This window comes from Streptomyces sp. NPDC044064, from assembly GCF_056434245.1.
The window spans coordinates 1-54,276 of the sequence record NZ_JBWKFN010000033.1; the positions used below are offsets into that span (position 1 = coordinate 1).

56 protein-coding genes and 3 pseudogenes (1 of these 59 only partly in view) are annotated in these 54,276 nt (G+C 71.2%); 31 read left to right on the forward strand and 28 right to left on the reverse strand.

The genetic code is table 11. The features are described 5' to 3' along the window. Positions 1-119: 119 nt before the first annotated feature. A complete protein-coding gene (gene modA, locus AC07DS_RS37750; protein WP_479152894.1) occupies positions 120-947 on the reverse strand; it encodes a molybdate ABC transporter substrate-binding protein in 828 nt (275 codons plus the stop codon). A gap of 195 nt (positions 948-1,142) precedes the next feature. Here modA and AC07DS_RS37755 point away from each other — a divergent pair, with 195 nt between their 5' ends. Next, positions 1,143-1,640 carry a molybdopterin-binding protein gene (locus AC07DS_RS37755; RefSeq protein WP_479152896.1) on the forward strand — a complete coding sequence of 166 codons (498 nt, stop codon included), beginning with the start codon at positions 1,143-1,145 and terminating at the stop codon, positions 1,638-1,640. On the opposite strand, the gene AC07DS_RS37760 is transcribed toward AC07DS_RS37755, so the two are convergent. Then, positions 1,555-4,296, reverse strand: coding sequence for a molybdopterin-dependent oxidoreductase (locus tag AC07DS_RS37760; RefSeq protein WP_479152898.1), 2,742 nt, complete (start codon positions 4,294-4,296; stop codon positions 1,555-1,557). The two genes, AC07DS_RS37755 and AC07DS_RS37760, sit on opposite strands and share 86 nt — an antisense overlap. Beyond that, a complete protein-coding gene (locus tag AC07DS_RS37765) occupies positions 4,293-5,117 on the reverse strand; it encodes an FAD binding domain-containing protein (protein WP_479152900.1) in 825 nt (274 codons plus the stop codon). The genes AC07DS_RS37760 and AC07DS_RS37765 overlap by 4 nt, the downstream gene beginning before the upstream one ends. Positions 5,118-5,328: 211 nt before the next feature. Here AC07DS_RS37765 and AC07DS_RS37770 point away from each other — a divergent pair, with 211 nt between their 5' ends. Continuing rightward, positions 5,329-7,140: a PucR family transcriptional regulator gene (locus AC07DS_RS37770; protein WP_479152902.1), complete on the forward strand. Its 1,812-nt coding sequence runs from the start codon at positions 5,329-5,331 to the stop codon at positions 7,138-7,140. A 54-nt stretch (positions 7,141-7,194) separates the two neighbouring features. Here AC07DS_RS37770 and AC07DS_RS37775 read toward each other — a convergent pair whose 3' ends face one another. After that, a complete protein-coding gene (locus tag AC07DS_RS37775) occupies positions 7,195-7,590 on the reverse strand; it encodes a TOBE domain-containing protein (protein WP_479152904.1) in 396 nt (131 codons plus the stop codon). Positions 7,591-7,715: 125 nt separating this feature from the next. On the opposite strand from AC07DS_RS37775, the gene AC07DS_RS37780 reads away from it, so the two are divergent. Further along, positions 7,716-8,312, forward strand: a complete 597-nt coding sequence (locus AC07DS_RS37780; RefSeq protein ID WP_479152906.1) for a DUF1707 SHOCT-like domain-containing protein — start codon at positions 7,716-7,718, stop codon at positions 8,310-8,312. 77 nt (positions 8,313-8,389) lie between these two features. Here AC07DS_RS37780 and AC07DS_RS37785 read toward each other — a convergent pair whose 3' ends face one another. The 3 genes from AC07DS_RS37785 to AC07DS_RS37795 form a co-directional block, all read right to left on the reverse strand. Beyond that, positions 8,390-10,339 carry an APC family permease gene (locus tag AC07DS_RS37785; protein WP_479152908.1) on the reverse strand — a complete coding sequence of 650 codons (1,950 nt, stop codon included), beginning with the start codon at positions 10,337-10,339 and terminating at the stop codon, positions 8,390-8,392. 335 nt (positions 10,340-10,674) lie between these two features. Next, positions 10,675-11,229, reverse strand: a complete 555-nt coding sequence (locus AC07DS_RS37790) for a hypothetical protein (RefSeq protein ID WP_479152910.1) — start codon at positions 11,227-11,229, stop codon at positions 10,675-10,677. A 113-nt stretch (positions 11,230-11,342) separates the two neighbouring features. Then, complete coding sequence (locus tag AC07DS_RS37795) at positions 11,343-11,873, reverse strand: universal stress protein (protein ID WP_145886465.1); 531 nt, start codon at positions 11,871-11,873, stop codon at positions 11,343-11,345. Between the two features lie 317 nt (positions 11,874-12,190). Between AC07DS_RS37795 and AC07DS_RS37800 the strand changes: the two genes are divergently transcribed. From AC07DS_RS37800 to AC07DS_RS37810, 3 genes and pseudogenes are all read left to right on the forward strand, one after another. Continuing rightward, positions 12,191-12,541, forward strand: coding sequence for an SAV_915 family protein (locus AC07DS_RS37800; protein WP_479152912.1), 351 nt, complete (start codon positions 12,191-12,193; stop codon positions 12,539-12,541). Then, positions 12,538-13,869, forward strand: coding sequence for a diaminopimelate decarboxylase (gene lysA / locus AC07DS_RS37805; RefSeq protein WP_479152914.1), 1,332 nt, complete (start codon positions 12,538-12,540; stop codon positions 13,867-13,869). The genes AC07DS_RS37800 and lysA overlap by 4 nt, the downstream gene beginning before the upstream one ends. Before the next feature lie 309 nt (positions 13,870-14,178). Further along, positions 14,179-14,271, forward strand: a pseudogene (locus AC07DS_RS37810) (sugar ABC transporter permease); the annotation flags it as partial. A 317-nt stretch (positions 14,272-14,588) separates the two neighbouring features. Here the strand turns inward: AC07DS_RS37810 and AC07DS_RS37815 are convergent. Then, positions 14,589-14,795 carry a DUF5999 family protein gene (locus AC07DS_RS37815; protein ID WP_145886512.1) on the reverse strand — a complete coding sequence of 69 codons (207 nt, stop codon included), beginning with the start codon at positions 14,793-14,795 and terminating at the stop codon, positions 14,589-14,591. Positions 14,796-15,160: 365 nt separating this feature from the next. Then, on the reverse strand, positions 15,161-15,745 hold the full coding sequence (locus AC07DS_RS37820) for a hypothetical protein (protein ID WP_479152916.1): 585 nt from the start codon (positions 15,743-15,745) through the stop codon (positions 15,161-15,163). Between the two features lie 567 nt (positions 15,746-16,312). Between AC07DS_RS37820 and AC07DS_RS37825 the strand changes: the two genes are divergently transcribed. Together AC07DS_RS37825 and AC07DS_RS37830 are read left to right on the forward strand one after the other, a co-directional pair. After that, positions 16,313-17,830, forward strand: a complete 1,518-nt coding sequence (locus AC07DS_RS37825) for a glutamate-cysteine ligase family protein (protein ID WP_479152918.1) — start codon at positions 16,313-16,315, stop codon at positions 17,828-17,830. Between the two features lie 95 nt (positions 17,831-17,925). Then, positions 17,926-18,726, forward strand: a complete 801-nt coding sequence (locus AC07DS_RS37830; protein WP_479153071.1) for a CPBP family intramembrane glutamic endopeptidase — start codon at positions 17,926-17,928, stop codon at positions 18,724-18,726. 68 nt (positions 18,727-18,794) lie between these two features. On the opposite strand, the pseudogene AC07DS_RS37835 reads toward AC07DS_RS37830, so the two are convergent. Further along, positions 18,795-19,601, reverse strand: a pseudogene (locus AC07DS_RS37835) (PhzF family phenazine biosynthesis protein); the annotation flags it as partial. 45 nt (positions 19,602-19,646) lie between these two features. Next, on the reverse strand, positions 19,647-20,093 hold the full coding sequence (locus AC07DS_RS37840) for a hypothetical protein (RefSeq protein WP_479152920.1): 447 nt from the start codon (positions 20,091-20,093) through the stop codon (positions 19,647-19,649). A gap of 93 nt (positions 20,094-20,186) precedes the next feature. On the opposite strand from AC07DS_RS37840, the gene AC07DS_RS37845 reads away from it, so the two are divergent. Beyond that, a complete protein-coding gene (locus AC07DS_RS37845; protein WP_479152922.1) occupies positions 20,187-20,552 on the forward strand; it encodes a MerR family transcriptional regulator in 366 nt (121 codons plus the stop codon). Positions 20,553-20,638: 86 nt separating this feature from the next. On the opposite strand, the gene AC07DS_RS37850 is transcribed toward AC07DS_RS37845, so the two are convergent. Continuing rightward, positions 20,639-20,995, reverse strand: a complete 357-nt coding sequence (locus AC07DS_RS37850; protein ID WP_479152924.1) for a hypothetical protein — start codon at positions 20,993-20,995, stop codon at positions 20,639-20,641. Positions 20,996-21,205: 210 nt separating this feature from the next. Here AC07DS_RS37850 and AC07DS_RS37855 point away from each other — a divergent pair, with 210 nt between their 5' ends. Further along, entirely contained in the window at positions 21,206-21,832 is a 627-nt protein-coding gene (locus tag AC07DS_RS37855; RefSeq protein WP_479152926.1) for a PadR family transcriptional regulator, read from the forward strand. A 72-nt stretch (positions 21,833-21,904) separates the two neighbouring features. On the opposite strand, the gene AC07DS_RS37860 is transcribed toward AC07DS_RS37855, so the two are convergent. Continuing rightward, the gene (locus AC07DS_RS37860; protein WP_479152929.1) at positions 21,905-22,336 is read right to left on the reverse strand and encodes a type II toxin-antitoxin system Rv0910 family toxin; all 432 of its coding nucleotides are present in this window, start codon (positions 22,334-22,336) and stop codon (positions 21,905-21,907) included. Between the two features lie 293 nt (positions 22,337-22,629). Between AC07DS_RS37860 and AC07DS_RS37865 the strand changes: the two genes are divergently transcribed. Together AC07DS_RS37865 and AC07DS_RS37870 are read left to right on the forward strand one after the other, a co-directional pair. Then, positions 22,630-23,190 carry a peptidase gene (locus AC07DS_RS37865; protein WP_479152931.1) on the forward strand — a complete coding sequence of 187 codons (561 nt, stop codon included), beginning with the start codon at positions 22,630-22,632 and terminating at the stop codon, positions 23,188-23,190. A gap of 93 nt (positions 23,191-23,283) precedes the next feature. Next, positions 23,284-24,288, forward strand: a complete 1,005-nt coding sequence (locus AC07DS_RS37870) for an EamA family transporter (protein ID WP_479152933.1) — start codon at positions 23,284-23,286, stop codon at positions 24,286-24,288. Between the two features lie 226 nt (positions 24,289-24,514). Here the strand turns inward: AC07DS_RS37870 and AC07DS_RS37875 are convergent, their stop codons facing one another. Continuing rightward, on the reverse strand, positions 24,515-25,198 hold the full coding sequence (locus AC07DS_RS37875) for a pyridoxamine 5'-phosphate oxidase family protein (protein WP_479152935.1): 684 nt from the start codon (positions 25,196-25,198) through the stop codon (positions 24,515-24,517). Between the two features lie 35 nt (positions 25,199-25,233). On the opposite strand from AC07DS_RS37875, the gene AC07DS_RS37880 reads away from it, so the two are divergent. After that, positions 25,234-26,565, forward strand: a complete 1,332-nt coding sequence (locus AC07DS_RS37880; RefSeq protein ID WP_479152937.1) for an aminotransferase class I/II-fold pyridoxal phosphate-dependent enzyme — start codon at positions 25,234-25,236, stop codon at positions 26,563-26,565. A 105-nt stretch (positions 26,566-26,670) separates the two neighbouring features. Here AC07DS_RS37880 and AC07DS_RS37885 read toward each other — a convergent pair whose 3' ends face one another. Further along, positions 26,671-27,606: a DMT family transporter gene (locus AC07DS_RS37885; protein WP_479152939.1), complete on the reverse strand. Its 936-nt coding sequence runs from the start codon at positions 27,604-27,606 to the stop codon at positions 26,671-26,673. Positions 27,607-27,680: 74 nt separating this feature from the next. Here AC07DS_RS37885 and AC07DS_RS37890 point away from each other — a divergent pair, with 74 nt between their 5' ends. Next, positions 27,681-28,583: a LysR family transcriptional regulator gene (locus AC07DS_RS37890; RefSeq protein WP_145886434.1), complete on the forward strand. Its 903-nt coding sequence runs from the start codon at positions 27,681-27,683 to the stop codon at positions 28,581-28,583. A 59-nt stretch (positions 28,584-28,642) separates the two neighbouring features. Here AC07DS_RS37890 and AC07DS_RS37895 read toward each other — a convergent pair whose 3' ends face one another. Beyond that, complete coding sequence (locus AC07DS_RS37895) at positions 28,643-29,110, reverse strand: pyridoxamine 5'-phosphate oxidase family protein (RefSeq protein ID WP_145886432.1); 468 nt, start codon at positions 29,108-29,110, stop codon at positions 28,643-28,645. 149 nt (positions 29,111-29,259) lie between these two features. On the opposite strand from AC07DS_RS37895, the gene AC07DS_RS37900 reads away from it, so the two are divergent. Beyond that, complete coding sequence (locus AC07DS_RS37900; RefSeq protein ID WP_479152941.1) at positions 29,260-29,904, forward strand: cysteine hydrolase family protein; 645 nt, start codon at positions 29,260-29,262, stop codon at positions 29,902-29,904. 6 nt (positions 29,905-29,910) lie between these two features. Here AC07DS_RS37900 and AC07DS_RS37905 read toward each other — a convergent pair whose 3' ends face one another. Then, positions 29,911-30,432, reverse strand: a complete 522-nt coding sequence (locus tag AC07DS_RS37905; RefSeq protein WP_479152943.1) for a Rieske (2Fe-2S) protein — start codon at positions 30,430-30,432, stop codon at positions 29,911-29,913. A 173-nt stretch (positions 30,433-30,605) separates the two neighbouring features. On the opposite strand from AC07DS_RS37905, the gene AC07DS_RS37910 reads away from it, so the two are divergent. From AC07DS_RS37910 to AC07DS_RS37940, 7 genes are all read left to right on the forward strand, one after another. Continuing rightward, on the forward strand, positions 30,606-31,370 hold the full coding sequence (locus AC07DS_RS37910; protein ID WP_479152945.1) for a HipA family kinase: 765 nt from the start codon (positions 30,606-30,608) through the stop codon (positions 31,368-31,370). Continuing rightward, the gene (locus AC07DS_RS37915) at positions 31,367-31,816 is read left to right on the forward strand and encodes a DUF3037 domain-containing protein (RefSeq protein WP_479152947.1); all 450 of its coding nucleotides are present in this window, start codon (positions 31,367-31,369) and stop codon (positions 31,814-31,816) included. The genes AC07DS_RS37910 and AC07DS_RS37915 overlap by 4 nt, the downstream gene beginning before the upstream one ends. Positions 31,817-31,963: 147 nt before the next feature. Further along, positions 31,964-32,725 carry a 3-oxoacyl-ACP reductase FabG gene (gene fabG / locus AC07DS_RS37920; RefSeq protein ID WP_468817071.1) on the forward strand — a complete coding sequence of 254 codons (762 nt, stop codon included), beginning with the start codon at positions 31,964-31,966 and terminating at the stop codon, positions 32,723-32,725. 28 nt (positions 32,726-32,753) lie between these two features. Then, the gene (locus tag AC07DS_RS37925; RefSeq protein ID WP_479152949.1) at positions 32,754-33,518 is read left to right on the forward strand and encodes an SDR family oxidoreductase; all 765 of its coding nucleotides are present in this window, start codon (positions 32,754-32,756) and stop codon (positions 33,516-33,518) included. Positions 33,519-33,719: 201 nt separating this feature from the next. Then, positions 33,720-35,297 carry an ABC transporter substrate-binding protein gene (locus AC07DS_RS37930; protein ID WP_479152950.1) on the forward strand — a complete coding sequence of 526 codons (1,578 nt, stop codon included), beginning with the start codon at positions 33,720-33,722 and terminating at the stop codon, positions 35,295-35,297. An 82-nt stretch (positions 35,298-35,379) separates the two neighbouring features. Then, positions 35,380-36,063 carry a uracil-DNA glycosylase gene (gene ung, locus AC07DS_RS37935; protein WP_145886416.1) on the forward strand — a complete coding sequence of 228 codons (684 nt, stop codon included), beginning with the start codon at positions 35,380-35,382 and terminating at the stop codon, positions 36,061-36,063. Positions 36,064-36,193: 130 nt separating this feature from the next. Next, complete coding sequence (locus AC07DS_RS37940; protein WP_479152952.1) at positions 36,194-36,715, forward strand: hypothetical protein; 522 nt, start codon at positions 36,194-36,196, stop codon at positions 36,713-36,715. Positions 36,716-36,737: 22 nt separating this feature from the next. Here AC07DS_RS37940 and AC07DS_RS37945 read toward each other — a convergent pair whose 3' ends face one another. The 3 genes from AC07DS_RS37945 to AC07DS_RS37955 all read right to left on the reverse strand — a co-directional run bounded on the left by AC07DS_RS37945 (position 36,738) and on the right by AC07DS_RS37955 (position 38,474). Beyond that, positions 36,738-37,211 (reverse strand): hypothetical protein, encoded by a 474-nt coding sequence (locus tag AC07DS_RS37945; RefSeq protein WP_479152954.1) that lies wholly within the window; start codon positions 37,209-37,211, stop codon positions 36,738-36,740. 115 nt (positions 37,212-37,326) lie between these two features. Continuing rightward, positions 37,327-37,839: a DinB family protein gene (locus AC07DS_RS37950; RefSeq protein WP_479152956.1), complete on the reverse strand. Its 513-nt coding sequence runs from the start codon at positions 37,837-37,839 to the stop codon at positions 37,327-37,329. 44 nt (positions 37,840-37,883) lie between these two features. Continuing rightward, positions 37,884-38,474, reverse strand: a complete 591-nt coding sequence (locus AC07DS_RS37955; RefSeq protein WP_479152958.1) for a TetR/AcrR family transcriptional regulator — start codon at positions 38,472-38,474, stop codon at positions 37,884-37,886. A 73-nt stretch (positions 38,475-38,547) separates the two neighbouring features. Between AC07DS_RS37955 and AC07DS_RS37960 the strand changes: the two genes are divergently transcribed. Together AC07DS_RS37960 and AC07DS_RS37965 are read left to right on the forward strand one after the other, a co-directional pair. After that, on the forward strand, positions 38,548-39,765 hold the full coding sequence (locus AC07DS_RS37960; RefSeq protein WP_479152959.1) for an FAD-dependent monooxygenase: 1,218 nt from the start codon (positions 38,548-38,550) through the stop codon (positions 39,763-39,765). 10 nt (positions 39,766-39,775) lie between these two features. Next, on the forward strand, positions 39,776-40,687 hold the full coding sequence (locus AC07DS_RS37965) for a Gfo/Idh/MocA family protein (protein WP_479152960.1): 912 nt from the start codon (positions 39,776-39,778) through the stop codon (positions 40,685-40,687). Here the strand turns inward: AC07DS_RS37965 and lnt are convergent. Continuing rightward, the gene (gene lnt, locus AC07DS_RS37970; protein WP_479152962.1) at positions 40,605-42,170 is read right to left on the reverse strand and encodes an apolipoprotein N-acyltransferase; all 1,566 of its coding nucleotides are present in this window, start codon (positions 42,168-42,170) and stop codon (positions 40,605-40,607) included. The genes AC07DS_RS37965 and lnt overlap by 83 nt on opposite strands. 83 nt (positions 42,171-42,253) lie before the next feature. Next, positions 42,254-42,736, reverse strand: a complete 483-nt coding sequence (locus AC07DS_RS37975; RefSeq protein WP_145886404.1) for a nuclear transport factor 2 family protein — start codon at positions 42,734-42,736, stop codon at positions 42,254-42,256. Positions 42,737-42,827: 91 nt separating this feature from the next. Here AC07DS_RS37975 and AC07DS_RS37980 point away from each other — a divergent pair. Next, positions 42,828-43,013, forward strand: a pseudogene (locus AC07DS_RS37980) (DUF4291 family protein); the annotation flags it as partial. Positions 43,014-43,212: 199 nt separating this feature from the next. Then, complete coding sequence (locus AC07DS_RS37985; protein ID WP_479152964.1) at positions 43,213-44,730, forward strand: restriction endonuclease; 1,518 nt, start codon at positions 43,213-43,215, stop codon at positions 44,728-44,730. Positions 44,731-44,879: 149 nt separating this feature from the next. On the opposite strand, the gene AC07DS_RS37990 is transcribed toward AC07DS_RS37985, so the two are convergent. After that, a complete protein-coding gene (locus AC07DS_RS37990; protein WP_479152965.1) occupies positions 44,880-45,473 on the reverse strand; it encodes a DUF4291 domain-containing protein in 594 nt (197 codons plus the stop codon). Positions 45,474-46,384: 911 nt separating this feature from the next. Between AC07DS_RS37990 and AC07DS_RS37995 the strand changes: the two genes are divergently transcribed. Next, positions 46,385-46,792: a hypothetical protein gene (locus tag AC07DS_RS37995; RefSeq protein ID WP_479152966.1), complete on the forward strand. Its 408-nt coding sequence runs from the start codon at positions 46,385-46,387 to the stop codon at positions 46,790-46,792. 632 nt (positions 46,793-47,424) lie between these two features. Here AC07DS_RS37995 and AC07DS_RS38000 read toward each other — a convergent pair. Continuing rightward, on the reverse strand, positions 47,425-47,841 hold the full coding sequence (locus tag AC07DS_RS38000) for a DUF4760 domain-containing protein (protein ID WP_479153073.1): 417 nt from the start codon (positions 47,839-47,841) through the stop codon (positions 47,425-47,427). A 133-nt stretch (positions 47,842-47,974) separates the two neighbouring features. On the opposite strand from AC07DS_RS38000, the gene AC07DS_RS38005 reads away from it, so the two are divergent. Then, complete coding sequence (locus AC07DS_RS38005) at positions 47,975-48,490, forward strand: DUF4291 domain-containing protein (protein WP_479152968.1); 516 nt, start codon at positions 47,975-47,977, stop codon at positions 48,488-48,490. A gap of 35 nt (positions 48,491-48,525) precedes the next feature. Here the strand turns inward: AC07DS_RS38005 and AC07DS_RS38010 are convergent, their stop codons facing one another. Beyond that, positions 48,526-48,705, reverse strand: coding sequence for a hypothetical protein (locus tag AC07DS_RS38010; RefSeq protein WP_145886400.1), 180 nt, complete (start codon positions 48,703-48,705; stop codon positions 48,526-48,528). A gap of 345 nt (positions 48,706-49,050) precedes the next feature. Then, a complete protein-coding gene (locus tag AC07DS_RS38015; protein ID WP_479152970.1) occupies positions 49,051-49,926 on the reverse strand; it encodes an undecaprenyl-diphosphate phosphatase in 876 nt (291 codons plus the stop codon). Positions 49,927-50,181: 255 nt separating this feature from the next. Between AC07DS_RS38015 and AC07DS_RS38020 the strand changes: the two genes are divergently transcribed. From AC07DS_RS38020 to AC07DS_RS38030, 3 genes are read left to right on the forward strand one after another with little or no spacing between them, the layout of a single operon-like run. Continuing rightward, positions 50,182-51,330 carry a Gfo/Idh/MocA family protein gene (locus AC07DS_RS38020; RefSeq protein WP_479152972.1) on the forward strand — a complete coding sequence of 383 codons (1,149 nt, stop codon included), beginning with the start codon at positions 50,182-50,184 and terminating at the stop codon, positions 51,328-51,330. After that, complete coding sequence (locus AC07DS_RS38025) at positions 51,327-52,256, forward strand: DUF6807 domain-containing protein (protein ID WP_479152974.1); 930 nt, start codon at positions 51,327-51,329, stop codon at positions 52,254-52,256. Before AC07DS_RS38020 ends, AC07DS_RS38025 begins: the two co-directional genes overlap by 4 nt. Then, positions 52,250-52,960: a cupin domain-containing protein gene (locus AC07DS_RS38030; RefSeq protein ID WP_479152976.1), complete on the forward strand. Its 711-nt coding sequence runs from the start codon at positions 52,250-52,252 to the stop codon at positions 52,958-52,960. Before AC07DS_RS38025 ends, AC07DS_RS38030 begins: the two co-directional genes overlap by 7 nt. 52 nt (positions 52,961-53,012) lie before the next feature. On the opposite strand, the gene AC07DS_RS38035 is transcribed toward AC07DS_RS38030, so the two are convergent. Together AC07DS_RS38035 and AC07DS_RS38040 are read right to left on the reverse strand one after the other, a co-directional pair. Then, the gene (locus tag AC07DS_RS38035) at positions 53,013-53,879 is read right to left on the reverse strand and encodes an AraC family transcriptional regulator (protein ID WP_479152978.1); all 867 of its coding nucleotides are present in this window, start codon (positions 53,877-53,879) and stop codon (positions 53,013-53,015) included. 73 nt (positions 53,880-53,952) lie between these two features. Further along, a protein-coding gene (locus tag AC07DS_RS38040; RefSeq protein WP_479152980.1) for a winged helix-turn-helix transcriptional regulator crosses the window boundary here: on the reverse strand, positions 53,953-54,276 show its 3' portion. 177 nt of this gene lie beyond the right edge of the window; only the last 324 of its 501 coding nucleotides appear in the window; its start codon lies beyond the right edge, outside the window; it ends in the stop codon at positions 53,953-53,955.

The window sequence follows — 54,276 nt, forward strand, 5'->3', positions numbered from 1 at the left end:
ACCCCCCCATACCCCCACCCCCCCCCCCCCCCCCCCCCCCCCCCCCCCCCCCACCCCCCTCCCCCCCCCCCCCCCCCCCTCTCCCCCCCCCCCCCCCCCCCCGGGCCTGTCGGGTGAGGTCACGGCTTGAGGAACCCGGCCCCGCTCAGAACCTTCTGGCCCTCGGCGGACTGGACCAGCTCGATGAACGCCTTGGCAGCGGCGGCGTTGCCGGCGTTCTTCAGCAGGGCGATCGGGTAGTCGTTGATGGCGTTGGCGGACTCGGGGAACTCCACGCCCTCCACCTTGTCACCCGCGGCCTTCACATCGGTCTTGTAGACGACGGCCGCGTCGGCCTCCTTCAGCTCGACCTTCGTCAGGGCGGCCTTCACGTCCTGCTCGTAGGAGGCCGGGGTGAGCTTCAGCTTGCTGGCGTCCAGGGCCTTCTGCGCGGCGGCGCCGCACGGCACGGTCTTGTCGCACAGGACGACCTTCAGGCCGGACTTGGTGAGGTCCTTCAGGGAGGCCACCTTGTCGGGGTTGCCCGGCAGGGTGGCGATCTCCAGCTGGTTGCGGACGAAGGTGGCCGGGGTGCCGACCGCGTCCTGCTTGTCCGTCACGATCGCCATGGTCTTGGGGCTGGCGGCGGCGAAGACATCCGCCGGGGCGCCGCTGGTGATGCTCGCGGCGAGGGTGTCGCTGCCGCCGAAGTTGAAGCTGACGGTAGTGCCGGGGTGGGCCTTCTCGAACTCCTTGCCCAGGGTCGTGAAGCTCTCCTTGAGGGAGGCGGCCGCGAACACGGTGATCTTCCCGGAGAGTTTCGGGGAGGCGGAGGACGACGAGTCCGACGCCTTCGACTTGGGCGACGAGTCGTCGGACGAGGAGGAGCAGGCGCTCAGTGCCATCAGGGCGGCGGCTCCCGCACCGGCCAGCTGCAGCGTCCGGGTCCGGCGCACGGAACGGGTCATCACGGATCTACTCCTCGGGTTCTGTGGAACAACGGTCGCGCCCTGGCACGGCCGGACAATCGGCCGTGCGGCGATGATACTGCCGCATCTGCCAGGTGTAAGTCTCTTGTCACATCGCATGAGCTGCGAAGTTGTGACTTGGGGCTGGCATGTGCGTTTGTACGGTGCTCGGCCGGGGGTACGGTTCTGCGGGAGGTGGTCGCGGTGAAGCTCGCGGAACTCGCCCTGACCGGCGATCTCGTACGACAGGCCCGGCTGATCGTGCCGGACCTGCTCGGCTGGCCGCAGCACGTGGCGGACGTCAGCTTCGAGTGCGCCACCAGCGGCATCCAGCACCACCGGTTCGCCGGTCCGCGCCTGTACGACGTGCTGGCCGACGCCGGACCCGGCTTCGACCCGGTTCGGCGCAAGGACCGGCTGCGCTTCCTCATCGCCGTCACCGGCACCGACGGCCACCACGCGCTGCTGTCCTGGGCCGAGATCGACCCCGACTTCGCCCACGCCCCCGTGCTGCTCGCCGTCACCATCGACGGCACCCCGCTGGACGCGGCCGGCCCCCAGCTGGTGCTGCCGCAGGACCGCTGCGGGGCCCGGCACATCAGCGGGATCACGGCGATCCGGGTGGACGGGGGCTATGGCTTCGACGCTCCAGTGCCAGCCACACCCGGTCGCGCGTCAGCGGCAGCTCCGTGAACCGCTCGCCGGTCGCGTCCCGTACGGCGTTGGCCAGGGCGGGGGCGACCGGGTTGAACGGGCTCTCGCTCATCGACTTGGCGCCGAGCGGCCCGATGGCGTCGGCCGTCTCCATGAAGTGCACCTCGGTGCGCGGGACATCGGCGTACTGGGGGAGCCGGTAGCGGCGGAAGGCGGCCGTGTCCACCGCGCCCCGCCCGTCCAGCCGTACCTGCTCGAAGAGCGTGGCGCCGAGCGCCTGGGCGACCCCGCCCTCGACCTGCCCCCGGCACTGCATCGGGTTCATCACCTTGCCCGCGTCGGCCGCGTGCACACTGCGCAGGACGCGGATCTCCCCGGTGCCGGGGTCGACCGCGACCCGGAACCAGTGCGCATTGAAGGCGACCGAGCGCGGGGTGCCGCCGAAGTGTCCGTCGGCGGCGAGGTCCAGGCCGACCGCGCGGGCGGCGGCGTACACCTCCTTCAGCAGGAGCCGCCCGCCCGGGTGCAGCACCGCCTCCTCTCCCAGCCGGCAGTGGTCGCGGACCGCGCCGAGGTGGGCCGCGGCGAAGTCGAGCAACTGGTCGGCCAGGGCGCGGGAGGCACGCAGGGTGGCCTTGCCGGCGACGACGGTGCCGGTGGAGGCGAAGGCTCCCGTGTCGTGCCGTACGACGTCCGTGTCGGACTGGCGGACGGTGATCCGGTCTACGGTGGTGGCGAGTTCGCCGGCCGCGATCTGCCGGTGCACGGTCGTCGTGCCGTTGCCGAACTCGGCGGTGCCGACGGCCAGGTCGAAGGTCCCGTCGGGCAGCAGGGTGGCCCTGGCGTCGGCGATGTGGCCGCCGGGCGGCCCCGTCGCGATCATCGCGAGAGCCGCCCCCTCGCCGAGCAGCCAGCCGTCCGGGACGGGTTCGGCGAGCGGTTCGGCCCGGGCCCGGCGCACGATCGACAGGCACTGGTCGAGCCCGTAGCTCGCGATGTGCAGGTCCTCCTCGTGCCCGCCGGGCGTGAGCATGGGCTCGTCGGGGCCGATGATGTTGCGTGCCTTGAACTCCAGCGGGTCCAGGCCGAGGCGGCGGGCCAGTTCGTCCAGGGCGGACTCCACCGCGAACAGCACCTGGCCCAGGCCGTAGCCGCGGAAGGCGCCCGCCGGGACGGTGTGCGTGTACACCGAGAACGCGTCGACCTTCTTGTGCGGGGCGCGGTAGACCGCCATGGACTCACCGACGCTGTGGAACATCACGGCCGGGCCGTGGTTGCCGTACGCACCCGTGTTCGCGACCACCCGAAGCTGGAGGGCGGTGAGGGTGCCGTCGCGCCGGGCGCCCGCCTTGAGGTGGATGGTGAAGGGGTGGCGGGTGGTGGCGCCGTAGAACTGCTCGGCACGGGTGTACTCCAGCTTCACCGGGCGGCGCAGCTTCAGCACGGCCAGCGCCACGACGTCCTCGACCAGCATCTCCTGCTTGCCGCCGAAACCTCCGCCCACCCGTCCGGCGACCACCCGGACCTGCTCCAGGGGCAGGTCGTAGAGGGCGCACAGGGCGCGGCGGGTGAGGAACGGGGTCTGGGAGCTGGTGCGTACGGTCAGCCGGCCGTCCTCGTCGATCCAGGCGACGGCTCCGTGCGTCTCCAGGCTTGCGTGCTGGACCCGCTGGGTGCGGAAGGTCTCCTCGTAGACGACGTCCGCCGCTGCGAAACCGGCCCCGACGTCGCCGATCTCGCCGTGTGCCTCGCCGACGACGTTGGCCTGCGGGCGGGCGATCCGGGCGGTCGCCGCGTCCTTGTCGTGGACCACCGGAGCCCCCGGCCGCATGGCCTCCTCGGGGTCGAGGACGGCGGGCAGCACCTCGTACGTCACCTCGATCCGGCGGCAGCCCTCCTCGGCGGCGGCCTCGCCGTCGGCGACCACGGCCGCCACGCGCTGGCCGATGTAGCGGACCCTGTCGTCCAGGACCCGGGTGTCGTCCGGGTCCTCCTCCGGATGCTCGTGGCGGGCGGTGGAGAAGTGCCGTTCCGGGGCGTCCTGGTGGGTGAACACGGCCTGGACACCGGGGACGCGCAGGGCGGCGGAGGTGTCGATCGCGACGATGCGGGCGTGCGCGTGCGGGGAGCGCAGCAGCTTCATGTGCAGCAGGCCGGGCACGTCGAGGTCGAAGGTGTAGCGGGCGGTGCCGGTGACGACCTGGGGTCCGGCCGGGGCGGGCAGGCTGCGGCCGACGGACTCCCCGGGCGCCGGCTCCTCGGTGTTCTTGACCCCGCGTACGGCGTCCTCGATGGCCCGGTACCCGGTGCAGCGGCACAGGTTGCCCTTGAACGCCCGGGGGAGATCGGTGAGTTGCTCCTCGTCCAGGGCGGCCGTGGTCATCAGGAAGCCGGCCGTGCAGAAGCCGCACTGGAAGCCCTGGGCGTCGAGGAACTTCTGCTGGACGGAGTGGAGTTCGCCGTCCGGGGAGGCGAGGCCCTCGACGGTGGTGACGGTGCGGCCGTCGGCGCGGAAGGCCGGATAGAGGCAGCTGTGCACGGGCTCGCCGTCGACGTGGACGGTACAGGCGCCGCAGTCGCCCGCGTCGCAGCCCTTCTTCACACCGAACCAGCCACGTTCGCGCAGGTAGGTGCGCAGACACTGCCCCTGGCGTGGCTCCTCCTCGTGGTGCCTGCCGTTGACCTCGATCCTCATCGCCGCTCCTCCTCGACCAGCTCCCGGCGGATCTCCTCCGCCAGCCGGAACGTCATGTGCCGCCGCCACTCGGGCAGCCCGTGGATGTCGTCGAACCACTCGCCGTCGGCGACCTGCGCGTCGATCGCCGCCCGCAGCTCCCCGGCCGTCGGCGGCAGCGGGAACCACAGCCGCACCGGGCGGACCGTGGCCGCGGTGACGGTCACCGCGACGGAGTGGTCGAGCGGGTCGAGCGTGCCGATGACCAGGACGCCGGAGCGCCCCAGGCCGTACAGGGACGCCTGCCGGAACGCGGTGCGGCAGGCGAGGGCCCGGGCGGGCAGGGTGACCGAGCGCAGGAGTTCGCCCTCGGCGAGGTTCTTGCGGCCCGCCCCGGTGACGAAGTCGGCGACCCGGACCCGGCGACGCGCGCCGTCCTGGGCCATGAGCAGGCACTCCCCGTCCAGAGCCGCAGTGAGGGAGATCACCGGGCCGGCGGGCAGGGCGTTGCACAGGTTGCCGCCGACCGTGGCCATGTTCCAGATCTTGAACGAGGCGAGGAACGCCCGGCAGCACTGCTCGAACAGGGGCGCCGCGGGCGCGAGCAACGTCCGTGCGTGGCGGGAGAGCTGGGCGATGGTGCAGGTGGCGGCGATCTCCAGCGAGCCGTCCGGGTGCTGCCGCACGGGCGTCCAGCCCATGCGGCTCAGGTCCACCAGGCGCCGCAGGTGCGGCTGGGGTTCGGAGAACAGATACGTCCCGCCGCCGAGCCAGGCGTCACCCGGCCGCCAGGGCGCGGGCCGCCGGGCGTCGCGTATGTCGGCCACCGTGTTCAGGTCCATGGCCGGAAGTGAACCAACGCGGCCGGGCCGGAACGACTGGTGCACGACACGGAAACTCCGACGCCCCCAGCGCCGGTACTGGAGGATCAACCAAGAAGCATTCCCCTCCCCTGACCTTGCATTTACGATGTTTCCTCTCGCACTTACCTGGTGGATGCGAGAGGTAGGGGCGTTCCGTCCAGCGTCCGGAGGCCGTACGAGGAGCCAGCACATGCGCGTCGAACACCTCCTGGGGGACGCCTCCCTCGGGCTGCGCCTGCTGTGGGCGGAGGACGTCCTGCTGAGGCGCGAAATAAGCGGTGTGACCGTCACGGACCTGGAGGACCCGGCCCGGTTCGTGCGGCCCGGGGAGGTCGTGCTCAGCGGGCTGGTGTGGTGGTCGCCGGACGGCGGTCCGGTCAAGGCGGACCGTTTCGTCTCGGCGCTGAAGGGCGCGGGGGCCACGGCGCTGCTCGCGGGGGAGGAGACGCACGGGAGCGTGCCGGACGAGCTGGTCGCGGCGTGCGTACGGCACGGGGTCCCGGTGGCGGGGGTGCCGGCGCACATCATGTTCCGGTCGATCACCGACACGGTGTACCTGCGGCAGTGGGGGGAGTTGAGCCGCCGGCACGCGCTGCGTCATCCCGCCCTGCCGGAGAGCGCGCGGGTGCGGCTGAGCCGGCTCCTCGCCCAGGAGGCCGGTCCGGAGGACGTTCTCGGCGCCGCCTTCGCCCACCTCGACCCCGTCACCGCCTACGTGTTCACGCCCTCGGGGCGGACGGTCGCGGCCACGGCGGGGGCGCCGGGCGTCGCGGCGCGGGAGGCGGTCGCGCTCGTGGCGGAGGGCACCGGGGTGACCGTGTCCGTCGAGGCCGACAGCGCCTCTCCCTATGGCCGCTGGCTGCTCTACCTGCCCGACCCCGACAGCGCGCCACCGCGCATGCTGCAGGAGACCGCGGCGGCCCTGAGCCACTGTCAGGAGGCCGCGGTCCGGCGCCGGTCGGCCGAGCGGCGGGCCGCGGACGACCTGGGGGCCCTCCTCGCGGCACCGGCGCCGGAAGCAGGGGCGGTGGAAGCGGCGCTACGGCGGTGCGGCGTGCCTGGGGCGGGGCTGTACCGGGTGGTGGTCGCGGACGCGGGGGCGCGGCGGCCGGCGGTGCCGGAGGGGGCGCTGGCGGAGGTGGCCCGGCATGTCCGGGCGCAGGCCGCGCGGGGCGTGGCGGAGGTCGTGCGGGGCGCGGCGGGGGGTGCGCAGAAGGCGGGGCGAGGCGGGAAGCGGGCCGGGCGTGGCGGAGGCGACGTCGGTGTGGGGGCGGACGCCGCCGGGCGGGAAGCGGTGGGCGCCGGAGGCGATGCCGTGCGGGGGGCGTCGAGGGCCGGGGACGCCTCGCACGGGGCGGTCAGGGCCGAAGGCGGCGAGCGGGGGGCGATCGGGGTCGAGGGTGCCGTGCACGGGGCCGCGGATGCCGTGGCGGGAGCTTCGGCCGCCTCGGCGGGAGCCTCGGCCGTGGGGCGGCTGCCCGACGGGTGTGCCTTCGCGGTCCTGCCCGGTGCCTGCGACGACGGTGTCCTGGGCGAGGTCTGGTCGCTGGTCGCCGGCTGTGCGCCCGAAGTGGCCCTGCACGGCGGCACCGGGGCGCCCGCGGACGGTCCCGAAGGGCTGGGCGGGGCGCTGGCGCAGGCCCGGTACGCCCTCACCTCGGCCCGGACCACCGCGCCCGACGCCTCCCTCCTCGCCGACGCGACTGCCCTCACCAGCCTCGACGCCCTGCTCACCGGTGTGCCGGCCGAGGTGCGCGCCGCCTACAGCCGTACGGTCCTCGGTCCGCTGCTGGAGTCCGACCGCACCGCCACCGCCGTACTGCTGAGCACGCTGGAGACGTTCCTCGCCTGCGACGGGTCCTGGGCGCGTACGGCCAAGGCGCTGCATCTGCACGTCAACACCGTGCACTACCGGATCCAGCGCATCGAGCACTTCACCGGACGGGACCTGTCCCTGCTGAGCGACCGGCTCGACCTGTGGGCGGCGCTGCTCTGCCGGTGAGGGGGCTGCGGGGGCTTCTCCGGAGGCGGTGTCGAAGACGCCCCGGAGGCGTTCTCAGACGCGGTCGATGTGCACGTTCGTGGACTTCACGCGCGCGGTGGCCTCCATGCCGACCTCCAGGCCCAGTTCCTCCACGGCCTCCCGGGTCAGCAGGGAGACCAGGCGGTGCGGGCCCGCCTGGATCTCCACCTGGGCCGCGACGTCGCCGAGCTTGATGGCGGTGACGATGCCCGGGAAGGCGTTGCGGACCGAGGTGTAGGAGGCGTCCTCCTCACCGCTGCCCGCCCGGGCCAGCTCGACCGAGAACGCGGCGAGATCCTTGCCGTCGATGAGCCGGCGCCCGGCCTCGTCGCGATGAGTGGCCACCCGGCCGGCGTCGGCCCAGCGACGGGCGGTGTCGGGGCTCACGCCGAGCAGCCGTGCGGCCTGGCCGATCGTGTAGGACTGCATGCCGGTCACGATAGGGCCATGACGAGGCAACCGTGGACGTGGGGTTGGCCGTTGGGTATAACGCGATATAGCGTTAGTGCGTGACGGTGGGTCCCCTGTGGGGGCGTCTGAATCGGGGTGAGGGTATGTCGGCCGAACTGGTGCCCACGGATGTGCCGTCCGGGTTGCGGGCCTCGCACGCGGACCGGGACCGCGTGGTGGACGCCCTGACGGCTGCCGCGGGGGACGGCAGGCTGACCGCCGAGGAACACGACGAGCGGGTGGGGGCGGCCCTGTCGGCGCGCACGCTCGGGGAGCTGGCGGAGCTGACGGGCGACCTGCCGGACGTGCCCGGGGCGACGCCGGTCAAGGATGTCGTCCGCATCGAGCAGCAGTTCTCGTCGGCCACGCGCGGCGACGGATGGTCGGTGCCGCGCCGGATGGAGATCCACTCGGAGTGGGGCGATGTGACCGTCGACCTCACCCGGGCGGAGATCACTCACGACACCCTCCGCATCGACCTGGACCTGCGCGGCGGCACCCTGCGACTGATCACCCGGCCCGGCGTGGTCGTGGACACGGACTCCCTGGTGATCGACTACGGCAAGGCCAGGGTGCGGCCGGCCGGGCAGCCCGGGACGCCGGTCGTGCTGCGCGTGGAGATACACGGGCGGCTGAGCATGGGCCGGCTGGAGGCGCGGCCGCCGCGGCGGCTGTTCGGCAGGAAGACGGCGACGGCCTGAGGCGCGTGCCGTCTTCCCGGTCCGGTACGACTGTCGGCCCGGTGACCTGAGGAGCCCGACGTGACCGCGGGTGTGCCTCAGCCGGTGTGGACGCGCGGGCGGCGGGCGCGGTCCGGCTCCGCCTCGCGCAGCACCTCGCGGGTGACCGGGGCGACCTCGCCCTGCCCGAAGAGGAAGAAGCGCAGGAAGTTGGCGAACGGGTTGCCCTCGGTCCACTCGAAGTAGATGTGCGGGGTGCAGCCGGTGGCGTCGCGGACGTGGAGGAGGAGCGCGGCGAGGGCGTTGGGGATGGAGGAGGACTCCACGGTCAGGACGCGGTAGCGGTTGTGCAGGACCTCGCCGCGTACGGTCAGGCCCGCCTCGAACTCGGAGGGGTCGGTCACCGTGACCTCGACGAAGACGAAGTCCTCCTGCTCGGGCATCTCGTTGTCGGCCCGGATCTGCTCGACCTTGTCGCGGTACTCGGCCTTGTCGCGCACGTCGGGCTCGTTGGCGATGAACCGTATCTTGCGACTGGCCATGTCACGGATGAATCGTTCCGCCATGTCGTCCAGTTCGACATGCGTGACGCGCAGCTCGAAGGCGCGGGCCAGCCGGGACGCCAGCGAGACCAGGATGATGCCGACGATGAAGCAGGCACCGATCTTCACACCGTCCGGGCGCTCGATGACGTTCGCGACGGTCACGTAGAGCAGGACCGCCGAGACGACCGCGAAGCCGACGGTCCACCCGCGCTGAGCGGCCCGGTGGGAGGCGATGGTCACCGCGATCGCCGCCGAGGACATCAGCACCAGGACGCCAGTGGCGTACGCGCCGCCCTGCGCGTCTACGTTGGCGTCGAAGATCCAGGTCACCAGGAAGGCGACCAGCGTGAAGACGATCACCATCGGGCGCACGGCGCGCGCCCAGTGCGGCGCCATGCCGTACCGAGGCAGGTAGCGCGGCATCAGGTTGAGCAGCCCGGCCATGGCGGAGGCGCCGGCGAACCACAGGATGGCGATGGTCGAGACGTCGTAGACCGTGCCGAAGGCGTTGCCCAGGTACTCGTGCGCGAGGTAGGCCAGTGCGCGGCCGTTGGCCTGACCGCCGGACTTGAACTCGTCCGCCGGGATGAGCACCGTCGTGATGAAGCTCGTGGCGATCAGGAACACGCTCATGATCAGCGCGGCTGCCGTCAGCAGCTTCTTGGTGTCCCGGATACGGCCCGTCGGCTTGTCCTCGCTGTCGTCCGGGTCACCCTGGACGTGCGGCATGACGGCGACGCCGGTCTCGAAGCCGGACAGGCCCAGGGCGAGCTTCGGGAAGACCAGGAGGGATACGCCGATCATGGCGAAGATGTTGCCGTGCTCGGTGGTCAGGGCGCTGGTCCAGTCGGTGACCACATGCTCGGCGGTGAAGACGTGCCACAGGCCGACGACCACGACCACGGCGTTGAGTCCGAGGTAGACAGCCACCAGGGCGACGGCAACGCCGATCGCCTCCAGGAAGCCCTTGAGGAACACGGCGCCGAGCAGGGCGACCAGCAGCAGGGTGATGATCATCTGCTGGCCGTGCAGTGTGCTCGTCAGGTGCGGATTCTCGATCAGGTGAGTGGAGGCGTCTGCGGCCGACAGGGTGATGGTGATCAGGAAGTCCGTGGCGGCGAAGCCCAGCAGCGTCAGGACGAACAGCTTGCCCTTCCAGAAGGACAGCAGCCGCTCCAGCATCGCGATCGAGCCTTCGCCGTGCGGGCTCTCCTCCGCCACCCGGCGGTACACCGGAAGGGCGCCCGCCAGGGTGACGACGACGAGGACGAGCGTGGCGATCGGAGAGAGCAGACCGGCCGCGAGGGCCGCGATGCCCGGCTGGTAGCCGAGGGTGGAGAAGTAGTCGACACCGGTCAGGCACATCACGCGCCACCAGCGCTGGCCCTTGTGCGCGGGCTCCGGCTGGGCTTCGGGGCGGGCGTGCCCCTTGCCCATGTCGGACAGCCCCTCCAGCATCCAGGTGCGCAAGCGACTGGGAGGAGGGTGCTCGGTCGTGGCCATCGGCGTGCTCCAGGTGTGCGGCTCAGCTGATTCCGGCCATCACGCGGACGGCGGCACCAGCGTATGCAGAGAGTGACGCCTGGGCCCACGGATCCAGGGCCGGGCGGCGTCAATCTTGCGTTAAGAAAGACCCGACGGAAGGAGGTGACACATCAAGAAGCGGAGGCCCGCAGGCCCACGGCACGCGTTGGACCGTACAGGGGAGGGGCGGCCGCGAACTCCGGGTCGGACACCCAGCGTCATCTCGTACGACACCTCCATGCTGCCCCGCGGACAGCTGAAGTGCAGCCGCAGCGAGCGTATCCGTGATGGGCTGACACCCCTTGAAGCGCCTGCTACTCCAGGCCCGACGCCCTGAACACCCGCAGTGCCGTCTCCCGGTCGATGCGTTCCGCCAGCTGGTGCAGGGCCGTCGTGCCGGAGCGGAGGGTGCCGGAGGTCTCCGAGGCGCGGGCCGCCTCCGTCAGGCGGAGCCAGAGGTCGGGATTGCGCAGGAGCACCTCGGGGTCGATCTCGACGCGGGCGCCGAGGGTGTCGCGCAGGACCAGGCGCTTCGCGACGCCGTCCAGCGGGCGTACCGCGACCAGCCGGTCGGTGTGGACCCGTCGGGTGCGCAGCAGGCGGCGGGAGGCCAGCCAGCCCTCGCCGGCCGAGACGCGGGCGGGGAGGAGGACGAGGAAGAGGAGCAGGGCCAGGTAGATCCACAGGGCCGAGCGCCACCAGGTGAGGGTGCCTGCCGCCAGGTCGACGAGCAGCAGCATGCCGAGCAGCACGGTCGCACAGCGGGCCGAGCCGAAGAGGTCCGAGGTGTACTGGCGGTCGTACGCGACGGGACCGGTGCCGTACGGGTGCGGTGCCGTCACCTCGGGGCGGGTGTCGCGATGCTCCATGGGTTTGACGGTAGAGAGGGGCGGGCCTGGTGGGACCCGGCCGTGCCGTTCATTGATGGGACCCTGACGCCAGGGCAGCGTGTTTTGACGCGCCTGTTGACGCTCACAGCGCCTCACAGACCCCGGGTGTCCATGCGCAGATGCCAGGCGTTGCGGCGGTGGACGGAGACCAGGTCGGACTCCAGCGGCGACGGCGGTACGGCGAGGACCGGGCAGTCGGCGTGTGCGAGGCAGTGCCGGGAGACGCGGCTCGAGAAGGCGCGCTGCAGGCCGCGCCGGCCGGCGCCCACGACGAGCAGGTCGTCGTCGCGGTCGGCGGTCGACACCAGTGCCCTGCCCGGAGTGCCACGGACGATCACGGCATGCATCGGCACCCCCGGCCCGTCCTCCCCGAAGATCTCCTCGAGCACCGAGGCCAGCCGTTGCCTGGCCAGCCGCTGCCACTCCTCGACCAGCAGACCGGCGGCGGGGGAGCGGCGCGCGGCGGGATCGCCACCGGGCGGCTCCCAGGCCAGCACCGGCCAGAGCTCCGCACCCAGTCGCCGGGCCAGCGCCGCGGCCCGGCGCAGGGCCGTCACGCTGCCCAGGGAACCGCTCACCCCGACCACCACACGGGCGGCCGCCGAGGCGTCGTAACCGGACATGACTCCACCGTTTCTCACGCATGCCCGCGGGCGACCCCCGCGGGTGGGCCCGCGAACAGGGCTTCTCTTCCATCCCACTCCCGTACGGGCGATTCGACCAGCCGGCGGGAGCAATTCCTGGCAGGTTCCTGACGGCCCCGGCCCGTCCCGTGTCCGTGCCCGTCAGCAACCCGTCAGTGTCGGCCCGTTCGCCGTCAGCATCGCGTCATGAGGGATCGGATCACCGGCCCGGCCGGGCATAGCGTCGAGGCAGCCCCGGTCCGCCTCCCCGCGTCCGGGGCGCTCAAGGCCACCACGCCCCTTCCAGGAGGCAACCCATGCCCGAACTCGTCTGCGGCGACGACCCGGAGCCTTCCGAACGCACCCCGGCCGGACCCCTGTTCGTCCCCGTCCGGCCGGGACCCGCCGGGTGCACTGCCCGCCTGTTCCGCACCCCCCTCGGCGGCCGGACGGCCGTCGCCTTCACCTGCGCCCGCCGCCTGGGTGACACACTGGGCCCCGACCAGCCATGGATCCGCCTCGCCGAGCCCGCGCTGCGCGCCCTGACCGCGCCGCTCGGTGTCACCACCCTCACCGTGGACCCCACGCTCTCGGCCCCGGCCCCCGGCCCCGCCGTCCGGTCGATTCCGCTCCCCGCCTTCCGGATCACCGAGGGGAGCACCCGATGACCACCCTGCACGAAGCAGCCGTCCCCACCACCCTCGCCGGTCCGTCCGTCTGGCCCGCCTCGGCCGCCGAGTCCCGCCCCGGCGACCTGGCCGTCGGCGGAGTCCCGCTCGCCGAGATCGCGGACCGGTTCGGCACCCCCGTCTACGTGCTCGACGAGGGCGAGGTGCGCGAGCGCTGCCGTACCTACCGGCAGGCCTTCCCCGAGGCCGAAGTCCTCTACGCGGCCAAGGCGTTCCTGTGCCGTGCCATGGTCCGCTGGACCGACGAGGAGGGCCTGGGCCTGGACGTCTGCTCGGCCGGTGAGCTGGAGCTGGCAGTCACCGCCGGATTCCCGCCCGAGCGGATCGTGCTGCACGGCAACGCCAAGTCGCCGCGCGACCTGGAGCTGGCGCTGCGCCTGGGCGTGGGCCGGATCGTGATCGACAGCCCCGCGGAGATCGCCCGGCTGGCCGCCATTCTCGGATCCGACGGCCGGCAGCAGGTGCTGGTCCGTGTGGTGCCCGGGATCGCCGCCGGCGGGCACGAGAAGATCCGCACCGGCACCGAGGACCAGCAGTTCGGCCTCTCCCTCTCCGACGGCCACGCCCAGCACGCCATCGCCCGCATCCTCGACCAGCCGCAGCTGCGACTCGTCGGACTGCACTGCCACTTGGGCTCGCAGATCACCAGCGTGAAGCCGTACGTCACCGCCGTGCGCCGTATGGTCGGCCTGCTGGCGCGGCTGCGCGACCAGCACGGTCTCGTCCTGCCCGAACTCGACCTCGGCGGCGGGCACGGCATCGCCCACCGCCCCGGCGAACCGGCCCTCGACCCGGCCGTGCTGGCCCGCCGGGTCCGTGCCGAACTCGCTGCGTCCTGCGCGGCGGCCGGCCTGCCGGTGCCCCGTCTGATCATCGAACCCGGCCGGGCGATCGCCGGCCCGGCGGGCATCGCCGTTTACCACGTCCTCGCCGTCAAACGCACCGGCGACCACACCTTCGTGGCCGTCGACGGCGGCATGAGCGACAACCCGCGGCCCGCCCTGTACGGCGCCCGCTACGCACCCCGTCTGATCGGGCGGCCCGCCACGGCGCCCCTGGCCCCGGTGACCGTCGTCGGCCGGCACTGCGAGGCAGGTGACGTCCTCGCCGAGGCCGAACTCCCGGCCGACGTACGTCCCGGCGACCTGCTCGCCGTACCCGCGGCCGGCGCCTACCAGCTGTCCATGGCCTCCGCCTACAACCTGGTCGGCCGCCCGCCCGTGGTCGCCGTGCACTCGGGCCGGGCCCGCCTGCTGGTCCGCCGTGAGTCGCTCGCCGACCTGCACAGCCGCGACGTGGGCGTCTGACATCACCACGTCCGGCATCGGACGCCACCGCGTCCGCCGGCACTGTGCCGCGCACCGGACTCCCGGGCGGGCCGGCCTTCCCTCCCTCGCCGGCCGGCCCGCCCGGGCCTCGAGCCGCTCCGTCCGACTGAGCCCCACCGCCGGGTGCGAGTGGGGTTCGCCGCCCGCTTCGAAACTTTCGATCGACTGTCCCGCTGTTCCGCAGCCGGGACCCGGTGCGCTGCGCCGGTCCCTGGTCGCCGACCGCATCCGGCACCGCGACCTGCCGCACGACATCTTGACGCTCCCGACGTGCCTTCCCGGAGTCGCGGCATCTGCCTCGTCTTCGCCCTCGCCCACCAGCGGTTCGTGCTCCGCCGCGACCTCGAAGGGGCCACCACGACGATGAGGGGAGCCGGGCGAGCCGGAGCAGGCGGCCACCCTCGACGGCTGCAGCTCCTTCGGGTTCTTCCGGCGGGTCCGGCTGCCCATGGCGAGGCCCGCGCTCGGCACCGTCTCCGCGCCTTCTGCTCGGTCGCCGAGCGCCGGCTCGTCGGCGGGCTCACCGCCGGCGCCACCAAGGGATGATCGGCTGCCCGGCCGGCCCCCCCCGAAGGCGCTAGCGCGCGGTCACGGACCGTAGTCGCCCCCGGACGCACGTCGGGGCCGGTGCGCACCGTGAGCGTGCGGCCGGCCCCTTGGGGTCACCGGGCGGTGCGGCGGACCGCCCGGGGTGCTGCTCAGGCTGCGGTCATCACCCGTTCCGCACCGAGCGGGCGGTGCGGGGCGATGACGCGGCCGTCGGGCAGCAGCTCACCGGTGTCCTCGAAGAGCAGTACGCCGTTGCACAGCAGGCTCCATCCCTGCTCCGGGTGGTGCGCCACGAGGCGGGCGGACTCCCGGTCGGCGGACTCGGCTTGTGGACACGGCGGCTGGTGCTGGCACATGGGTGGGATCTCTCGCTCGGTCGTGGTCATGTTCGCCCCCCGTGGTGATAGTCGGTCGGAACCCAGTGTTGCCCTCTGGGCGTCATTCCGCAGGGATTTCGCGGCACCGCTTCTCACAGGTTCATGACGCGTCACCCACGCGGACGGTTCATTCCAACTGCACTGTCCCTTTGGGTGGTTCCGGGTGGCCGGATAGGACTAGTCCGGACGCGAGGGCGCCTTTTCCGGCTCGTCGGAGCGGGTAATTGCTCGTACGAGCGCATTCTATTCCCGTGGGGCACCGCGGTCCCGGAAAAGTATTCGCATCCCGGTAAAAACAGTCGTACCCCGCTCCCCTTCCGGGCAGCGGGGTACGCGGGCGTCGTTCAGGCGGGTGAGCCGAGCAGCGGGACGGGAGTCGCCCGATGGGTCAGCACCGGCAGCAACTCGGAGACCCGGTAGGGCCGGTGGGCCGAGATGCCGGGCGGTGCCGGGGCCAGCGGTATCAGCAGGTCGGCGGCGGCCGGATGGCCCTCCGCGGGCTCGGCGGCGACCTCGCCGTGCAGCCACAGGGTGAGCATGTACAGGCCGGGCACGGACAGTAGACGCGGCTGGTACGGCTGCGGCAGCGCCTCCGCCTGCTGCAGCGCCCGCTCGGTCGAGACGATGTAGGGGCCCTCGAAGAAGTGCGAGAAGGCCCAGCCGTCCGGGGTGAGCATGGTGTCGGCCGCGGCCACCGCGCGGTCGCCGCACCGTATGAGGAAGCGCCATCCGGCCAGCCGGGTCGCGGACAGGCCCTGCGCGGTGATCCTGTCCAACACGTGCACGGGAAGAGGCAGTTCGGGCGTCGCGGGGCCCTGCGCGGCGCGCAGGGAGGGAGTTCGGGCCTCACGGACCGCGGTGGGGGAACCGAGGGCCGTGAGGACGGAGCGCAGGGCGGGCGCGGGTGCAAGGGGCACATGCAGCGGCATGGTGGGTCGCCTCTCGTTCGACAGGCGCGGCGGCGCGAGGGAGGGTGGGGCGGACGGCGCTGTCTGCTCACGGGTGGCCTGAGAGGTGGGGCCCGGATCGGTGAACGAGGGTGCGGCTGAGGCCTGCCGCCCGTCACTTCGGCGGCAGGAACACGACGGGAACCGGGACCGCGGGCACCAACCTTAGGCCTTGTTCGCAAGGTTATACGACACGTGTTCAGACGATGTTTCGTCTACCGGATTCCGGTTGACCCGGCAAGGGGTCATTCAGCCGATGAATCGCGTAAATCATCCCGATTTCCGGCCCGGCATCGCGCCGCTGACCTCGTAATACACCACGATCGCGGTCGGCCGAATGTCGTCGGCGTTTTTCACGAGGCGGTCTGGGAACCCGAAGATGCGTACTGCGGCATGCCCCGTGAATGTGCCGCGGGGAACATTCGACAGAGTAGCGGGTGCCGGGCCCGCACGGGACGTTATCGATCGCTTCGGCTGGGCATCATCCCACCTGACCCGGGACCCCGGCGGCCGGATCTGCGGCCCGCCCATCCGAGGAGGGACACTTCGATGGGGGAGAAGGTCGTGGCAGGGCAGTTCGACCTGTCCGATCGCCAGCGCTACCGCGAAAAGCTCCAAAAGTGTCTGGCGGGACTGGAGCGGCTGCTGGTCGAGAAGCGGTTCGACCGCCCCAAGAACCTCATGGGTGTGGAGATCGAATTGAATCTGGCCGGCCCCGACGGCATGCCGAAAATGCTGAACGGGCAGGTGCTGGAGCGCATCGCGAGTCGCGATTTCCAAACAGAACTCGCCAGGTTCAACCTGGAGGTGAACATAGCCCCACACCGGTTGGGCGGCCGGGTATTCGACCGGCTCGCCGAGGAACTCCGCACCTCCCTGGCGTACGCCGACCGGAAGGCCGGCGAGGTGGACGCCGGGATCGTGATGATCGGCATTCTGCCCACGCTCGAGCCCGACGACGTGGTCTCCGCCAACCTCTCCGAGGCGGATCGGTACACCCTGCTCAACGATCAGATCGTGGCCGCCCGGGGCGAGGACTTCGTCCTCGACATCGAGGGGGTCGAGCATCTGACCCGCACCTCCAGGTCCATCGCCCCGGAGGCCGCCTGCACCTCCGTCCAGCTGCACCTCCAGGTCACCCCGGCCCGCTTCGCCGATGTGTGGAACGCGGCGCAGGTGGCGTCGGCCGCGCAGATCGCCGTCGGTGCCAACTCGCCCTTCCTGTTCGGGCACGAGCTGTGGCGCGAGTCCCGGGTGCCGCTGTTCCTGCAGGCCACCGACACCCGCCCGCCGGAGCTCCAGGCCCAGGGGGTGCGGCCGCGCATCTGGTTCGGTGAGCGCTGGATCTCCTCCGCGTACGACCTCTTCGAGGAGAACCTGCGCTTCTTCCCGCCCCTGCTGCCGATCTGTGACGCGGAGGAGCCGCTGGAGGTCCTGGACGCCGGCGGCGTACCCCGGCTCGCCGAACTCGTCCTGCACAACGGCACGATCTACCGCTGGAACCGGCCCGTCTACGACATCGCGAACGGCGTGCCGCACCTGCGCGTGGAGAACCGGGTGCTGCCGGCCGGGCCGACTGTCACCGACGTGATCGCCAACGCGGCCTTCTACTACGGCCTGGTGCGCGCCCTCGCCGAGGAGTCCAGGCCGTTGTGGACCCGGCTCCCCTTCGAGGTGGCCGAGGCCAACTTCGACGCGGCGTGCCGCTACGGCATCGACGCGCGCTTCGTATGGCCGCGCCGGGGACGCTACGGCGGCACCGGCGAGGTCGACGCGGTCACCCTGGTGCGTGACGAGCTGCTGCCGCTGGCCTCGGCGGGCCTGGACGCATGGGGCCTGGAGGCCGCCGACCGGGACTTCTACCTGGGCGTCATCGAGGAGCGGTGCCGGCGCCGGGTCAACGGGGCCTCCTGGCAGGCGGCCACTTTCCACCGGGCCCTGGAACAGGGACGCGGCCGCGAGGCGGCCCTCGCCGCGACGACCCGGCGCTATGCCGAGCTGATGCAGGCGGGGGAGCCGGTGCACACCTGGCCCGTCGGTCTGCCCGATCCGGTGCCGCTCGGCTGAGGGCGGCCGGTCCACCGGGAAAGCCCTGCCCGGGCACGCACTCCACAGGCCGATCCGGCATGCTGTGACCTCGCATGACCGGACCGAAGGCAGGAGTGCACGTGGAGGCTGACCCGGTGGCCGAGGCGTATCCGCGGGAGCGGTTCCCGCGGCGGATCCTCCGCGACGAGACACTCCTCGTCCTGGGGCTCTCGCTGGGCGCGAGCGGGGTGTCCGCGCTGATCAGCTTCGTCGGGTCGGTCACCAAGCCGGGCGGGCTCAAGGAGCAGGCGGCCACCCTCAACGCCTCGGCCGCGCCCGGCCGCCCCTGGCTCGACCTCGCCTGGCAGCTCTTCGGCATCGCCAGCGCGCTCGTTCCCGTGGCCCTGGTCGCCCACCTGCTGCTGCGGGAGGGCGAGAGCATGCGGACGCTGGGCTTCGACCGCACCCGCCCCTGGCCCGACCTCGGCCGGGGCGCGGGTGTCGCGGCCGTGATCGGAAGCACCGGCATCGCCTTCTACCTGGCCGCCCGCGGTCTCGGCTTCAACCTCACGGTGGTGCCCGAGGCGCTGCCCGACGTGTGGTGGAAGTACCCGGTGCTGATCCTGTCCGCACTGCAGAACGCGATCCTCGAAGAGGTCATCGTCGTCGGCTATCTGCTGCGCAGACTGGGGCAGTTGGGCTGGACCCCGGGCACCGCACTGGTGGCCAGCGCGGTCCTGCGCGGCTCCTACCACCTTTACCAGGGCATCGGCGGCTTCATCGGCAACATGGTGATGGGCGTGGTCTTCGTCTGGCTCTACCGCCGCTGGGGCCGGGTCGGCCCGCTGGTCGTCGCGCACTCCCTGCTCGACATCGGTGCCTTCGTCGGCTACGCCCTGCTCGCGGGCAAGGTGGGCTGGCTGCCCACGGCCTAGGGACCGTCCGGCTTCCCGCCTGCCCCCGCAGGCGGACGACGGGAATGGCCGGACAGGCCCTGGGACCCGAGCAGTTCGCCCTCGATCACCGTGACCGCGCTGCCGGTGAGCAGGGTGCGGTCGCCGCGCAGTTGGGTACGGACCAGGCCGGTGCGGCGGGAGGCCTGCAGACCGGTGAGGTCGTCCCGGCCGAGGCGGGCGGACCAGTGCGGGGCGAGCGAGGTGTGCGCGCTGCCGGTGACCGGGTCCTCGTCGATGCCGAGGTTCGGGAAGAAGCAGCGGGACACGTAGTCGTAGCCGAGGGACGGGTCGTCGGCGAGCGCGGTGGCGATGATGCCGCGCGAGGAGTGGGCCGCGAGGGCCTTGAGGTCCGGTGCGAGTCCGCGGACCGTACGCTCGTCGGCCAGCTCCACCAGCAGGTCGCCGACGTCGGGGCCGGTGTCGTGGGCACCGGCCGGTTCGGCGCCCAGCGCCCTGGCGAGCGCGGCCGGGACCTCGACCGGAGTGAGCGGGGCGGTCGGGAAGTCCAGGGTGATCGAGCCGTCCGCACCGGGTGTGGCGATGAGCACCCCGCTGCGGGTGGCGAACCGCACCGGTCCCTCGTGGGCGCGGGTGGTGTACAGGACATGGGCGGTGGCGAGCGTGGCGTGCCCGCACATCGCGACCTCGGTGACGGGCGTGAACCAGCGCAGCGCCCAGTCCGCGGGGCCGCCCTCGGGCAGCCGGTGCGCGAACGCCGTCTCGGCGTGGTTGACCTCCAGGGCGACCTTCCGGAGCCAGTCGTCGTCCGGGAAGACGTCGTCCAGGATCAGGACTCCGGCCGGGTTGCCGGCGAAGGGGCGGTCGGTGAAGGCGTCGACGATTCGGATGCGCATGGCCCTGACGCTAGGGGCGCGGGAAGCCGCGGGGCCAAGGCCAATTCACGAGCCCTGGACCGACTTCGCGCCGGCGGCACGGCCGGCCTTGGCCCACGGGGCGAGCTGGGCGACGCCGAACGCCACCTCCACGACCAGGAACGGCCACAGCACCGGCGGACCGCCGTGCGCCAGTGCGTACGCCTGCCACAGGGCGAACAGCGTGCGCGCGACTCCGTCCAGCAGCCCGTGCAGCGGCAGCGGTCGTACGATCCGCAGGACGGACCAGACCACCACGACCGAGCCCATCAGGTTGGCGTACAGGATCTGCATCGGGTCGAGCGCCGGGAAGGCACCCAGTCCGGCCGCGTCACCCGCTCCCGCCAGCAGGTCGTGCACCAGCGCGTACGTCCACGGCGTGGCGAAGCCGGCGGTGACGAGCAGGTCGTACCAGCCGCTGGCCCGCACGAGGCGGAGGTAGGCGGGGCGGTGGGGTACGGGGAACGGGATCACGGAGAACTCCTCGGGCGGGTCCGTCTCTGACGCGGCTCACGCTAAACAGCGGAGTACGCTCCAAGGTCAAGTCCGGGGAGCGGCGGGGGAGCCATGCGCATCGGAGAACTGGCCGCACAGGCGGGCCTGTCCAAGGACACCGTTCGGTTCTACGAGCGGATCGGGCTGATCGAGGGCCGCCGCCTGTCCAACGGCTACCGCGACTTCCCGCCCGAGACGGTGACCTGGCTGCACTACGTCCGCACCGCACAGACCCTCGGCTTCACGCTCGCGGAGATCGCCCGGCACGGCGCGGACCTGCGCGACGCCCCGGACAGCGCCGAGGCGTTGTCCGCGCTCCTCGCCGACAAGATCCGCATCATCGACACCCGCATGTCCGAACTCGCGGCCCTGCGAGCCGATCTCACCTCCCGCGTCGGCACGGGCTGCCCACTGCGGCCGGCCGGCGCGGACGCCTGAGCCCACCGGGACGATCCGGGGGCCATCTGACCCGTCTCAACGAAGTTGACGAGTCTCAGCGAAGTTCGACCGCAGGCGGATCCGCCTCAGCGGCGCAGCGTTCGCCGGGCCAAGGCGAGGGTGACCTCGATGTCGTCGCTCCACGAGCAGACCTCCAACCATGAGAGGTAGCCGGCCTGAGCGAAGGCCAGGACTTCGCCGGGGCAGTCGCCGTTCTCGGTGTGGATCAGGGCCTCGGCGGCCACCACCGTGCTCGGTCCAGACGGTGCCGGCTGAACCGAGGCCGTGTCGAGGTCGAAGTAGGTCGTGCCGCACCCGCACGTACAGCGCCCTTGCACCCGGAGGTGCGGCACCTGGGCGCGGAGCGCCAGGTGAACCGGATCGTCGTCGTCGAAGAGGGCGTCGAGCACCTCGGCCACGTCGGGAGGAAGGTGCTCAGTCATGTCCGCACCGTACCTGACCTGCGACGTCAAAGTCTGACGAGACGAATTCCAAACGGCCGAACTCCAATGAGACCCGTGAAACGTCGTTGAGACGGGTCACCCTCCCCGGGAAGGGGCTTGTCACGCCATCAGTACCGATATATCGTTGAGGCATCGCGTAAGGAACGCGATCGATACGTGACTGATCAACGATGGAATGGAGTGATCGCGATGCGTACCCACGGATTCGAGCGTGGACATCGTCAGGACGGCCCGGGCCGGCGCGACCGGGGCGGGCTCGGTGGATTCGAAGGGCGCCGGGGTGCCTTCGGCCCCTTCGGTCCGGGTGGTCCCGGGTTCGGGCCCGGCTTCGGGCCGGGGCCCTGGGGGCCGCGAGGGCGAGGCGGCCCGAGGGGGAGGGCGCGGCGCGGTGACGTGCGCGCCTCGATCCTGGCCCTGCTCAAGGACCGGCCCATGCACGGCTACGAGATGATCCAGGAGATCGCCGAGCGCAGCGGCGGTGCGTGGAAGCCCAGCCCCGGCTCGGTCTACCCCACCCTCCAGCTGCTGGAGGACGAGGGTCTGATCGCCAGCGAGAGCGAGGGTGGCAAGAAGCTCTTCGCCCTGACCGAGAGCGGCCGCGCCGCAGCCGGCGAAGGTCCGGAGGCTCCCTGGGAGGAGGCCTCGCGCGGGGTCGACTTCGAGGCGCTCGGCGAGATCCGGCAGGCCGGCGTCGGTCTGATGCAGGCCTTCGGGCAGGTCTGGAACACCGGCACCAAGGAGCAGCGCGAGAAGGCGCTGGCCGTCGTCAACGACGCCCGCAAGAAGCTGTACCTCATCCTCGCCGACGAGGACTGAGGACTGAGGACTGCCGGTGGACGGCGCCCCGTGGAGAGTCCGCGGGGCGCCGTCCCGTTTCCGGGACCGGGCTCAGGTCACCACCAGTCCGCCGAGCTTGCGCAGTGACTCGTTCAGGGCGGCCGTCGCCGAGTCCTTGAGCTTGCCCGCCATCAGCGACACCGCGGCGCCGGTGAACTCGCCGTCGATACGGACCGTCGTGGCGTCGCCGTCGGGGGTGAGCGTGTAGCGGGTGGCCACGGTGACGGCCATCGGGCCCTTGCCGCGGATGGCGAACACCCGCGCCGGCTCGAGCTCCTCGATGGTCCAGTCGACCTCCGCCGGGAAGCCCATCAGCTTCATGTTCTCCTGGAACGTCCCGCCCACCGCCAGCGTCTCGGGCCCGCCCTTGGGGAAGCTGGTGTGGGTCGCGTTCCACTCGCCGTACGCCGGCCAGTCGGTGAGCTGGGTCCACACCTTCTCGGCCGGTGCCTGGATGCGTGCCTCGGCGCTGACTTCGGCCATGCGACCACCCCTTCGTTTCGGGCTTCGGTGTCGCGGAACGTAGCCTTGCGCCCTCGAACATTCAATACTGATGAACCGTCAGGAATTGTGTTCCCCGGGGACGCGGATCGCCGTACGTGCCGTAGCACCGCACGCGCGGTATCACCACCGCGTCGGCCAGGAGTGGCCTGATCTCCTCCGTAAGGATGAGATTCCGGCCGGTGACGTCCACTCCCTGCGGGACGCGGAAATGGTTCCCCTCGCGGATGACCCGGCCCGCTGATGCTGATGGGGTAGAGGGTGTGCAACACCGTATGACCCGTCAATCCGCCCACGGCCAGGGCGGCCTGCCCATGGACGACGACGCCGGGCTCAGCGCCGAGCTGGCGGCGGTGGTCGCCGGTGCCCGTCGCAGGGCCCTGCGGGACGGGGACCGGCAGATCGACACCGCCCATCTGCTCCACTCCCTCCTGGAGTCCGACCCCGAAGTGCGCGTCGCCGTCGGCGACGCCCCGCAACTCGCCCGGCTGCTCGGCTACCTCGTGCAGCGCAGCATCGGCTACGGGCTGCGCTGGCAGAGCGGTGTGGAGGACTCCGGCGCGATCGAGGTCGTACCGACCCCCGCCCGCGAACCCAAGGATTCCGGGAGCTGGTCGCCCGTCGCGGCCGCCGCCATGGCGGACGCCCGCCGGCGCGCCCGGCAGCGCGGCGAGACCCGCGCGGGCGGCACCGACCTGCTGGCCGCGCTGGTGGTGGACCCGGAGTCCCGGGCCGTCGCGGTCCTGGAGCGCGCCGGCATCCCCGCGCGTGACCTGCGGGCCCGGATCGAGACCCGCGCGGGGGAGTGCGCCGGCGAGGGCGAGGCGGCCTGCTGAGCCGTCGCACCGGCGCCCGGCCGGCCCCCGAGAAGTCCATCCCCTGAGACAGGTGTCAACGGGGATGACGCTCATGTCAGCGCCTGTCATCATGTGCCGGTGCATACGTCTGAGAGCAGTCAGGGCAGCGGCGGCAAGGGTGTCGGGCTCGGTCTCGCGCTCGCATCGGCGCTGACCTTCGGCGGAGCCGGGCCGGCCGCCAAGCCGCTGATCGAGGCGGGACTCGACCCGCTCCACGTCGTGTGGCTGCGGGTCGCGGGTGCGGCCCTGGTGATGCTGCCGTTCGCCGTGCGGCACCGCGCCCTGGTGCGCCACCGCCCCGCGCTGCTCGCCGGTTTCGGCCTGCTCGCCGTGGCCGGCGCCCAGGCCTGCTACTTCGCCGCGCTCTCCCGCATACCCGTCGGAGTGGCGCTGCTCATCGAGTACCTCGCCCCCGCGCTCGTGCTCGGCTGGGTGCGGTTCGTGCAGCGACGGCCGGTGTCGCGCGCCGCCGCGCTCGGCGTGGTCCTCGCGGCGGGCGGTCTCGCCTGTGTGGTGGAGGTGTGGGCGGGGCTGAGCCTCGACGCGCTCGGTCTGCTGCTCGCGCTCGGCGCCGCCTGCTGCCAGGTCGGCTACTTCGTCCTGTCCGACCAGGGCACCGAGGCGGGCGACCGGGCGCCGAACCCGTTCGGCGTCATCGCGTACGGCCTGCTCGTGGGCGCCGCCGTGCTGACCGTCCTGGCCCGCCCCTGGGGCATGGACTGGTCGGTGCTGGCCGGCTCCGCGGACATGAACGGCACCGCCGTTCCGGCCTTCGTCCTGCTCGGCTGGATCGTCCTGGTCGCCACGGTCGTCGCTTACATCACCGGGGTGCTGTCCGTGCGGAGGCTGTCCCCGCAGGTCGCGGGTGTCGTCGCCTGCCTGGAGGCGGTCGTCGCGACCGTCCTGGCCTGGGTGCTGCTCGGCGAGCACCTGTCGGCGCCGCAGATCGCCGGCGGTGCCGTCGTCCTCCTCGGTGCGTTCATCGCCCAGTCGTCCACGCCGGCCAAGACCTCCGGCGAGCCGGTGGCCCAGGGCGGCGCGGAGCGGGAACTGTCCACCCCGGGTGCGGCTGTCTAGCGTGCCGGTCGTGAACGCAATCGCCCTTCCGCCCCCGGCCGCCTGAGGCGGGCCGGCAGGAAGAGGGCGCCAGGCATCCGGTGCCGGGTGGAACGGTGCGCCACGGAGCCGAGGTCCGCGCGCCCCGCCGCGGTGACCGGCACCCTCCCGGTGCCCGGCGCGGTCGCCGGCCCGGTGTTCGCCGAGGCCCGCGACCGTCGTGCGCCGGTCCCCGTGCAACCCCCGCTCAGAGCCCGGCCACGTACTCCGGGACGTCGATGCCGGGCGCCAGGTCGGCGTTGTCGAGGGGCGTGCCGTAGCCCTTGCGGAGCGGGACGACCCCGGCCCAGTGCGGCAGGCCCACGTCCTCGGGCTCGTCGTTCGCGCCGCCGGTGCGGATCTTGGCGGAGACCTCGTCCAGGTCGAGGCGGATGACCGCGGTGGCGGCCAGCTCCTTCCTGTTCGCGGGCCGGGAGTCGGCGGCCCGGCCCGGCACGACCTGGTCCACCAGCGCGTCCAGGGCCAGCCGCCGTTCCTCGGGGTCGGTGACCTCGTGCGCGATGCCGTGCACCACCACGGAGCGGTAGTTGATCGAGTGGTGGAAGGCGGAGCGGGCCAGCACCAGCCCGTCGACATGGGTGACCGTCAGACACACCGCGAGACCCGGGTCCGCCTCGCCCGTCATCCGCAGCGGGCGCGAACCGGTGGACCCGTGCACGTAGAGCCGCTCGCCGACCCGGCCGTACAGCGTCGGCAGCACCACCGGGGCACCGTCGCGGACGAAGCCGAGGTGGCAGACGTAGCCCTCGTCGAGTATCGCGTGCACCACGTCCTTGTCGTACGACGCCTTCTGCGCGGACCGCGTCGGCACGGTGCGGTCGGTCGGGGTGTACGCGACGGGCTTCGGCGGAGTCTCCTGGGTCCCCTGCATGGCGTTCTCCATTGCACTAGTGCATAATTGCTTTTGTGCTAGGAGAGTATCCGATTCAGGGGCACGGCGCAGCAGAGATTGCGGCCAGTGTCGAGCGCGCGGTCGGCACCGGTGAGCTGGAACCGGGCCAACCACTGCCTCCCATGCGGGACTTGGCGACCAGGCTCGGGGTGAACCCGAACACGGTCGCGGCCGCCTATCGCACCCTGCGCGAGCGCGGGGTGATCGAGACCGCGGGCCGCCGGGGCAGCAGGGTCCGGCCGAAGCCGGCGACGACGGGCCGCGAGAAGATCCGGGTGGCCGTACCCGAGGGCGTGCGGGACGTGGCCGACGGCAACCCGGACCCCGCGCTGCTGCCCCACCTCGCCCGGGCGTTCGCGGCGGCCGCCGCGCAGGGCGACCGGGAACCCGTGCTGTACGGGCACGACCCGGTGGAGCCGGAACTGGCGCGTCTCGCCCGTGCCGCCCTGGACGCCGACGGAGTGCCCGACGGCCCCATCGGTGTGGCCTCCGGATCCCTGGACGCGGTCGAGCGGGTCCTCGCCGCGCACCTCAAGCCGGGCGACCGGGTGGCGGTGGAGGACCCCGGCTGGGGCAGGGTGCTGGACCTGGTCCCGGCGCTCGGACTGCGCACGGTGTCCGTCGGCGTCGACGACGAAGGGCCGCGCCCCGAGGACGTCAGGCGGGCGCTGGAGTCCGGGGCGCGCGCCCTGATCGTCACGGACCGGGCGCAGAACCCGACCGGCGCCGCACTGACCGCCACGCGCGCGCGTGCGCTTCGTTCGGTGCTCCGGGAGCACCCCGAGACCCTGCTGATCGAGGACGACCACGGCCACGGCATCGTCGACGTGCCCCTGTCCCCGCTCGCCGGGGTCACCCGCCACTGGGTCCTCGTCCGCTCCGTCGCCAAGGCCTGGGGCCCGGATCTGCGCCTGGCCGTGTTCACCGGGGACGCGGTCACCGTCGACCGGGTGCAGGGGCGGCAGCGGCTGGGCGCCGGGTGGGTGAGCCTGCTCGTCCAGCGGGCCGTCGTGCGGCTGTGGAACGACGGCGCGGTGGACATGCGCGAGGTGGCGGCCTCGTACGGCGGCCGCCGGGACGCCCTGGTCGAGGCCCTGACCGAACGCGGCGTGCCGGCGCACGGCCGCAGCGGCATGAACGTCTGGGTCCCGGTCCCCGACGAGACGGGCGTCGTGGCCCGCCTGCTCCACGCGGGCTGGGCGGTCTCCCCGGGCGCGCGCTTCCGCCTGAACGCGCCGCCGGGGATCCGTATCACGATCTCGACGCTGACGGCGGAGGAGACCGGTGGGCTGGCGGATGCGGTGGCGGCGGCGGTGGGCCCGGCACCGGCCAGGACCTATGTGTAGGGGCAGCCGGACACCCCAGGGCCGCGGGGCCGTACCGGTATGCGGCCGCGCGGCGTGGGCGCGACGAGCCGCGGCGCACCCGCACCCCGGAAGCGCCCCGCCCCGTCAGGCCTTCCGCTTCACCTGGGTGAGCGCGGCCCCCGCAAGCACGATCACCGCCCCCACCGGCGTGGTCCAGCGGAGCGACTCCCCGAGGATCGCCACTCCCGCGGCCGTGGCGATGACCGGGATGAAGTACGTGACCATCTGGGCCGTGGTCGGCCCGACCTCCGCGACCAGCCCGTACTGAATGAGAACCGCCAGCCCCGTGCCCAAGGCCCCCAGCGTGGCGATCGCCAGCAGCGGAACGAAGGAGAAGTGCGTCGGAAGGCTGGTGAACAGAGGCGTCACAACGGCCAGTTGAACGGTCGCCAGCAGCAGCTGCGCCCCCGTCATCGCCAGATGCGAGTTCCCCGTCCCCACCAGGGTCCGCCGCACATAGATCCACCCGATGGGATAGCTCAGCGAGGCCGACAGGGCCATGGCGGTACCCGTGGCGTCGAGCCCGTGGAACCCCTGCCACGCACCGAGCACCGTCAGCACCCCCAGGAAGCCCAGGCCGAGGCCGGCGAAGCGAACCCGCGTGGGGCGGTCCTCCGACAGCGCGACGAGGGACAGCGCCATGCCCCACAGCGGCGAGGTGGCGTTGCAGATGCCCGCCAGGGTGGAGGGGATGGTCAGCTCCGAGTAGGCGAAGAGCGAGAACGGCAGCGCGTTCAGGAAGAACGCGGCGACAGCCATGTGCGCCCAGACCCGCGCCCCCCGCGGCAGCCGCTCCCGCTTGACGGCCATCGTCGCCGCCAGTACCGCCGTACCGAAGACCAGTCGGCCCAGGGTGACCTGGAACGGCGCGTAGCCCTCCGTGCCCACCTTGATCAACAGGAAGCTGAAGCCCCAGATCAGCGAGAGGGCGCCGAAGCGCAGCCGCCAGTCGAGGCGGGGGCGGGGGCGGGGGCGGGCAGGGGCGGGGGACTGCGTTCCGGGTGCGGTGACCGTGCTCATGGCATCAACGATGCTGGAGGCAACCTCGTAGCACAATCGAGATTTCCCACTCAGTATCTCTTAGGATTGCTTACATGTTGAACCTGGAGCGCCTGCGGACCCTGGATGCCCTGGCCCGGCACGGCTCGGTCAGTGCCGCCGCCGAGGCGCTGCACGTCACCACGTCCGCGGTCTCGCAGCAGCTGGGCAAGCTGGAGCGGGAGGTCGGCCAGCAGCTGCTGGCCAAGAACGGGCGGGGCGTGCGGCTCACGGACGCGGGACGGCTGCTGTCCGAGCACGCGGCCCGCATCCTCTCGCAGGTCGAGCTGGCCCAGTCCGATCTGGAGGCGCACCGCGGCCAGGTCGTCGGCGAACTGCGCCTCTCGGCGTTCCCGACCGCCGCCCGCGGCCTCTTCCCGACCGCGCTCGGTGCCCTGCGCGCCCAGCACCCGGGGCTTCGGGTGCGCTCCAGCGAACTGGAGCCGGAGCAGGGCATCGCCGGGGTCGTGCGTGGCGACCTCGATCTCGCGGTCGTCCTCGACTGGTACAACAAGCCGATGCCCGTGCCGGACGGCCTCGTCAAGGCTCCGCTGCTGGACGACGCGGCCGACGTCGCCCTGCCGGTCGGGCACCGGCTCGCGGGCCGGGACGAGGTGGACCTCGCCGAGTTCGCGGAGGACGAGTGGATCACCTGGGGCGAGGGCGAGTTCTGCCACGAGTGGCTGATGTTCACGCTGCGCTCGAAGGGCATCGAGCCGATCGTCGGCCACCGGGCCGGCGAGACCCACACCCAACTCGGCCTGGTCGCCGCCGGGCTGGGCGTGTGCATCGCACCGCTGCTGGGCCGTCACCCGGTGCCGCCGGGCATCGTCATGGTCCCGCTCCAGCAGCGCGTGCGCAGGCACGTGTACGTCGTCTGGCGCGCGGACGCCGACCGCCGACCGTCGATCCGGGCGGCGGTCGAGGCCCTGCGGGTGTCGGCACGGCAGCTCGACTGAGCGCGGCGCAACGAAGGGTGCTTCATGCGCCGGCTTCCGACCGGTGTACCGGGGCGACCCTAGGCGCCCAGCTTCCGGAAGTCCCAGGACACGATCTTCTCCGGGGTCAGCCGCGCCCAGGCGTGCCGGCCGTCGTGCGGCATCTCGTCCAGGCCGAAGTTCTTGCGGGCGAACAGCGTCTCCGCCGTGTCGAGTTCGGCGCGCAGCTCGCCGGTCCGCGGCACCTCGCCGACGAACTCCACCCGCCCGGACAGCTCGACGCCGCGCAACTGGTCGTACTCCTCGCCCGAGTCGACCACGACCGCCACCCGCGGATCGCGGCACAGCTGGGCCCAACGCCGGCTGCGCACCACCGAGTACAGCCACAGCGAGGTGCCGTCCCAGGCGAACCAGAGCGCGCTGACATGCGGCGCGCCGTCCGCCGAGACGGTGGCGACCCGGCAGGTGCGCTGGCTGGTCAGGAACTCGTCCAGCTCACCGGGCGTCATCATGATCTTCCGGCCCCGGCGCTGCTGAGTGACGGTCATACGGCCCCCTCTTCTCCCACGTCGTGCCAGAGGATTTCCGAGTGCTGTTGATCCTCTGACATCACGTCAGAAAAGGGAATGGGTCGACTTCCGCTGTTGCCCCGTTGTGGTTACTCTCACCGCCCCGCACCTCGGCGAACGGAGGCGCCATGCCGTCGTACGAAGAGCTCGGCGAACTGCTCGATCCCGCGAGCACGGTCCTGCTGACCGTGGAGTGCCAGCAGGGGGTGGTCGGCCCGGACAGCGCGCTGCCCGAACTCGCCCGCGAGGCCCGCGCCTCCGGCGCCCTGCACAACGTGGCCCGGCTGGTCGCCACCGCGCACCAGAGCGGGGTCCAGGTGATCCACGCCCTCGCCGAACGTCGCCCGGACGGCCGTGGCGCGAACCGCAACGCCCGGCTCTTCCGTGCCGCCGAACGGCTCCCGGTCCAGCAGCTGACCGGCACCGCAGCGGTGCGGGTCGCGCCCCCGATCGAGGTCACCGAGGAGGACTTCGTCGTGCGACGGCTGCACGGCCTGTCCCCGGTCCAGGGCACCGAGGTCGACGCACTGCTGCGCAACCTCGGTTGCCGCACCCTGGTCGTCAGCGGCGTCTCGGCCAACGTGGCCGTGCCCAACGCGGTGTTCGACGCGGTCAACCGCGGCTACACCGCAGTCGTCCCGGCCGACGCCATCGCGGGTGTGCCCGCCGACTACACCCCCGCGATGATCCGCAACACCCTCGCCCTGGTCGCCACGGTCACGTCCACGGACGAGGTGCTCGGCTGCTTCGAACGGCCGCGCCGGCGGCCGTGACGCGGCTCAGGCCAGCTTGATCTCGTCGCCGGAGACGGTGATCTTCGCGGCGGGCAGCGGCTGGGTCGCGGGCCCCTGCTTCACGCTGCCGTCCTCGGCGGAGAAGTGGCTGTTGTGGCACGGGCAGACGATCACGCCGTTGGCCACACTGCTCACCGCGCAGCCCTGGTGGGTGCACTTCGACGAGAACGCCTTGTAGCTGCCCGCCGCGGGCTGGGTGACCACCACGCCCTGGTCCTTGAAGATCTTGCCGCCGCCCTCCGGGATGTCCGTGGTCTTGGCGAGGGCCGTGCCGCCGGCCGAACCGCCAGAGGCCGAGGAACCGGTGTCCTGCGAGGCCCCGGTGGATCCGGTGGAGCCGGCGGCCCCGGTCGTGCCGGCCGAACCGGCCCCGGTGTTGACGGTGTCGGACGAATTGTCGCCCGAACCGCAGGCGGTCAGCGCGGCGGCGAGCCCGGCCGCTCCCGCCGCCGCCATGACGCTACGACGGGCCGGTCCCGATTCGGGCTTGAGCGATGCGCTGGTCATGTGGGCGTCCCTTCCGCGGAGCTTTTCGTGATCCGTCCAGGGGTACGGCCCCCGGGCACCACCTGTTCAGACGGCACCCAGATCCTTGCCCGCAGGGCATGAGGCGGCCGTAAGACACAGCTGTCGACGAGCTGTCGGCGGGGCGGCGGCTCCCGCGCCAGTAACCTGGGGCGATGCTCAAGGAAGTCACCGTGACCCGCTACATCACGCCGCTGCGTGAGGGCGGCTCCTTGCCGGGGCTCGTCGAGGCCGACGACTTCGGGACGTACGTCATGAAGTTCACCGGCGCCGGACAGGGCCGCAAGACACTGGTCGCCGAGGTCGTCTGCGGCGAACTCGCCCGCCGGCTCGGATTCCGGATGCCCCGCCTCGTCACCATCGAGCTGGACTCCGTCCTGGGTCTCGGCGAGCCCGAGCAGCAGGTGCAGGAGCTGCTCCGGTCCAGCGGCGGCACCAACCTCGGCATGGACTTCCTCTCCGGCGCCCTCGGCTACGACCCGCTCGCCTTCCCGGTGAGCCCCGAGGAGGCCGGGCGGATCGTCTGGTTCGACGCGCTGATCAACAACGTGGACCGCTCCTGGCGCAACCCGAACCTGCTCGTGCACCGCGGCGAGCTGTGGCTCATCGACCACGGCGCCACGATGATCTGGCACCACAACTGGCCCTCCGTCGAGGCCTCGGCCGCCCGCCCCTACGACGCCTCCGACCACGCCCTCGCCCGGTTCGCCCCGGACGTGACCGCCGCGGCGGCGGAGCTGGCCCCCAAGGTCACCGAGGACCTCCTGGCCGAGGTCACCGCCGAGATCCCCGACGCCTGGCTGGCCGGCGAGCCCGGTTTCGACACCCCGGACGACCTGCGGCGGGCCTACGCGCGCCCCCTGCTCGCCCGGGCGGCCGTCGTCGCCGAGCGCATCACCGGTATCGAGGAGGGCAAGTGAGCGAGACCCGCATCCACATGGCCGGCCATGTGGTCGAGCGCCACATCACCCGGGCGGGCCAGGGCGGCGACCGGGACGTGTTCGAGTACGCCCTGCTGCGGGTAGTCCCCCGCGTCGAGCGCGGGGAGTGCATCAACGCGGGCGTGGTCGTCTACTGCCGCGCCCAGGCCTACGTCGGCGCCCGCATCCATCTGGACGAGGCCCGGCTGCTCGCCCTCGACCCCGACGCCGACGTGGCCGGGGTGCGGGCCGCGCTCGCCGCGATCGAGCGTCACTGCGCGGGCGGCGAGGCGGCCGGACAGGCGGCCGGGGACGACGCGGGCCGCCGCTACCGCTGGCTGATCGCGCCCCGCTCCACGGTCGTCCAGCCCGGACCCGTGCACACCGGACTGACCACCGACCCGGCGGCCGAAACCGAGCGTCTGCTGGATCTCCTGGTGAGGTAATGGATCACACCACCCGGTGTCCCGTTGACACCGGGTGCCAGGACTTCTAGCGTCACGTGTGCTGAAGGTACTAAGCGGTCGCTCACCGCACCACACGGGCTCCCTCAAGGGCCAGACAGGTTCTCTCAAGGGCGAGGAGAAGCAGCAATGTCCACCACTGAACAGCGGGTCGCGATCGTCACCGGCGCGGCGCGCGGTATCGGCGCCGCAACCGCGGTACGACTGGCCGCCGAGGGTCGCGCGGTCGCCGTGATCGACCTGGACGAGGCCGCCTGCAAGGACACGGTCGAGAAGATCACCGCGGCCGGCGGCAAGGCCATCGCGGTCGGCGCGGACGTCTCCGACGAGGCGCAGGTCGAGGCCGCCGTCGCCCGGGTCGCGGCGGAGCTGGGCGCGCCGACGATCCTGGTCAACAACGCGGGTGTGCTGCGCGACAACCTGCTGTTCAAGATGAGCGTCTCCGACTGGGACACCGTCCTGAACGTCCACCTGCGCGGTTCGTTCCTGATGACCAAGGCCGTCCAGAAGCACATGGTCGACGCGGGCTTCGGCCGGGTCGTCAACCTGTCCTCCTCCTCGGCGCTCGGCAACCGCGGCCAGGCGAACTACTCGGCCGCCAAGGCGGGTCTGCAGGGCTTCACCAAGACCCTCGCCATCGAGCTGGGCAAGTTCGGGATCACCGCCAACGCCGTCGCCCCCGGCTTCATCGCCACCGAGATGACCAAGGCCACCGCCGACCGTGTCGGCATGGGCTTCGACGACTTCAAGAAGGCCGCCGCCACCCAGATCCCGGTGCAGCGCGTCGGCGAGCCCGAGGACATCGCCAACGCCATCGCCTTCTTCACCGGCGAGGCCGCAGGCTTCGTCTCCGGCCAGGTCCTGTACGTGGCCGGCGGACCGCTCGACTAGGGAACTCGGGACACAGGGGTACACGGACATGACTGAAATCCCGGAGCTTTCCGGCAAGGTCGCGCTGGTCACCGGCGCGAGCCGCGGCATCGGCTACGGCGTCGCCGAGGCGCTGGTCGCCCGCGGTGACCGCGTCTGCATCACCGGCCGCAACGAGGACGCCCTGAAGGAGGCCGTCGAGCAGCTCGGCGCCGAGCGGGTCATCGCCGTCGCCGGCAAGGCCCACGACCTCGCCCACCAGGCCGAGGCCGTCGAACGCACCATGGAGGCCTTCGGCCGCGTCGACTTCCTGGTCAACAACGCGGGCACCAACCCGGTCTTCGGGCCCATCGCCGACCTGGACCTGGACGTGGCCCGCAAGGTGTTCGAGACCAACGTGATCTCGGCGCTCGGCTTCGCCCAGAAGACCTGGCACGCCTGGCAGAAGGACAACGGCGGTGCGATCGTCAACATCGCCTCGATCGCGGGCCTCGCGCCCTCGCCGTTCATCGGTGCCTACGGCGTCAGCAAGGCCGCGATGATCAACCTGACCCAGCAGCTGGCGCACGAGTTCGCGCCGAAGGTGCGGGTCAACGCGATCGCCCCGGCCGTCGTGAAGACCAAGTTCGCCCAGGCCCTGTACGAGGGCCGGGAGGCGGAGGCGGCCGCCGCCTACCCGCTCGCCCGGCTCGGCGTGCCCGCCGACATCGGCGGGGCGGCCGCGTTCCTGACCTCGACCCAGTCCGACTGGGTCACCGGCCAGACGCTCGTCGTGGACGGCGGCATCTTCCTCAACGCCGGCGTGGGCGCCTGACCTGCTCCGTCCGGTTGTCTCGTTCGGGCGCCGTTTCCCAGCGGAACGGCGCCCGAAACACGTCAAACGGTACGCACAGCGCAATGACAACGTCGTCATAGCACAATCGATCAAGAACGCCGGCCACCGGGGTGGTTCAGACCCCCGGACGCTGCGGTATGGTCTGCCGACCCTTGGTATGGCAGATCGAGGAGCGTGCGCGTGTTCAACCGGAACCGATTCCTGCGGAGAGTCGCGGCGATCGCGTCCATATCCCTGGTGGCCGGCTGCAGTCTGTTGTCCAACGGTGATTCCGACAGCAAGGGCCCCATCGTCGTGGGCACCACCAGTGCGCCCAGCACGCTCGACCCGGCCGCTGCCTGGGACGGCTCCTGGGAGCTGTACCGGAACATCTTCCAGACGCTTCTCGCCTATCCGAACGGCGCCACGACTCCCCAGCCCGACGCCGCCGAGAGCTGCTCCTTCACCGACTCCAGCAGCCGCACCTACCGCTGCAAGCTGCGCGAGGGCATGAAGTTCGCCGACGGAGACACGCTGGACGCCAAGGCCGTCAAGCACTCCATCGACCGCATCCGGACCATCAACGCCCCCGGCGGCCCCGCCGGACTCCTCGGCAGCCTGGACAGCGTGGAGACGGCCGGCGACCGAGAGGTGGTCTTCCACCTCAACCAGTCCGACGCCACCTTCCCGTTCGTGCTGGCCACCCCGGCCATGTCGATCGTCGACCCCGACGACTACCCCGCGAACTCCCTGCGCAAGGACAACAAGGTCTACGGCTCCGGGCCGTACGAGCTGCAGTCCTACGAGGAGGGCAAGGAGGCCGTCCTGGTCCGCAACGACCACTACGACGGCTTCGCCGACCGCCAGAACGACGCGGTGACCATCCGCTACTTCCAGGACTCGGCCACCATGGTCAAGGCCCTGCACGACAAGCAGATCGACGTCACCTACCGCGGTCTGGCCGCCGACGACATCATCTCCATGCAGCGGCACGGCAACACCGACCTCCAGCTGGTCGACGGCGCCGGCACGGACATCAGCTACCTGGTGTTCAACCCCAAGGACCCGTGGGCCAAGCAGCCCGCCGTCCGCAAGGCCGTCGCCCAGGTCGTCGACCGGGGCGCCATCGCGCACAAGGTCTACAAGGACACCGTGGACCCGCTGTACTCCATGGTTCCCAAGGGCCTCACCGGCCACAGCACGGCCTTCTTCGACGACTTCGGCGACCCGAGCGTCTCCAAGGCCCGCAAGATCCTCCAGACCGCGGGCATCACCCAGCGCGTCCCGCTCACCCTCTGGTACACCACGGACCGCTACGGCTCCGAGACGGCCCTGATGTTCCAGGAGCTCAAGCGGCAGCTGGACGGCTCCGGCCTGTTCTCGATCACCCTCAAGAGCCGTCCCTGGAAGACCTACGTGGTCGGCTACCAGAAGGGCGAGTACCCGGTGTTCGGCCGCGGCTGGTTCCCGGACTTCCCCGACGCGGACAACTTCATCGCGCCGTTCGTCGGCGAGAAGAACGCCCTCGGTACGCCCTACGACTCCAAGCAGATCACCTCGGTGCTGCTGCCCCGCTCACGCGCCCAGAGCGACCGCGCCAAGGTGGTCAAGGACCTCAAGCAGGCCCAGCAGATCATGGTGGACGACGCCCGGCTGATCCCGCTGTGGCAGGGGCGGCAGTACGTGGCGGCCACCGACGACATGTCCGGCGGCGAGCGCGCCCTCGACCCGTCGACGATCATGATGATGTGGGAGCTGCACCGCAAGACCAGCTGGTGAATCCGGCTCACGGCACCGGTTGTCAGTGGTCGCCTGTAGGTTCTTGAGCCGGCAAGTGACCGCACATCGTGAGGACGTTGACGTGACCGACATCGCCATGCTGCCCGAGTCCTGGCGCGGGGTTCTGGGCGACGAGCTGCAGCAGCCCTACTTCAAGGAGCTGACGGAGTTCGTCGAGGAGGAGCGGGCGAAGGGTCCCGTCTACCCGCCGCGCGAGGAGGTCTTCGCCGCGCTGGAGGCGACGCCGTACGAGAAGGTCAAGGTCCTGGTCCTCGGCCAGGACCCGTACCACGGCGAGGGCCAGGGCCACGGACTGTGCTTCTCCGTCCGCCCGGGGGTGAAGACCCCGCCCTCCCTCCGGAACATCTACAAGGAGATGCGGGAGGAGCTGGGTCTGCCCGTCCCGGACAACGGCTATCTGATGCCGTGGGCCGAGCAGGGTGTGCTGCTGCTCAACGCGGTGCTCACCGTCCGGGCCGGCGAGGCCAACTCGCACAAGGGCAAGGGCTGGGAGAAGTTCACCGACGCCGTCATCCGCGCGGTCGCCTCCCGGCCCGACCCGGCGGTCTTCGTGCTGTGGGGCAACTACGCGCAGAAGAAGCTCCCGCTGATCGACGAGACCCGGCACGTCGTGGTCAAGGGCGCGCACCCCTCGCCGCTGTCCGCGAAGAAGTTCTTCGGCTCCCGCCCGTTCACGCAGATCAACGAGGCGATCGCCGCGCAGGGCCACGAGGCGATCGACTGGACCGTCCCGAACCTGGGCTGACCCGCCCCGCGGGCGGCCCCGTGTCGCACGGGGCCGCCTGCCCGGGATTGCCGTCCCCGCCGGTTAGCGTCGGGACGGACAGCTGACCGCACAGCCGGCCAGAAAGCCGACGACGGCCCCGGAGGACGTGGTGGCGGAGCGACAGGAGCAGGCGGCGCCTGATGCCGTGCTGACGCGGATCGGACAGGTCGTGATGCTGCACCACGGCGGCGACCGCGAGGAGGCCCGGCACCGCTTCCTCGAGCTGTGGGCGGAGATCGGCGAGGACGGCGCCCCGCTGCACCGCTGTACCCTGGCCCACTACCTGGCCGACACCCAGGACGACCCCTGCGACGAACTGGCCTGGGATCTCAGGGCGTTGTCGGCCGCTGAGGAGCTGGCGGACGGCCGCGGCACCGGTGATCCGCTGAGCGTCCGCGCCTTCTTCCCCTCGCTCCACCTCAACCTGGCCGCCGACTACGTCAAGCTGGGCCGAGCCGAGGCCGCCCGCAGTCATCTGCGCCGGGCCCGCCGCGCCGCCGGCTCCCTGACCGACGACGGCTACGGCAACGGCGTACGGGCGGAGATCAGCCGCCTGGAGCTGCGCCTGGGGGAGGACGACTCCCCGGGCGGCGACTCGTGGGGCCCACCGCGACAGCGGCCCACTCCCTAGCCGTATGCCGCCACGGCCGGGGTCAACGGCCGTACGCCTGATCGCAGATCGCCGCCTCGGGGCTGTCCCCGTGCCAGCCGCCGTACCGCCTGCCGAGGGCGCACACGTCCGGGGCCTTCGGGACCGGCTGTGACACGTCCGGCACGTCGACGCGCGGCTCCTGGGGGTGGTCCGGGCGCGGGTGCGGCCGGGGGTGTGCGGGCGGGGCCGACGGGCGGTGGGTGACCGGCGGTGCGGCCGGCGCCCGGTGCGGGGCGGCGGTCGCACGCGCGGGGCGCGGGTGCTTGGACGGTCCGGCCATCTCCAGTGCCTCCCGCGCCGGTGCCTGCACCACCCGTGGCTCGGCACTGCCGTCCGGCCGGGGCGCGGACGGCAGCGAGGGCGCGGTGTCGGGCCAAGGCGCCGGTGTCGCCGGACCCGGTACCGTCACACAGCCGGAGAGGGCCGAGACGGCCACGGTGACCAGGAGCGCTGCGGTGGTCGTCGTTCGATGCACCCGGGCAACTCTGGTGGGTCGGCCGCCGGATTGGCACCGCGCACCGGAGATTGCGCCCCCCGCACGGGTGATCTCGTTCCCCGTACGGAGGGTTTCGGGGCGCCGGGGGTGACGTTCAGTCGCCGGTGGCACCGTCGATCAGCTCGCGGACGAGGTCGGCGTGGCCGTTGTGCCGGGCGTACTCCTCGATCATGTGTGTGTAGATCCACCGGAGGTTGAACGGCTCATCGGTGAACCGGCTCCTGCCCCGGGAGAGATCGTCGAGCGCGAAGCCGGCCGCGTTGCGCCGGGCCGTCTCGATCTCCGCCTGCCAGGTGCCGTACGCCTCCTTCCAGGTGTCCGCCTCGGTGAGGTGGAACTCGCCGTCCCGGTCCTCCTCGGTGAAGTAGATCGGCCCCGGGTCGTCTCCCACCAGGACCTTGCGGAACCAGCCCCGCTCCACCTCGGCCATGTGCCGCACCAGGCCCATCAGGGACAGCTCGGACGGTGGCACGGACGCGGTCCGCAGCTGCTCGTCGGTCAGGCCCTCGCACTTCAGGGCCAGCGTCCGGCGGTGATAGTCCAACCAGCCCTCCAGCATGGCGCGTTCACCGGCGTTCTGGGCGGGCTCCTGGCGTTCCGTCGTCATGTCCCCATCCTCGCAACATCACGCCGGGTGCCACCAGGGGGTTTTCAGGTGCCCAGCATCCCGGTCAGCAGCTCCCGCAGTCCCTTGCGGACCTCCTCGAGGCCCGGCACCTCGGCGCTGAAGGAACCGGCCGCGCACGAGAACATCAGCCCGTCCGCCCAGGCGATCACCGACAGCACATGCCGGGCCGGGTCGGTCGAGCCGACGGCGGTGAGCAGCGCGGCCAGCTGCTCCTTGAAGACGGCGCCGGTCGCGTCGTAGTAGGCGCGCAGCTCGGGGCGGCGGGAGGCCTCCAGGGCCAGTTCGTAGCGGGCGATCAGCAGCTCGCGGCCCCCGGTCAGGGAGCGGTGGATCGCCAGGGCCAAGCCCTCGGCCAGCGCGTCGGGCCCGCCCCGCGGGTCCGGCACCCCCTCCAGTGCGAGCAGCCGCGCCTCCCGCTCGGCATGCCGCCGCACCGCGAGTTCCAGCAGCGCCTGCCGGGTGCGCGCCACGTTCGAGGTCGAGCCCTGCGGCAGCCCGGCCGCCTCGTCCACCGCCCGGTGCGTCAGCCCGCGCATCCCGCGCTCGGCGAGCAGGGCGAGGGCGGCGTCGGCCACGAGATCGGCGCGGGACACGCTCGGGGTGCGTACGGACATGTACCGACCCTACCCGCCTCACTACGGCTGTAGTAAAGTCACTCACACTACAGCTGTAGTCCCAGGAGGAGTCATGGCACAGTCGGCCCGCGCGATCGTCGTCGGCGGCGGAATCGGAGGCCTCACCGCGGCCGCGGCCCTGCACCGGCGGGGCTGGGAGGTCACCGTCCTGGAGCGAGCCGGCTCGCTGGAGCCGGTGGGAGCGGCCATCTCGCTCGCCCCGAACGCCCTGCGCGCCCTCGACGTCATCGGCATCGGCGACGAGATCCGCGACCTGGCCGCCTGGCAGGGAGACGGAGGCCTGCGCACCCCGGGCGGGCGGTGGCTGTCCCGCTCCGGCGCCGATGCCGCCGCCGCCCGCTTCGGCGGCCCGCTCGTCCTGCTGCCCCGCGCCACCCTCGTCGACCGCCTCGCCGCACTGCTCCCGCCCGGTGCCGTCCGTACGGCGGCCGACGCGACCCTCGCCGACCCGGGGGACAGGACCGGCCCGGCCCGGGTGGCCGTGGCCGTGGCCGGTGAGGAGCTGGAGGCCGACCTGGTGGTCGGCGCGGACGGCATCAACTCCAATGTCCGGAAAGCGCTGTTCCCCGCCCACCCGGGGCCGGTGTACGCGGGGTTCACCACCTGGCGGATGCTGATCCCGGTGCCCGGCGTCGAGTTCGCCTCGCACGAGACCTGGGGCCGGGGCCGCATCTGGGGCACCCACCCGCTCAAGGACGGCCGGGTCTACGCCTACGCGGCCGCCACGACCCCGGCCGGGCAGCGGGCTCCCGACGACGAACAGGCCGAACTGCTGCGCCGGTTCGGGAACTGGCACGACCCGATCCCGGCCGTGATCGCCGCCGCCCGGCCCGAGGACGTGCTGCGCCACGACGTCCACCACATCGCCCGGCCCCTGCCCGCCCACCACCTGGGCCGGGTCGCGCTGCTCGGCGACGCGGCCCACGCCATGCCGCCGAGCCTCGGCCAGGGCGGCAATCAGGCCGTCGAGGACGCCGTCGTGCTCGCCCTCGCCCAGTCCCGGCTTCCCTCCGGCGGGGGGACCCGCGTCGCCGACGACCTCGCCGCGTACACCGCCGCCCGGCTGCCGCGTACGACCGCGATCGCCCGGCAGGCGGTCAAGGTGGCCCGCTTCAGCATGGCCGGGAGCCGGGCCGTCGTCGCCGTACGCGACACCGCGATCGCCGCTCTCTCGAAGGCCGGTCCCGCCCTGTTCCTGCGGAGCTTCGACGGCATCGCCGACTGGCGGCCGCCGTATGCTTCCGAGGAGGCACACGCGGACAAGCGGTAGGGGAGTGCACGTGAAGGTCGGCTGCATCGGTCTCGGGGACATCGCGCAGAAGGCGTACCTGCCGGTGCTGGGCACCCAGCCGGAGATCGACCTTCACCTGCAGACCCGCACGCCCGGCACCCTCACCCGGGTCGCGGACTCGCTCCGCCTGCCCGGGGACCGGCGGCACGCGACCCTGGACTCCCTGCTGGAGGCGGGCCTCGACGCGGCCTTCGTGCACGCGCCCACCGTCGCCCACCCGGAGATCGTCACCCGGCTGCTCGAAGCGGGCGTGCCCACCTACGTGGACAAGCCCCTCGCCTACCGACTCGCCGACTCCGAACGGCTGGTGGCCCTCGCCGAGGAGCGCGGCGTCTCGCTCTTCGTCGGCTTCAACCGGCGCTACGCCCCCGCCTACGCGCAGTGCCAGGACCACCCGCGCGAGCTCATCCTCATGCAGAAGAACCGGATCGGGCTGCCCGAGGAACCGCGCTCGATGATCCTGGACGACTTCATCCACGTCGTCGACACCCTGCGGTTCCTGGTGCCCGGCCCGGTCGACGACGTCACCGTCCGCGCCCGCACCGAGGCCGGGCTGCTCCACCACGTCGTGCTCCAGCTCGCCGGGGACGGCTTCACCGCGCTCGGCGTGATGAACCGCCTCAGCGGCTCGGCCGAGGAGATCCTGGAGGTCTCCGGGCAGGACACCAAGCGCCAGGTGCTCAACCTCGCCGAGGTCGTCGACCACAAGGGACAGCCGACGGTGCGCCGGCGTGGCGACTGGGTGCCGGTGGCCCGCCAGCGAGGCATCGAGCAGGCGGTCCTCGCCTTCCTGGAGGCGGTCCGCGCGGGCAAGGTGCTCAGTGCCCGTGACGCACTGGCGACCCATGAGCTGTGCGAGCGGGTCGTACGAGCGGTTCTCGGCCCGACCGGCGCTGCCTGAGCGCCCGCACGCCTTCGGTGCCGCACAGCGCGGCCAGCACCAGCAGCGCGCCGTGCACCGGCCAGTCGCCGTAGCGGACGTACGGCGTGACGCCGTGCGCGAGCGGCACCTCGTACACGCGGACGGTGCTCGCGCCGGTGCCGAGCCACGGGCCGAGGGGCTGCCCGCTCGGGCCGTAGACGGCGGAGACGCCGGTCAGGGTGGCGTGCACCATCGGGCGGCCGGTCTCGGCGGCGCGCAGCGCGGCCAGCGAGGCGTGCTGTTCCGGAGCCCAGCTGTGCTGGAAGGTCGAGGTCGCGGACTGGCCGAGGAGGACGTCCGCACCGTCCTGAGCGAGATTGCGGCTCATGTCCGGGAACGCGGTCTCGAAGCAGATCATCGGGCCGATGCGCAGCCCGTGCCCGACGTCCATCACGACCTGTTCGGTGCCGCGCCGCCGGTCCTCGCCCGCCGCCTTGCCGACGGAGGTGGCCCAGCCGAGCAGGGAGCGGGCCGGGACGTACTCCCCGAAGGGGACGAGGCGCATCTTGTCGTACCGGGCGCCGGTCGGGCCGTCCGGGCCGATGAGCACCGAACTCTTGTAGATGCCGGGCCGGTCAGAACGGCGCGCGTCCACGTTGACCAGGATGTCCGCACCGGTCTGCCGGGACAGCGCCGCGATCCGCCGCGCCAGGTCGGGCCGGCGGCCCAGATCGAAGCCGACGCTGCTCTCGCCCCAGACGATCAGGTCGACGTGCTGCCCGGCCAACTGCCGGGTCAGCTGTTCCTCGTGGTCGAAGCGCCGGTCGCCGCCGTCCATGACGCCGGGCTGTACGACGGCGATCCGGACGCGTCCGTCGACGTCCGGGCGGGGTGCCCACGCCCAGGCCGCCGAGGTGGCGGCGGCGGTGGCGACGAGCGAGGCGAGGGCGGGTATCCGGAACGCGCGCACGGCCACCAGCATGGCGACCGCGACGTTGACGGCCACCACCAGGAAGCTGAGCAGCCAGACCCCGCCCACCGACGCCAGCCGCAGCGCCGGGCCCACCTGCCACTGGCTGGACCCGAGCATGCCCCAGGGCCCGCCGAGGCCCTGCCAGGAGCGGACCAGCTCCACCGCCAGCCACGCCGACGGAAGCACCAGCAGCGCGGCCACGCCCCGCCCCGGTGACGGTGTCCCGCCCAGGAACCGGCGGACGAGCCAGCCCCAGGGCGCCCACAGCAGACTCAGCAGCCCGGCTATCAGGAACAGGAACACGTGCAGGCTGGGCAGCAGCCAGTGGTGCACGGCCAGCATCAACCCGAAGCCGCCGAACCAGCCGTCGTACGCCGCCCGCCGTCCGGTCGGTGCCGAGCGCACCAGCAGGATCCAGGGGACGAGAGCGACGTACGCGAACCACCACAGCGAGGGCGCCGGGAACGCGAACACGGGCAGAGCACCCGCGAGAGCGGCGGCGACGGAGCGCCGCCAGGGGGAGGTCAGCCAGCGGTCGAACGTCCTCATACGGAGTCTCCCTACCAAGGGCTGCCTCCAGTGTGCGCGCCGGAAGCGATCTCCGACAGAGGGCGTCGAGGCGGCTCGGCGGCTCACTCGGGCAGGGCCGCCGGGCTGCGCTCGGGCATCCGGCGCCACTTCTCGTGCACGACGACCTCGCGCAGCCGCCAGCCCTCCCGGGTGCGCAGCAGCCCGAAGTCGTACCGGCCGCCGCACACCAGGTCCGGCGCGCCCGAGTCGCCGTCGCCGGCGAAGCGCATCGGGTTGACGTAGTCGGCGCGCACCCGGGCGGTGTCCCCGGTGTCGTGCTCCAGGATCCCGAACCGCAGGCGCCGGTTGACGATCAGATGCTGTCGCATCGCGAACAGGTCCAGGCTCTCGGCGAGCCACCCGGCCACCCGGCCGGCCTCGCCCTCGATGCCGCCGGCGGAACGGTAGTCGGCCCGCCCGTCCGGCGTGAACAGCCCTCGGTACGCCGCCCAGTCACCGTCGTCCACCGCCGCCGCGTACTCGGTGACCAACTCGTCCACGGCCAGCCGGTCCATCACGGTAGCGAGCTCCACACGCTGCGTCATCGGCACAGTGTTGGACACCGGGCGCCAGGTGCCAAGAGGCTCGCCGAATATTCGGTGGTGCGGGGGAGACCGGACGACCGAACCTGTCCTCGTGAACGATCAGTCAGTCGAACAAGCAGTTGAACCAGAGCCGAAGTTCCGGATCCGGGCCCGCCACACGGATTACACGGTCACCGTCTACCAGGCGTACCGCCCGGAGATCGGCGGCCCCGCGGCCCGCACCGGCCGCTTCCCGGCCTCCTGGAAGCGGGATCGGATGACCTGGGTCATCAAGCCGCGTTGACAGACTCCTGTGCGTCGCAGACCGCAGCCGCAGACAGGTGGTGCGCGCGACGATCCACCCGTGCTCGCGGATAGGCCAGCCCCTGTGCAGACCGTTCAGATCGAGCACGGATCGAGCCAACCTTCGTGGCTGTGACTTGGACAGTCAGGCACATGGGCATGTTTCCCTGCTGAGCAACGGGGGTGGGGGAACAATGGCACGCAAAAAGTCGCTGACGTCACAGTTGGTCCAGGCCTACCGGGATGCGCAAAAGGCCAAGGAAGCCGAAGCCAAGCGCCAACAGCAGCTAGCGGAGCGGGCGGCACGCGCGGCCGAGCAGGAGCGGAAACGACGGGAGCGGGAACGCGCGCGTCAGGAGCGAGAGCAGGCTCAGGAGTGGACCCAAGCGCAGAAGGCCGCAGAGCGTGAGCGCTTGGCACAAGCGCGAGCCGCTGAGCAAGTTGAGCGTGGCTTGGCCAAGCGAGAAGCAGAGCGAGCCCGGCAGGCTGAGGCGAAGAAGAAGGAGGCACAGCGGCAAGCAGCTGCCCAGGAGCGCCTTGCCAAGCAGCAGGCCGCCCAGGAGATGCGGGCCGAGGCCGAGCAGCGAACGGCAGACCTAAAACAGAGGGTCGCGGAGCTGAACTCCGTTCTGTCGTTCCCGCACGCACCGTCGCTCGCGCTGCGTAAACACGTAGAAGCCGCTTTGCTTCAGGGTGACCCCGAGGCACTCACCGGCGCGGTAGAGGCTGCGTTGACCGAGGCTGCGTACCCTGCGGGCCTGCGCGACTCGTGGCGATGCGCGTTCGTCCCAGAGACACGAGAACTGCTCTTGGAGGTGGATCTCCCGGGACAGTCGGTCGTGCCCACCGCTGCTTCGTACCGGTACAAGGCGTCAACTCCACCAGCAGTGGCTGTCCAGCCGCGCAAAGAGGCCGAGATCAAGCAGATGTATCGGTTGCTGATCGCTCGCCTGGCTCTACGCGCCATCAATGAAGTGCTCACGCTGACCCCGGCAGCCTTGGTCGACATGGTCGCTTTCAACGGTCATGTAAACGCGAAGAATCGCGCCACCGGCAAGGCAATCCGCCCTTGCCTCATCAGCGTTCGGGCGACCAGGGAGACCGTGAACGACCTAGTTCTGGATGAGCCTGAGCTCGACCCGGTCGAATGCTTGCGGCACCTCAACGCTGTCGTCTCTCAGCATCCCTACGATCTCGAACCCGTCCGGCCCGTCATCGCCTTCGACCTGACGAAGTACAAGTGGGGGCCGGACATAGACGTCGTCTCCGGACTCGACCACCGCCCCGACCTCATGGAACTCGACCCGATCGCATTTGAGCACCTCGTTCGACGGCTGTTCGAGGCCATCGGCCTCAAGGCTTGGGTGACTCAGGCTTCCCGCGACGACGGCATTGACGCCGTCGCCACCAACGAGGACCCCATCGTGGGCGGGCTGTGCATCATCCAGGCGAAGCGCACCCGCAATGCCGTACCAGCCGATACGGTGCGCGCTCTGGCCGGCGTCATGCACGACAAAGCCGCAGCGAAGGGGATCATCGTCACCACTGCGTGGTTCGGGAAAGCCAGCAAAGATTTCGCCTACCGCACCGGCCGCATGGAGCTCATCGATGGCCGCGGGCTCAAAGCTCTCCTCCTGGAGCACCTAGGGATCGATGCCCTCATCAGCCTGCCCAAGACCCCGCCCGGATGGGAGACCCGTGGCCAACGCTGACCGCTGAGCCGGAGTGCTCTGGGCTGCTGCCCGATTGAAGACCCAAATCGTCTGTGAGCGAGGCTTGACGTGGACCATCAAGCAGCGTTCACAAACCTCTGCCGCCTTGTGACCCGTGGGTGATGCCAGCCGTTGTGCCGGACAGCCGGTCAGGGACACAGGTGGGCCAGTAGCTCTTCGCCGGCGGGGTATCCCTGCTCCTGGGGGAGCAGTCGGGCAGCTGAGTCGAGTTGGCCGTCCTTGACGAGGCCGTGGATCTCGTGGGCGAGCGGGGTCACGTCGCTGATGGACACGATCCACTCGTCCGCGTAACGCGACGATGCCTCACCCGAGAGCCCCAGTTGCAGCGAGCGGTACGGCAGGGGACGCAGGTGCAGATCGCGTTCGGGATCCCACTGCACACGGGCCGGTGCGCGCTTGAGGTCACGCTGCCAGGTGCCACGATCGGGATGCAGTCCGCGGACGTAGTGCGACAGGCAGGCATGGCGCAGCGCCCAGTCGAAGCCGTCGCGAGTGATCTCGACGGCGAGGACAGTCTCCTGCCCCTCCTTCGTGCCCCAGCCGGAGCGGTACATCATCCACATGAAACTGGGTTTGATCCACGTCATGCGGTCAGGCTTCCACGCGGCGGGGAAGCGACCCTTGCGGGCGGCGGGTCCGCCGATCTCCGGGCGGTACGCCTGGTAGACGGTGATCGTGGACGCCGTCTGAAGCGCGCGGATCCTGCGGAGCGGTTCTTCCATGGCATACAGCGTGGGCTCGGCCAACTCAGATGACCACCGAATTTTGACCCGCTGCTAGATCCGCCGGAGCACGCCAGTCGCAAGTGGCGGGCAGTCGCCCGTGCGAGCCAAGTCGCGTCCGGCGCATGGAGCGACATCTCGCAATGCCGCACGCGAGGCGGCGGATGTCAGAGAGCCGACGATCGCAGGGTCCCTGCCGCGATCCTTTTCGTTGCCACGTTCGCGGCGCTGGCGTCAGCACGCCCGAGCCTTTCTGATCCACGGCTGGGACTCCAGCGGCATCCGAACTCATTCCAACCATCTCTGCAGGTCAAATGGCTGAGGTGTACCCAAGGCTGCCCTGGGCGGCAGTGCCCAAACGGCCGGCTTCCGCAGCCTCGATTCCACAGGGGTAGCCCCGTCTCGAAAGGTCTGTGAGCGCGGCTTGACATGAGTCATCATGCCGCGTTCATAGACCGCATCAGTGGTGCTGGACTCGTCCGAGTTGATGGCTTACCGGGTTCTGCCGGGGCGTGTCTGCCTCGGTCAATGGGGAGCGGCGGACCTGCTCGGAAAGCAGCAGGTAGTAGCCGCAAGCGCGGCCGTCGACGTCAGGGGTTGGTCCAGGCCGCTGCGGGGCGTCGTGCGGGGCGCTTCGCTGATCGGCGCAAGGCGCAAGCGGTACGGCGACCGTACGCCGAAAAGCCACGGCCGAGCAGGTGGCCAGCGACCTCTTGCCCGGCTTGGAAGAGAGACTCGACGCGTTCGACCGCGGCCTGCTGTGCGGCCGGCCTGCCGGTCAATGGAACGATCTTAGCTAGAACAGATGTGCCCACCTAGAGCTGAACCGCAGCACTTAGCCCATTTACAGGAAAGATGCTTCTTTCCTGCCATACAGTGCTGTACACATCAGCGACTGGAGAGGGGGCGCCATGGACGTGGCAGCTCTGTCCGCGGAGATCACGCCGTACGTCACCGCCGCCGTAGCCGCCTACGGCACAGCCGTAGTCACGCGTGCACAAGAAGCCTCCGCCGACGGCACGGTGAGCCTCGGTCAACGCATTCTCGCCCGTCTCCTCGGCTGCACCACCGAAGGTGAAGAAGGGGTAGAGGACGCCGTGCGCGACCTCGCCGAGGATCCAGAAGACCCCGATCTTCAAGCTAGCCTGCGCGTCCAGGTCCGCAAGGTCCTCACTCAAGACGGAGTGCTAGCCGCTGAACTGGCGGCACTCGTCCTACAGGCAACTCCAAACATCAATGCCTTTGGCCCCAAATCGGCAGTCGCGCAGAGCAACTCTGGCGTCATGAATACCGGAAATCACGTCACCATTCAACGATGACCCCTCGGGAACGCCCTCGTTCACCACTTGCTAATATCAAAGCATCAGGGTCGCGTTCGGCGGCGGTCAATCAGAATTCAGGTGTTATCAACACCGGTGATCACGTCCGGATCTGGTTCAATGACTTCAGTCGCATCCTAAAGTACCTATTGTGGACTTCCGTCGTGTTGGTGACGTCTTTTCTGGCGATTTATGCGTGGCTCTCGATGGAGCGCGAAGATTACATCAACAAGGCCGATGCTTTGTGCGCACGCTACCAAGCCAGCCTCCCGAAAGACCCTCCCAATAGAGACATGTACTTGTACGCCAATCAACTTGACGCTTCTCGTCTCACTTGGGAGATGCAACTTTCCGAACTGAAGGCAATGCCAATGCCGTGGGGTGATGGGTCTGAGCTGCGGGAAATATGGGCACTCATGGATAATTGGCTGTCTGATAGATCGCTGGCCGTCAACGCTATGCGAAGGGGAGACAGCGGGTCCGCAAATAGGTCTATAGCTGATGCTAAGCGCTATGGCAATGAGGCCATTAGGAGGGCCCGTGCGTACGGGTTTGAAGTATGCCCAGGATCGTACTCCGGCTAATCCATAGCCGGAGGTGCCAGCACTGGCCCTCGGGCGTCACGTTTTTCGCTACAGCACGTTTTGCCGAGCCCAGTAATCGGCGTGAAGAGTATGGGAACTCTGGTAACGCCGGACGAGCCGCTCAAAATGCACCCCTTCATGTGGGGAAGCTTGAGTTCGTCGATTCAGTATGTATGGCTCAATGGCATTCCAGACCCGCGGTGGAGAGCGGTGAAAGCAGGCCAGAACTAGGTCGAAGGACAGCAATTTCTGCTCGACCAATACACCTAGCATTTCAAGTTGATCGTGGAGTTGCCAGAAAGAATGGAAGTCTTCCTCGCACATGCGCGTCGGATCAAAATCATCGGGCGAACCAAACTCGCCGCTTATGAGGCGGTGCCGGAAACGCCGTGACGCTGGCGAATGAAATTTATCTTGGAAAGAGATGAGGAGCTGAACATGCCGAGAAAGACGGGCTTCCTTGATCTACGAGTAAGCGAAGAACGAAGCGGCGATCACGACTACGGTTCCGATCGCAGCACTCATAGCGCCGACAGCTGTCCAAACATCCCCCATCTCTGCAGTACAGCACCACATCAGGCCCTTGGGTAGGTGGCCTATGGGATCGTTTTGCTGTGTTGATCTAGTTCAGGCCAGAAAGGTCTGTGAACACGGCTTGACCTGGATCAAGCCGTCGTTCCTGTGGATGATGTACCGCTGCGGCTGGGGGACCAAGGAGGGCCAGGAGACGGTCCTCGCCGTAGAGATCGCCCGCGACGGCTTCGAGTGGGCCCTGCGCAACTCCTGCCTGTCGCACTACGTCTCCGGCCTGCACGAGAACCAGGCGGCCTGGAAACGGGAGTTGAGGCGGTCACCGGCCCGCGTCCAGTGGGACCCGGAGCGGGACCTGCACCTCAACGCGCTGCCGCACCGCTCGCTGCAGCTCGGCCTCGCGGGCGCGGCGGCCGCCCGGTACGCGGACGAGTGGATCGTAGGGATCGAGGACGTGACACCGCTGGCGGCGGAGATCCACGCGCTGGTGCGGGCCGGCGACCTCGACCGGGCGGCGGAGCTGCTGCCGCAGGAGCGGCCGTACGCCGTGACCGACGAGGTGCTCGCGCATCTGCGTGCGTAGCGTCGCGGATCGGGCACCGGCTCCGGACTCCGGCCTCAGGCCGCCTCGATGATCTCTCCGCGGATGGCCGCCGCCCACTCGACCACCAACAGCTCGTACTCCGCGCGCTCCTGGGCCGACAGGGTGCCGCCCGCACGCAGCCACAGCGCCCGGATCTGCTCGTTCACCTCGGCAGCAGACCGCACGGAACCAGGGGTCAGTGAATCGGGGGACATGCGGACAAGCGTAGGGGCAAGCACTGACACTGCGCTACCGCGTCGCTACTCAGAACGTATGGGCTTGGTCACCGGCCGGCACGTCCGCGTTCGCGGTCGCGGCAGCCCAGAAGGCATATGCCTCGACGGGCCGCCGACCGGAAGAAGTCGTGGGTGGCGGTGAACTGCCCCTCCGGGCAAGCCCGTTCGTCCTCCTCGCGGGCACTGGATCCGCAGGCCATGGCCACTTCGGGGGAGCGGGAGGGCAGGTCGGAGGGGGCTCGTTCAGGCCCGTCCCGTCCAGGGTGTGGGAGATGTCCGAAACGGCGGTGGACGCACCGGAGTCGGGGTGGACCGTCAGGTCCGTCAGCTTGCCGATTCCGCCGCGTGGGGGCTCAGGACGCCCACGCTCACCAGCGCGATGATGACGATGCCGAGGGCGATGCGGTACCAGACGAAGGGCATGAAGCTCTTGTTGGAGATCCACTTCATGAACCAGGCGATCACCGCGTATCCCGACGCGAACGCGATCACCGTCGCGAACAGGGTCGGGCCCCAGTCGACATCGCCGCTGCCCACCGAGTCCTTCACCTCGAACAGTCCGGACGCCAGCACCGCCGGGATGGCCAGCAGGAAGGAGTAACGGGCGGCCGCCTCGCGCCTGTAGCCCATGAACAGGCCGCCGCTGATGGTCGCTCCGGAGCGGGAGACGCCGGGGATGAGGGCACATGCCTGGCAGAGACCGAAGATCAGGCCGTCCTTGACGCCGAGGTTCTCCAGCGTCTTGCGCTGCTTGGGCGCGCGGTGCCGCCCCCCGGTCTCGTCACGGGCCGCCAGGCGGTCGGCGATGCCGATCACCACGCCGACGACGATGAGCATCGTCGCGGTGATCCGCAGATCGCGGAACGGACCCTCGATCTGGTCCTTGAGCGTCACGCCGAGCACACCGATCGGGATCGAGCCGACGATCACCAGCCAGCCCATCTGTGCATCGTGGTTGTGCCGCATCGCCTTGTCGGACAGTGAACGGAACCAGGCCGAGATGATCCGCCCGATGTCCTTGCGGAAGTAGATCAGTACCGCCGCCTCCGTACCGATCTGGGTGATCGCGGTGAAGGCCGCCCCGGGGTCCTTCCAGCCCGAGAAGGCCGCGGTCAGCCGCAGATGCGCGCTGGAGGAGACGGGCAGGAACTCGGTCAGCCCCTGGACGAGTCCGAGGACGAGGGATTCAAACCAAGACATGAAGGTGCGACGTCCAAGCGCTGATGGGATACGTGGTGATCATGTGACGAGTGCAGCGTATCGGGCTTCCCGGCCCGCCCGGGAACAGGGGTTCGGGCCGGCCCGCGGTGGGCGGCGGGACACGAAGGTCCAAGGGCGGCACGGGGTGTTGACCGGCCCCGGCGCCTCCGCTTACGTTGCAGCGCAGGAGAAAGCGCTTGCTGCACTCGCCGCACCGCGCCCGCCGCCGTCCCCGGAGGAGTGCTGAACCCGCCCATGCCTCGCTCGACATCCCCCTTCTCCGGCCGGCGCATCCGGGCCGCCGTCGTCGGCACCGGCGCCATCGGGCGCGGATCGCATCTGCCCGCACTCGCCCGGCTCGCCGAGGAGGGCGAGACGGAGGTCGTGGCCGCCGTCGACATCGACAAGGACGCCGTCGAGGCGTTCTGCGCCGAGGCCGGGATCCCGCACGCCTACACCGACCTCGACCTGATGCTCGCCGAGCAGCGGCCCGACCTGGTCACCATCGGCACCCCGCCCACGCTGCACCGCGCGCAGACGGTGTCCGCGCTGCGCGCCGGGGCCTGGGTGTGGTGCGAGAAGCCCCCGGTGCCCTCGCTCGCCGACTTCGACGCGATCGAGGCGGAGGAGGACACCGACGGCGGGCCGTACGCGTCGATCGTCTTCCAGCACCGCTTCGGCTCCGGGGCCAGGCATGTGCGGCAGCTCCTCGCCGAACGGACGATGGGGCGCCCGCTGGTGGCCCACTGTCAGACCACCTGGTACCGGGACAGCGCCTACTACGCCGTGCCCTGGCGGGGGCGCTGGCAGACCGAGGGCGGCGGCCCGGCCATGGGGCACGGCATCCACCAGATGGATCTGCTGCTCGACCTGCTCGGGCCGTGGAGCGAGGTACGGGCCATGGCCGGCCGGCTGGTGCACGACGTGGAGACCGAGGACGTCTCCACCGCACTCGTCCGCTTCGAGAACGGTGCGCTGGCGACCGTCGTCAACAGTGTGCTCAGCCCCGACGAGGTCAGCCGTATCCGCGTCGACTGCGAACGCGCCACCGTCGAACTGACCCACCTCTACGGGCACGCCAACGCCGACTGGCGGATCACCCCGGCTCCCGGCGTACCGTCCGAACAGGTCGCCGCCTGGCGCGACTTCGGGCCCGACGTGCCCAGTTCGCACCTCGCGCAGCTGCGGGAGCTGGTCGTGAGCATGCGCGCGGGGGAGCGGCCGCGCAGCAGCGGGGCGGACGGGCGCACCAGCCTGGAGCTGATCACCGCCCTGTACAAGTCGGCGTTCAGCGACACGACCGTACGCCGCGGCGAGCTCGGCCCCGGCGACCCGTACTACACGGCCCTGCACGGCGACGCGTCCGGCTGGGCGCCCGAGGAGGCCGAGGAGGTCCCGGCATGAGCGGCGGCCTGCGCCTCGTGCACGCCCACGGCGACCGGATCACCCTGACGGAACCGCTCACCGGCGTCGAGCTGTTCGCCTACGTCTACCGCCGGGAGGCTGCCTGGGAGGCGCCGAAGCCGTACCTCCACCCGGTGCGCACCCTGGCGGGCGACGTCGTCACCGACTACCGGCCCAACGACCACCGCTGGCACAAGGGCCTGTCGCTGACCGCCTCGCATCTGTCCGGGGCGAACCTGTGGGGCGGCAACACTTACGTCCATGGGGAGGGTTATCTCGAACTCCCCGAGCGGATCGGCTCGATGGCGCACGTCGGTTTCGACGAGATCGCCGCGGACGAGGACCGGGCCGTCATCGCCGAGCGGCTGACCTGGCACCCGCACGGCGGCGAGCTGTGGGCCGAGGAGGTCCGCCGCGTCGAGGTGCACGACGTCGACCCGGCCTGCGGCACCTGGGCGCTGACCTGGTCGTCCGCGGTGACCAACCGCCGCGACGAGCCCCTCCGCTTCGGCAGTCCGACCACCGCCGGGCGCGAGATGGCCGGCTACACCGGCCTGTTCTGGCGCGGTCCGCGCGCCTTCCGCGGCGGCCGGATCGTCGGCCCCGGAGGGGAGGGCCCGGAACTGATGGGTACGCAGGGCCCCTGGCTGGCCCTGTCCGGCGAGCACGACGGCACCGACGGGCACGCCACCGTCGTCTTTGCGCACGCCCCGGAGAACGATCACTCGGGCGCCGGGGGAACCCACCCCGCCCACTGGTTCGTCCGCAACGACCCCTTCGCGGCCATCGCCCCGTCCTGGGCCTTCCACGAGGAGTTCGAGCTGGCCCCCGCCGACACCCTCACCCGCCGCTACCGCGTCGTCGTCGCCGGCGGTGCCTGGGGGCGGGAGGAGATCGCCGAGTACCTGGAGGCGCACCCGTGGTGAGCGGGTACGGCGGGCTGCCCGGCGGGGTCGCCGTGTCACGCCTGTGTGTCTACGACTGGCCCGCCGCCGACGGCCTGCACGGCGGAACGCCCCATCTGCACCTGGCCTGTTCGGAGGGGTACGTGGTCACCGGCGGCACGGGTGCCGTCCAGACGCTGACGGCGTCCGGGTACCGGGTCACGCCCCTGGAGGCGGGCACGGTCGCCTGGTTCACGCCGGGCACCGTCCACCGGCTGGTCAACGACGGCGACCTGCGCATCACCGTCCTGATGCAGAACAGCGGCCTGCCGGAGGCCGGTGACGCGGTGCTCACCCTGCCCCCGCCGTACCTGACCGACCCGGACACGTACGCCGTCGCGACCGTGATCCCGGCCGACGCGCCCGAGGAGGAGCGGGAGCGGCTCGCCCGCGCCCGCCGGGACCTGGCCCTGGAGGGGTACCGCGCCCTGCGTGCGGCCACCGGACCCGAGTCCCTGGCCGCCTTCCACCGGGCCGCCGCGGCCCTCGTGCGGCCTCGGCTGGCCGAGTGGCGCGAGCGGTGGCGGCACGGGGCACTCGCGGCCGCCGAGATCACCGGGGACCACCTGGCCCGCCTCGGACGCGGCGACGTATCCCACCTCGCCGAAGCCGCCGTACGGGCCGAACGGCCCTCGGAGGTGGGGAAGTTCGGGATGTGCGGACGGCTGGACGTGTATCCCTCGTAGGCGCTGCCGCAGGGGCGGGACAGAATGTGTCCCGCCCCTCGATCATCAGTCGTCAGAGCGCAGTCCGCTCCACGGGGATCCACAGCTCCGCGTCCGCCTGTGCGGCGTCCTGCGACAGCCGGGTCCGCAGGATCTCCGGTCCCGGCCGGCTCCGGTAGGGGTTGGACGGGAACCACTGCGTGAACACGTCCCGCCAGAGGTGCTGGAGCGCCTGGGGGAACGGCCCGGAACTCTCGAAGACGGCCCACGTCCCGGCCGGCACGGTCAGCGCATCCATGTCCCGGGGCGCGGCGGCGCCGGTCACCGCCCCGTGGTAGTAGTCGAGTTCGGTCCCCTCCGCGCGACTCGGGTCGAGGTCGTCGCTCACCCCCACGATCCCCTGCGGCTCCTGATCGGACAGGCGCTGAATGCGCTGCAGCGTCTCCTGCCCGATGCTCCGGATGAGGTCGGCGATGGCCGGGTTCACCCCCTCGTGCACGAGCGGAACGCGCGCCTTCCTGCCGACCACACGGAACTCGTCCTTCTCCACGATCCGGTATCGCATGCTGCTGCTCCCTTCGACGGTGAGACGGAAGGACAGCCGTGGCTGGGACTGCAGACTCGCACCGGACCGTCTTGCCTCGCCGGGACCGACGCCGTGCACCGTGCGGAACGCACGCGCGAACGCCTCCCCCGACGTGTAGCCGTACCGCACCGCGATCTCCAGCAGCGTCCGGTCCCCGGCCGGCACCTCGGCGCCGGCGACCGTGAGCCGCCTGCGCCGGATGTACTCCGACAGCGGCATCCCGGCCAGCGCGGAGAACAGCCGCCGCAGGTGGTACTCCGAAGTCACCGCGATCCGTGCGAGGTCGGCCCCCTCGATCCGCCGGTCGAGGTGGCCCTCGATGTGCTCCATGGCCTGGTTCAGTCGCTCCAGCACCCCGGCCTCCTTCCCTTTCGATCACTCACGTTAGGAAGGACTCGCCCTGCCGGACCCGACATCCTGTGCCCGATCAGGTCGGGTGCGAGGAGCGGCCGACGGCCCGGGCGGCCGTCGGGCCGGTGATCGTCCAGCCCGGAGCCTGCGGGTGGGCCGTCAGGTCCTCGTGGTGGACGGGCTCGCCGCAGGCCCGGCAGGTGACCTGGGGGACCAGTTCGCTGCCGCAGCTGTGCTCGATGACCATGGGGAGGTCGGCTCCCTGGCGCAGGTGGCGGTCGCCCCACTCCTTGAGGGTCATCAGGACCGGCTCCAGCTCCAGCCCGGCCGGTGTGGGCCGGTACTCGAAGCGCTGCGGGCGCTCGCTGTAGGCGCGCTTGGTGAGGATCCCCGCGTCCAC

Coding starts and splice junctions, on each gene's coding strand:
- modA (WP_479152894.1), bottom strand. CDS start 947: ATGACCCGTTCCGTGCGCCGGACCCGGACGCTGCAGCTGGCCGGTGCG.
- AC07DS_RS37760 (WP_479152898.1), bottom strand. CDS start 4,296: ATGAGGATCGAGGTCAACGGCAGGCACCACGAGGAGGAGCCACGCCAG.
- AC07DS_RS37765 (WP_479152900.1), bottom strand. CDS start 5,117: ATGGACCTGAACACGGTGGCCGACATACGCGACGCCCGGCGGCCCGCG.
- AC07DS_RS37770 (WP_479152902.1), top strand. CDS start 5,329: ATGCGCGTCGAACACCTCCTGGGGGACGCCTCCCTCGGGCTGCGCCTG.
- AC07DS_RS37775 (WP_479152904.1), bottom strand. CDS start 7,590: ATGCAGTCCTACACGATCGGCCAGGCCGCACGGCTGCTCGGCGTGAGC.
- AC07DS_RS37780 (WP_479152906.1), top strand. CDS start 7,716: ATGTCGGCCGAACTGGTGCCCACGGATGTGCCGTCCGGGTTGCGGGCC.
- AC07DS_RS37785 (WP_479152908.1), bottom strand. CDS start 10,339: ATGGCCACGACCGAGCACCCTCCTCCCAGTCGCTTGCGCACCTGGATG.
- AC07DS_RS37790 (WP_479152910.1), bottom strand. CDS start 11,229: ATGGAGCATCGCGACACCCGCCCCGAGGTGACGGCACCGCACCCGTAC.
- AC07DS_RS37795 (WP_145886465.1), bottom strand. CDS start 11,873: ATGTCCGGTTACGACGCCTCGGCGGCCGCCCGTGTGGTGGTCGGGGTG.
- AC07DS_RS37800 (WP_479152912.1), top strand. CDS start 12,191: ATGCCCGAACTCGTCTGCGGCGACGACCCGGAGCCTTCCGAACGCACC.
- lysA (WP_479152914.1), top strand. CDS start 12,538: ATGACCACCCTGCACGAAGCAGCCGTCCCCACCACCCTCGCCGGTCCG.
- AC07DS_RS37815 (WP_145886512.1), bottom strand. CDS start 14,795: ATGTGCCAGCACCAGCCGCCGTGTCCACAAGCCGAGTCCGCCGACCGG.
- AC07DS_RS37820 (WP_479152916.1), bottom strand. CDS start 15,745: ATGCCGCTGCATGTGCCCCTTGCACCCGCGCCCGCCCTGCGCTCCGTC.
- AC07DS_RS37825 (WP_479152918.1), top strand. CDS start 16,313: ATGGGGGAGAAGGTCGTGGCAGGGCAGTTCGACCTGTCCGATCGCCAG.
- AC07DS_RS37845 (WP_479152922.1), top strand. CDS start 20,187: ATGCGCATCGGAGAACTGGCCGCACAGGCGGGCCTGTCCAAGGACACC.
- AC07DS_RS37850 (WP_479152924.1), bottom strand. CDS start 20,995: ATGACTGAGCACCTTCCTCCCGACGTGGCCGAGGTGCTCGACGCCCTC.
- AC07DS_RS37855 (WP_479152926.1), top strand. CDS start 21,206: ATGCGTACCCACGGATTCGAGCGTGGACATCGTCAGGACGGCCCGGGC.
- AC07DS_RS37860 (WP_479152929.1), bottom strand. CDS start 22,336: ATGGCCGAAGTCAGCGCCGAGGCACGCATCCAGGCACCGGCCGAGAAG.
- AC07DS_RS37865 (WP_479152931.1), top strand. CDS start 22,630: ATGACCCGTCAATCCGCCCACGGCCAGGGCGGCCTGCCCATGGACGAC.
- AC07DS_RS37875 (WP_479152935.1), bottom strand. CDS start 25,198: ATGCAGGGGACCCAGGAGACTCCGCCGAAGCCCGTCGCGTACACCCCG.
- AC07DS_RS37885 (WP_479152939.1), bottom strand. CDS start 27,606: ATGAGCACGGTCACCGCACCCGGAACGCAGTCCCCCGCCCCTGCCCGC.
- AC07DS_RS37890 (WP_145886434.1), top strand. CDS start 27,681: ATGTTGAACCTGGAGCGCCTGCGGACCCTGGATGCCCTGGCCCGGCAC.
- AC07DS_RS37895 (WP_145886432.1), bottom strand. CDS start 29,110: ATGACCGTCACTCAGCAGCGCCGGGGCCGGAAGATCATGATGACGCCC.
- AC07DS_RS37900 (WP_479152941.1), top strand. CDS start 29,260: ATGCCGTCGTACGAAGAGCTCGGCGAACTGCTCGATCCCGCGAGCACG.
- AC07DS_RS37905 (WP_479152943.1), bottom strand. CDS start 30,432: ATGACCAGCGCATCGCTCAAGCCCGAATCGGGACCGGCCCGTCGTAGC.
- AC07DS_RS37910 (WP_479152945.1), top strand. CDS start 30,606: ATGCTCAAGGAAGTCACCGTGACCCGCTACATCACGCCGCTGCGTGAG.
- fabG (WP_468817071.1), top strand. CDS start 31,964: ATGTCCACCACTGAACAGCGGGTCGCGATCGTCACCGGCGCGGCGCGC.
- AC07DS_RS37925 (WP_479152949.1), top strand. CDS start 32,754: ATGACTGAAATCCCGGAGCTTTCCGGCAAGGTCGCGCTGGTCACCGGC.
- AC07DS_RS37950 (WP_479152956.1), bottom strand. CDS start 37,839: ATGACGACGGAACGCCAGGAGCCCGCCCAGAACGCCGGTGAACGCGCC.
- AC07DS_RS37955 (WP_479152958.1), bottom strand. CDS start 38,474: ATGTCCGTACGCACCCCGAGCGTGTCCCGCGCCGATCTCGTGGCCGAC.
- AC07DS_RS37960 (WP_479152959.1), top strand. CDS start 38,548: ATGGCACAGTCGGCCCGCGCGATCGTCGTCGGCGGCGGAATCGGAGGC.
- lnt (WP_479152962.1), bottom strand. CDS start 42,170: ATGAGGACGTTCGACCGCTGGCTGACCTCCCCCTGGCGGCGCTCCGTC.
- AC07DS_RS37975 (WP_145886404.1), bottom strand. CDS start 42,736: ATGACGCAGCGTGTGGAGCTCGCTACCGTGATGGACCGGCTGGCCGTG.
- AC07DS_RS37985 (WP_479152964.1), top strand. CDS start 43,213: ATGGCACGCAAAAAGTCGCTGACGTCACAGTTGGTCCAGGCCTACCGG.
- AC07DS_RS37990 (WP_479152965.1), bottom strand. CDS start 45,473: ATGGAAGAACCGCTCCGCAGGATCCGCGCGCTTCAGACGGCGTCCACG.
- AC07DS_RS37995 (WP_479152966.1), top strand. CDS start 46,385: ATGGACGTGGCAGCTCTGTCCGCGGAGATCACGCCGTACGTCACCGCC.
- AC07DS_RS38005 (WP_479152968.1), top strand. CDS start 47,975: ATGGGATCGTTTTGCTGTGTTGATCTAGTTCAGGCCAGAAAGGTCTGT.
- AC07DS_RS38010 (WP_145886400.1), bottom strand. CDS start 48,705: ATGTCCCCCGATTCACTGACCCCTGGTTCCGTGCGGTCTGCTGCCGAG.
- AC07DS_RS38015 (WP_479152970.1), bottom strand. CDS start 49,926: ATGTCTTGGTTTGAATCCCTCGTCCTCGGACTCGTCCAGGGGCTGACC.
- AC07DS_RS38020 (WP_479152972.1), top strand. CDS start 50,182: ATGCCTCGCTCGACATCCCCCTTCTCCGGCCGGCGCATCCGGGCCGCC.
- AC07DS_RS38025 (WP_479152974.1), top strand. CDS start 51,327: ATGAGCGGCGGCCTGCGCCTCGTGCACGCCCACGGCGACCGGATCACC.